This is a genomic window from Flavobacterium hiemivividum, assembly GCF_004349145.1.
Taxonomy (GTDB): domain Bacteria; phylum Bacteroidota; class Bacteroidia; order Flavobacteriales; family Flavobacteriaceae; genus Flavobacterium; species Flavobacterium hiemivividum.
On the sequence record NZ_SMFO01000003.1, the window covers coordinates 57,672 to 115,342 of the forward strand.

56 protein-coding genes, 1 tRNA gene and 1 pseudogene (2 of these 58 cut by a window edge) are annotated in these 57,671 nt (G+C 35.4%); 31 read left to right on the forward strand and 27 right to left on the reverse strand.

All coding sequences use genetic code 11. The annotated features are described in order from the left end of the window. The 10 genes from hemE to E0F98_RS06215 form a co-directional block, all read left to right on the forward strand. Nucleotides 1–118, forward strand: partial view of a uroporphyrinogen decarboxylase gene (gene hemE, locus E0F98_RS06170; protein WP_132109748.1) — the final stretch only. It extends 908 nt beyond the left edge of the window; 118 of the gene's 1,026 nt are visible here — the last part of the coding sequence; the start codon falls outside the window, past its left edge; its stop codon occupies nucleotides 116–118. A 70-nt stretch (nucleotides 119–188) separates the two neighbouring features. Then, on the forward strand, nucleotides 189–1,109 hold the full coding sequence (gene hemF, locus E0F98_RS06175) for an oxygen-dependent coproporphyrinogen oxidase (RefSeq protein WP_132109749.1): 921 nt from the start codon (nucleotides 189–191) through the stop codon (nucleotides 1,107–1,109). Between the two features lie 130 nt (nucleotides 1,110–1,239). Further along, the gene (tnpA, locus tag E0F98_RS06180; protein WP_132109750.1) at nucleotides 1,240–1,698 is read left to right on the forward strand and encodes an IS200/IS605 family transposase; all 459 of its coding nucleotides are present in this window, start codon (nucleotides 1,240–1,242) and stop codon (nucleotides 1,696–1,698) included. A gap of 80 nt (nucleotides 1,699–1,778) precedes the next feature. Then, nucleotides 1,779–2,771 (forward strand): porphobilinogen synthase, encoded by a 993-nt coding sequence (gene hemB, locus E0F98_RS06185; protein WP_132109751.1) that lies wholly within the window; start codon nucleotides 1,779–1,781, stop codon nucleotides 2,769–2,771. Nucleotides 2,772–2,837: 66 nt separating this feature from the next. Then, on the forward strand, nucleotides 2,838–3,254 hold the full coding sequence (locus E0F98_RS06190; RefSeq protein ID WP_132109752.1) for a c-type cytochrome: 417 nt from the start codon (nucleotides 2,838–2,840) through the stop codon (nucleotides 3,252–3,254). A gap of 104 nt (nucleotides 3,255–3,358) precedes the next feature. Beyond that, nucleotides 3,359–3,829, forward strand: coding sequence for a methylated-DNA--[protein]-cysteine S-methyltransferase (locus tag E0F98_RS06195; protein WP_132109753.1), 471 nt, complete (start codon nucleotides 3,359–3,361; stop codon nucleotides 3,827–3,829). 121 nt (nucleotides 3,830–3,950) lie between these two features. Further along, a complete protein-coding gene (locus E0F98_RS06200) occupies nucleotides 3,951–4,664 on the forward strand; it encodes a 3'-5' exonuclease (RefSeq protein ID WP_132109754.1) in 714 nt (237 codons plus the stop codon). 132 nt (nucleotides 4,665–4,796) lie between these two features. Then, nucleotides 4,797–6,485 carry an ABC transporter ATP-binding protein gene (locus E0F98_RS06205; RefSeq protein ID WP_132109755.1) on the forward strand — a complete coding sequence of 563 codons (1,689 nt, stop codon included), beginning with the start codon at nucleotides 4,797–4,799 and terminating at the stop codon, nucleotides 6,483–6,485. 201 nt (nucleotides 6,486–6,686) lie between these two features. Then, entirely contained in the window at nucleotides 6,687–7,706 is a 1,020-nt protein-coding gene (locus E0F98_RS06210) for a PAS domain S-box protein (RefSeq protein WP_132109756.1), read from the forward strand. After that, nucleotides 7,703–8,083, forward strand: coding sequence for a response regulator (locus E0F98_RS06215; protein ID WP_132109757.1), 381 nt, complete (start codon nucleotides 7,703–7,705; stop codon nucleotides 8,081–8,083). The genes E0F98_RS06210 and E0F98_RS06215 overlap by 4 nt, the downstream gene beginning before the upstream one ends. Nucleotides 8,084–8,171: 88 nt before the next feature. On the opposite strand, the gene E0F98_RS06220 is transcribed toward E0F98_RS06215, so the two are convergent. The 9 genes from E0F98_RS06220 to E0F98_RS06260 all read right to left on the reverse strand — a co-directional run bounded on the left by E0F98_RS06220 (nucleotide 8,172) and on the right by E0F98_RS06260 (nucleotide 18,007). Next, entirely contained in the window at nucleotides 8,172–8,831 is a 660-nt protein-coding gene (locus E0F98_RS06220) for a CoA transferase subunit B (RefSeq protein WP_132109758.1), read from the reverse strand. Between the two features lie 50 nt (nucleotides 8,832–8,881). Next, nucleotides 8,882–9,580 carry a CoA transferase subunit A gene (locus E0F98_RS06225; RefSeq protein ID WP_132109759.1) on the reverse strand — a complete coding sequence of 233 codons (699 nt, stop codon included), beginning with the start codon at nucleotides 9,578–9,580 and terminating at the stop codon, nucleotides 8,882–8,884. Between the two features lie 45 nt (nucleotides 9,581–9,625). Then, nucleotides 9,626–11,932, reverse strand: coding sequence for a penicillin-binding protein 1A (locus E0F98_RS06230; RefSeq protein WP_132109760.1), 2,307 nt, complete (start codon nucleotides 11,930–11,932; stop codon nucleotides 9,626–9,628). Nucleotides 11,933–11,940: 8 nt separating this feature from the next. Further along, nucleotides 11,941–12,420: a gliding motility lipoprotein GldH gene (locus E0F98_RS06235; protein WP_132109761.1), complete on the reverse strand. Its 480-nt coding sequence runs from the start codon at nucleotides 12,418–12,420 to the stop codon at nucleotides 11,941–11,943. Beyond that, nucleotides 12,404–13,678 (reverse strand): PSP1 domain-containing protein, encoded by a 1,275-nt coding sequence (locus tag E0F98_RS06240; protein ID WP_132109762.1) that lies wholly within the window; start codon nucleotides 13,676–13,678, stop codon nucleotides 12,404–12,406. The genes E0F98_RS06235 and E0F98_RS06240 overlap by 17 nt, the downstream gene beginning before the upstream one ends. A 190-nt stretch (nucleotides 13,679–13,868) precedes the next feature. After that, nucleotides 13,869–15,239: an oxygen-dependent tRNA uridine(34) hydroxylase TrhO gene (trhO, locus tag E0F98_RS06245; RefSeq protein ID WP_132109763.1), complete on the reverse strand. Its 1,371-nt coding sequence runs from the start codon at nucleotides 15,237–15,239 to the stop codon at nucleotides 13,869–13,871. 275 nt (nucleotides 15,240–15,514) lie between these two features. After that, complete coding sequence (locus E0F98_RS06250) at nucleotides 15,515–16,300, reverse strand: DUF6503 family protein (RefSeq protein WP_132109764.1); 786 nt, start codon at nucleotides 16,298–16,300, stop codon at nucleotides 15,515–15,517. Between the two features lie 36 nt (nucleotides 16,301–16,336). Further along, nucleotides 16,337–16,849 (reverse strand): hypothetical protein, encoded by a 513-nt coding sequence (locus E0F98_RS06255; RefSeq protein WP_132109765.1) that lies wholly within the window; start codon nucleotides 16,847–16,849, stop codon nucleotides 16,337–16,339. 177 nt (nucleotides 16,850–17,026) lie between these two features. Beyond that, complete coding sequence (locus tag E0F98_RS06260) at nucleotides 17,027–18,007, reverse strand: phosphatidylserine decarboxylase (protein ID WP_132109766.1); 981 nt, start codon at nucleotides 18,005–18,007, stop codon at nucleotides 17,027–17,029. A gap of 412 nt (nucleotides 18,008–18,419) precedes the next feature. Here E0F98_RS06260 and E0F98_RS06265 point away from each other — a divergent pair, with 412 nt between their 5' ends. The 4 genes from E0F98_RS06265 (at nucleotide 18,420) to E0F98_RS06285 (ending at nucleotide 23,253) form a co-directional block, all read left to right on the forward strand. Next, on the forward strand, nucleotides 18,420–18,749 hold the full coding sequence (locus E0F98_RS06265) for a type II toxin-antitoxin system HigB family toxin (protein ID WP_132109767.1): 330 nt from the start codon (nucleotides 18,420–18,422) through the stop codon (nucleotides 18,747–18,749). Between the two features lie 2 nt (nucleotides 18,750–18,751). Beyond that, on the forward strand, nucleotides 18,752–19,108 hold the full coding sequence (locus E0F98_RS06270) for a helix-turn-helix domain-containing protein (protein WP_132109768.1): 357 nt from the start codon (nucleotides 18,752–18,754) through the stop codon (nucleotides 19,106–19,108). An 876-nt stretch (nucleotides 19,109–19,984) separates the two neighbouring features. Then, a complete protein-coding gene (locus E0F98_RS06280) occupies nucleotides 19,985–20,539 on the forward strand; it encodes an REP-associated tyrosine transposase (protein WP_132109769.1) in 555 nt (184 codons plus the stop codon). Between the two features lie 824 nt (nucleotides 20,540–21,363). Next, on the forward strand, nucleotides 21,364–23,253 hold the full coding sequence (locus E0F98_RS06285; RefSeq protein WP_132109770.1) for a peptidase U32 family protein: 1,890 nt from the start codon (nucleotides 21,364–21,366) through the stop codon (nucleotides 23,251–23,253). Between the two features lie 216 nt (nucleotides 23,254–23,469). Here the strand turns inward: E0F98_RS06285 and E0F98_RS06290 are convergent, their stop codons facing one another. From E0F98_RS06290 to E0F98_RS06310, 5 genes are all read right to left on the reverse strand, one after another. Then, nucleotides 23,470–23,802, reverse strand: a complete 333-nt coding sequence (locus E0F98_RS06290) for a 2Fe-2S iron-sulfur cluster-binding family protein (protein WP_132109771.1) — start codon at nucleotides 23,800–23,802, stop codon at nucleotides 23,470–23,472. Between the two features lie 64 nt (nucleotides 23,803–23,866). Next, entirely contained in the window at nucleotides 23,867–24,277 is a 411-nt protein-coding gene (locus tag E0F98_RS06295) for a BrxA/BrxB family bacilliredoxin (protein WP_074720125.1), read from the reverse strand. A gap of 123 nt (nucleotides 24,278–24,400) precedes the next feature. Then, complete coding sequence (locus tag E0F98_RS06300; protein ID WP_132109772.1) at nucleotides 24,401–25,567, reverse strand: lycopene cyclase family protein; 1,167 nt, start codon at nucleotides 25,565–25,567, stop codon at nucleotides 24,401–24,403. A 1-nt stretch (nucleotide 25,568) separates the two neighbouring features. Beyond that, complete coding sequence (locus tag E0F98_RS06305) at nucleotides 25,569–26,066, reverse strand: thioredoxin family protein (RefSeq protein ID WP_132109773.1); 498 nt, start codon at nucleotides 26,064–26,066, stop codon at nucleotides 25,569–25,571. Between the two features lie 213 nt (nucleotides 26,067–26,279). Next, entirely contained in the window at nucleotides 26,280–28,532 is a 2,253-nt protein-coding gene (locus tag E0F98_RS06310; protein WP_132109774.1) for a TonB-dependent receptor, read from the reverse strand. Nucleotides 28,533–28,679: 147 nt separating this feature from the next. Between E0F98_RS06310 and E0F98_RS06315 the strand changes: the two genes are divergently transcribed. Both E0F98_RS06315 and E0F98_RS06320 read left to right on the forward strand, forming a co-directional pair. Continuing rightward, nucleotides 28,680–29,327, forward strand: a complete 648-nt coding sequence (locus E0F98_RS06315; RefSeq protein WP_132109775.1) for a metal-dependent transcriptional regulator — start codon at nucleotides 28,680–28,682, stop codon at nucleotides 29,325–29,327. A 2-nt stretch (nucleotides 29,328–29,329) separates the two neighbouring features. After that, complete coding sequence (locus E0F98_RS06320) at nucleotides 29,330–30,148, forward strand: ZIP family metal transporter (protein WP_132109776.1); 819 nt, start codon at nucleotides 29,330–29,332, stop codon at nucleotides 30,146–30,148. Nucleotides 30,149–30,190: 42 nt separating this feature from the next. Here E0F98_RS06320 and E0F98_RS06325 read toward each other — a convergent pair whose 3' ends face one another. From E0F98_RS06325 to E0F98_RS06340, 4 genes are all read right to left on the reverse strand, one after another. After that, complete coding sequence (locus tag E0F98_RS06325) at nucleotides 30,191–30,316, reverse strand: FeoB-associated Cys-rich membrane protein (RefSeq protein ID WP_132109777.1); 126 nt, start codon at nucleotides 30,314–30,316, stop codon at nucleotides 30,191–30,193. Nucleotides 30,317–30,322: 6 nt separating this feature from the next. Then, the gene (gene feoB / locus E0F98_RS06330) at nucleotides 30,323–32,422 is read right to left on the reverse strand and encodes a ferrous iron transport protein B (RefSeq protein ID WP_132109778.1); all 2,100 of its coding nucleotides are present in this window, start codon (nucleotides 32,420–32,422) and stop codon (nucleotides 30,323–30,325) included. Continuing rightward, nucleotides 32,423–32,662, reverse strand: a complete 240-nt coding sequence (locus tag E0F98_RS06335) for a FeoA family protein (protein WP_132109779.1) — start codon at nucleotides 32,660–32,662, stop codon at nucleotides 32,423–32,425. It abuts the gene before it with no gap. 152 nt (nucleotides 32,663–32,814) lie between these two features. Then, a complete protein-coding gene (locus E0F98_RS06340; protein ID WP_132109780.1) occupies nucleotides 32,815–33,480 on the reverse strand; it encodes an SCO family protein in 666 nt (221 codons plus the stop codon). A gap of 414 nt (nucleotides 33,481–33,894) precedes the next feature. On the opposite strand from E0F98_RS06340, the gene E0F98_RS06345 reads away from it, so the two are divergent. Next, nucleotides 33,895–35,958 carry a M13 family metallopeptidase gene (locus E0F98_RS06345; protein WP_132109781.1) on the forward strand — a complete coding sequence of 688 codons (2,064 nt, stop codon included), beginning with the start codon at nucleotides 33,895–33,897 and terminating at the stop codon, nucleotides 35,956–35,958. A 241-nt stretch (nucleotides 35,959–36,199) separates the two neighbouring features. On the opposite strand, the pseudogene E0F98_RS06350 reads toward E0F98_RS06345, so the two are convergent. The 4 genes and pseudogenes from E0F98_RS06350 to E0F98_RS06365 form a co-directional block, all read right to left on the reverse strand. After that, nucleotides 36,200–36,713: pseudogene (locus E0F98_RS06350) on the reverse strand (hypothetical protein). Between the two features lie 151 nt (nucleotides 36,714–36,864). Continuing rightward, on the reverse strand, nucleotides 36,865–37,302 hold the full coding sequence (locus E0F98_RS06355) for a hypothetical protein (protein WP_132109782.1): 438 nt from the start codon (nucleotides 37,300–37,302) through the stop codon (nucleotides 36,865–36,867). A 98-nt stretch (nucleotides 37,303–37,400) separates the two neighbouring features. After that, nucleotides 37,401–37,838, reverse strand: coding sequence for a hypothetical protein (locus E0F98_RS06360; protein WP_132109783.1), 438 nt, complete (start codon nucleotides 37,836–37,838; stop codon nucleotides 37,401–37,403). Between the two features lie 113 nt (nucleotides 37,839–37,951). Further along, nucleotides 37,952–38,884, reverse strand: coding sequence for a bifunctional riboflavin kinase/FAD synthetase (locus E0F98_RS06365; protein WP_132109784.1), 933 nt, complete (start codon nucleotides 38,882–38,884; stop codon nucleotides 37,952–37,954). A 151-nt stretch (nucleotides 38,885–39,035) separates the two neighbouring features. Here E0F98_RS06365 and E0F98_RS06370 point away from each other — a divergent pair, with 151 nt between their 5' ends. After that, on the forward strand, nucleotides 39,036–41,693 hold the full coding sequence (locus E0F98_RS06370; RefSeq protein ID WP_132109785.1) for a zinc-dependent metalloprotease: 2,658 nt from the start codon (nucleotides 39,036–39,038) through the stop codon (nucleotides 41,691–41,693). Between the two features lie 54 nt (nucleotides 41,694–41,747). Here E0F98_RS06370 and pth read toward each other — a convergent pair whose 3' ends face one another. The 3 genes from pth to E0F98_RS06385 form a co-directional block, all read right to left on the reverse strand. After that, nucleotides 41,748–42,422 (reverse strand): aminoacyl-tRNA hydrolase, encoded by a 675-nt coding sequence (pth, locus tag E0F98_RS06375; protein WP_132109786.1) that lies wholly within the window; start codon nucleotides 42,420–42,422, stop codon nucleotides 41,748–41,750. 399 nt (nucleotides 42,423–42,821) lie between these two features. Beyond that, nucleotides 42,822–43,436, reverse strand: a complete 615-nt coding sequence (locus tag E0F98_RS06380) for a 50S ribosomal protein L25/general stress protein Ctc (protein WP_132109787.1) — start codon at nucleotides 43,434–43,436, stop codon at nucleotides 42,822–42,824. 167 nt (nucleotides 43,437–43,603) lie between these two features. Further along, the gene (locus E0F98_RS06385; protein WP_132109788.1) at nucleotides 43,604–44,545 is read right to left on the reverse strand and encodes a ribose-phosphate pyrophosphokinase; all 942 of its coding nucleotides are present in this window, start codon (nucleotides 44,543–44,545) and stop codon (nucleotides 43,604–43,606) included. A 290-nt stretch (nucleotides 44,546–44,835) separates the two neighbouring features. On the opposite strand from E0F98_RS06385, the gene E0F98_RS06390 reads away from it, so the two are divergent. Next, a tRNA-Leu gene (locus E0F98_RS06390) sits at nucleotides 44,836–44,915 on the forward strand. Between the two features lie 420 nt (nucleotides 44,916–45,335). On the opposite strand, the gene E0F98_RS06395 is transcribed toward E0F98_RS06390, so the two are convergent. Next, a complete protein-coding gene (locus E0F98_RS06395) occupies nucleotides 45,336–46,277 on the reverse strand; it encodes a hypothetical protein (protein WP_132109789.1) in 942 nt (313 codons plus the stop codon). Nucleotides 46,278–46,753: 476 nt separating this feature from the next. Here E0F98_RS06395 and E0F98_RS06400 point away from each other — a divergent pair, with 476 nt between their 5' ends. From E0F98_RS06400 to E0F98_RS06460, 12 genes are all read left to right on the forward strand, one after another. Beyond that, complete coding sequence (locus E0F98_RS06400) at nucleotides 46,754–48,019, forward strand: site-specific integrase (RefSeq protein ID WP_132109790.1); 1,266 nt, start codon at nucleotides 46,754–46,756, stop codon at nucleotides 48,017–48,019. 674 nt (nucleotides 48,020–48,693) lie between these two features. Then, the gene (locus tag E0F98_RS06410) at nucleotides 48,694–49,071 is read left to right on the forward strand and encodes a single-stranded DNA-binding protein (protein WP_132109791.1); all 378 of its coding nucleotides are present in this window, start codon (nucleotides 48,694–48,696) and stop codon (nucleotides 49,069–49,071) included. A gap of 35 nt (nucleotides 49,072–49,106) precedes the next feature. Further along, nucleotides 49,107–50,180 carry a DUF932 domain-containing protein gene (locus E0F98_RS06415; protein ID WP_132109792.1) on the forward strand — a complete coding sequence of 358 codons (1,074 nt, stop codon included), beginning with the start codon at nucleotides 49,107–49,109 and terminating at the stop codon, nucleotides 50,178–50,180. Nucleotides 50,181–50,232: 52 nt separating this feature from the next. Next, a complete protein-coding gene (locus tag E0F98_RS06420; RefSeq protein WP_132109793.1) occupies nucleotides 50,233–50,709 on the forward strand; it encodes a DUF1281 family ferredoxin-like fold protein in 477 nt (158 codons plus the stop codon). Between the two features lie 17 nt (nucleotides 50,710–50,726). Next, entirely contained in the window at nucleotides 50,727–51,062 is a 336-nt protein-coding gene (locus E0F98_RS06425) for a molybdenum ABC transporter ATP-binding protein (protein WP_132109794.1), read from the forward strand. A gap of 10 nt (nucleotides 51,063–51,072) precedes the next feature. After that, nucleotides 51,073–51,267 carry a hypothetical protein gene (locus E0F98_RS06430; RefSeq protein WP_074590745.1) on the forward strand — a complete coding sequence of 65 codons (195 nt, stop codon included), beginning with the start codon at nucleotides 51,073–51,075 and terminating at the stop codon, nucleotides 51,265–51,267. A gap of 11 nt (nucleotides 51,268–51,278) precedes the next feature. Next, complete coding sequence (locus E0F98_RS06435) at nucleotides 51,279–51,890, forward strand: PRTRC system protein E (RefSeq protein WP_132109795.1); 612 nt, start codon at nucleotides 51,279–51,281, stop codon at nucleotides 51,888–51,890. Nucleotides 51,891–51,908: 18 nt separating this feature from the next. Continuing rightward, on the forward strand, nucleotides 51,909–52,127 hold the full coding sequence (locus tag E0F98_RS06440) for a PRTRC system protein C (RefSeq protein WP_132109796.1): 219 nt from the start codon (nucleotides 51,909–51,911) through the stop codon (nucleotides 52,125–52,127). A gap of 16 nt (nucleotides 52,128–52,143) precedes the next feature. Continuing rightward, nucleotides 52,144–53,319, forward strand: a complete 1,176-nt coding sequence (locus tag E0F98_RS06445) for a hypothetical protein (protein ID WP_132109797.1) — start codon at nucleotides 52,144–52,146, stop codon at nucleotides 53,317–53,319. Further along, nucleotides 53,316–54,038, forward strand: a complete 723-nt coding sequence (locus E0F98_RS06450) for a PRTRC system protein B (protein WP_132109798.1) — start codon at nucleotides 53,316–53,318, stop codon at nucleotides 54,036–54,038. The genes E0F98_RS06445 and E0F98_RS06450 overlap by 4 nt, the downstream gene beginning before the upstream one ends. Continuing rightward, complete coding sequence (locus tag E0F98_RS06455) at nucleotides 54,038–54,844, forward strand: PRTRC system ThiF family protein (RefSeq protein ID WP_132109799.1); 807 nt, start codon at nucleotides 54,038–54,040, stop codon at nucleotides 54,842–54,844. Before E0F98_RS06450 ends, E0F98_RS06455 begins: the two co-directional genes overlap by 1 nt. Nucleotides 54,845–55,316: 472 nt before the next feature. After that, entirely contained in the window at nucleotides 55,317–56,852 is a 1,536-nt protein-coding gene (locus tag E0F98_RS06460) for a SulP family inorganic anion transporter (RefSeq protein ID WP_073075561.1), read from the forward strand. A 199-nt stretch (nucleotides 56,853–57,051) separates the two neighbouring features. Here E0F98_RS06460 and E0F98_RS06465 read toward each other — a convergent pair whose 3' ends face one another. After that, nucleotides 57,052–57,671: the 3' portion of an IS110 family RNA-guided transposase gene (locus E0F98_RS06465; RefSeq protein WP_132109800.1), read on the reverse strand. It continues 421 nt past the right edge of the window; only the last 620 of its 1,041 coding nucleotides appear in the window; the start codon falls outside the window, past its right edge; it ends in the stop codon at nucleotides 57,052–57,054.

Consider the following 57,671-nt stretch of genomic DNA (forward strand, 5'->3'; position numbering starts at 1 on the left):
GATTGACGAATTCGGAAAAGACAAATACATCGTGAACTTAGGTCATGGTATTTTACCACATATTCCAGTAGATCACGCCAAAGCATTTATAGACGCGGTGAAGGAATACAATCAGTAGTACAAAGAATTAAGTATTAAGTATCGAGGTTTTTCTTGCTACTTAATACTCGATACTCAATTCATTTATAATGAAAAATAAATTTTACGCATACATACAAAACTTACAAGACCAAATCGTCGCAGGACTTGAATCAGTGGATGGTCATTCTAAATTTAAAGAAGATATTTGGGTACGTCCGGAAGGTGGAGGCGGAAGAACACGTGTACTTGAAAGCGGTCTTGAAGGTACAGGAGTTTTTGAAAAAGGCGGAGTGAATATTTCAGCAGTTCATGGAAAGCTACCGGAAAGCATGCAAAAACTCTTCAACGTAGGTGAAGCTGATTTCTTTGCTTGCGGATTGAGTTTAGTGATTCATCCTAAAAGCCCGATGGTACCAACGGTTCATGCTAATTGGCGCTATTTCGAAATGTATGATGACAATGGCAATGTTATCAATTCCTGGTTTGGTGGCGGACAAGATTTAACGCCTTATTATTTATTTGAGGAAGATGCAACTCATTTTCATCAAACCTGTAAAACAGCTTGCGATAAACATAATGTAGATTTTTATCCAAAATATAAAAAACAGTGTGATGCATATTTCTGGAATGCACATCGCAATGAAGCCAGAGGAATAGGTGGACTTTTCTTCGATTATTGCAAAGCGACTGAGCAAATGGAAATGGAAGATTGGTTCAATTTTGTTTCAGAAGTAGGTAATAGTTTCTTAGAAGCTTATATTCCAATAGTAGAAAAAAGAAAAAACTTACCATATACAGAAGCTCAAAAAACATGGCAAGAAATCCGTCGTGGTCGTTATGTCGAATTTAATTTAGTGCATGATAAAGGCACTTTATTCGGACTAAAAACCAATGGAAGAATTGAAAGTATCCTAATGAGTTTACCGCCGCGGGTGCAATGGGTTTACGACCATAATCCAGAAGCGGGAAATGAAGAAGAAAAATTAGTTAATATATTAGAAAATCCAAAAGAATGGATAGCGCTCTAGGGCTACAATTTTTATAGAAAAGTTTGGATTAAGTCATAGTGCCAATAAGTTGGTTAGCTCCATAGGAGCGCTATATTTATAGCAAATAATAATGTTTTTCAAAGAGCACCAGCGGTGCGACATATTAATAATGGCGAATACCTATTCTCAATTATATATTCAAATTGTTTTCGCTGTCAAGGGAAGACAAAATCTGATTTCCAATAAATGGAAAGACGAATTGTTTAATTATATAACGGGAATTGTTACAAATGATGAACAGAAATTAATTGCTATAAATGGAATGCCAGATCATATTCATATTTTAATTGGTTTAAAACCGAATAAAGCATTATCTGATTTAGTAAGAGACATTAAAGCAAATTCTTCTAGGTTCATCAATGAAAAAGGGTGGGTAAATGGTAAATTTGAATGGCAAACCGGATTCGGAGCCTTTACTTATAGTCATTCGCAACTGACCAATGTGATTAATTATATTCAAAATCAGGAAGAACATCACAAAACAAAAACATTTAAAGAAGAATATGTGGAGTTTTTAAAACGCTTTAATGTTGATTTTAAGGATGATTATCTATTCGAAGAGGTGTAAGATGCCGCTCCTCTGGAGCTAAAGAAAATGATCAATAATCTATAAATATTATGCTCCTCTGGAGCTAAAAAGTAAATCATATGTTTCCATTACAAAGAGGTAGAAGATTACGCGTCAACGAATCTATTCGTTCATTAGTTCGAGAAACGACTTTAAGTCCGTCAGATTTTATGTTTCCTATGTTTATTGCAGAGGGAGAAAATGTAAAAATTGAAATCCCTTCCATGCCGGGAATCTTTCGTCGTTCGATTGATTTAACCTTGGAAGAAATTAAAGAAATATATGCTTTAGGCATTCGTGCCGTAAATATTTACGTAAAAGTAAGTGAGAATTTAAAAGACAATACGGGAAAAGAAGCTTGGAATGAAAACGGATTAATGCAAGAAGCTATTCGAGCGATCAAAGCTGTTTGTCCTGAAATGATTGTGATGCCAGATGTAGCTTTAGATCCTTATTCTATGTATGGTCACGATGGAATTATAGAAAACGGAGATGTTGTAAATGACCCTACAAATGATGCTTTGGTAAAAATGGCTGTTTCACATGCCCAAGCTGGAGCCGATTTTGTTGCACCAAGTGATATGATGGACGGACGTGTTTTACGCTTGCGCCAAGGACTTGATGCAGCAGGGTTTCACAACGTGGGAATCATGAGCTATTCCGCTAAATATGCTTCGGCATTTTACGGGCCATTTCGTGATGCTTTAGACAGCGCACCAGTGGACAATAACGAAATCCCAAAAGATAAAAAGACCTACCAAATGGATTATGCTAATCGTATTGAGGCCATCAAAGAAGCGCTTTGGGACGTCGAGGAAGGTGCTGATATGGTGATGGTAAAACCAGGAATTGCATATTTAGATATCGTTCGTGAAGTAAAAAACGCGGTGAATGTTCCCGTAACGGTATTTCATGTTTCGGGCGAATATGCAATGATTAAGGCCGCTGCCGAAAGAGGTTGGCTTGACCATGACAAAATCATGATGGAACAATTAATGTGTATCAAACGTGCAGGAGCGAGTTTAATCTCGACTTATTTTGCCAAAGAAGCGGCTGTAATTTTAAATAAATAATTAAGTATAATCCTGATAATAAGTAGTATATTAGTAGTTGATTATATGAAACTAAACAAAATTAAAATGAAAAAATTATTAATTATTGTAATCGCATTTTTAGCGTTCTCTTGTAAAGGAAAGGAAGAAGACTCTTTTGGAAAGGAGGATGAGACTAAGAAATCAGAAACTGTCGCTTCAGAGGGAATGCAAGCAGAGACTAAAACACCTGTAGAACTGGGCGAATCTATTTATTTAGGAAAAGGAACTTGTGTTGCTTGTCATAAAGTTGATGAAAAATTAATTGGCCCAAGTTTACAGGAAATTGCCAAAATATACAAGGAAAAAAATGGTAGTATCGTTGCCTTTTTAAAAGGGAAAAGTGCCGCAATTGTAGATCCCGCTCAGTTTGCAGCTATGGAACCAAACCTAGCGCTTACTAAAACATTTTCAGATGAGGAATTACAAGGTTTAGAAGCTTATCTGTATTCGACTCTAAAATAAAGTTACAAGACATAGCTTATATGAAGTTCACAAGGAATTAATTTTCTTGTGGACTTTTTGCTTTGATAGGGTTTGCTGAGTTTAAATTTATTTACTTTTATGCTATGGAGACAGTATTTTTAAAAACGCCTTTAGGAATTGCCAAAATAACGGGCGATGAAAATGGTATTTCAACTATTTCGGTTCAGGATGAAGGCGAAGCTTCTGTGGTAATTCCCGAAGTTTTACAGGAATGTGTGAATCAATTAGATTCGTATTTTGCAGGGAAAAGAAGTGATTTTAGTATAGTACTCAATCCAAAAGGAACGGAGTTTCAACAAAAAGTGTGGAAAGGATTGTTACAAATACCTTTTGGCAAAACCAGATCCTATTTAGAGCAATCGAAAATTTTAGGAGATGTCAAAGCCATTCGGGCTGTGGCTTCCGCCAATGGGAAAAACCCACTTTGGATTGTTGTGCCTTGTCACCGCGTCATTGGGGCCGATGGTTCACTTACTGGATATGCTGGAGGTCTATGGCGCAAAAAATGGTTATTGGAACACGAAAACCCAACAAATCAACAAAGCTTATTTTAGATTCGATACTCAATTCGAAGAGTCTCACAAATTGTCATTTTTTACTTATATTTGAAATACTCAATTTCTTACAGTTTATTTTGTTTTAAAAAATTGGTGATAATGTATAAAATAGAAAGTTATGATCGAAAAAATAAACCTCAATAACATATTGTTTTTAGACATAGAAACTGTTCCAGAAGCTGAAGATTTCAATGCTTTGGATTTAGAGATGAAAGAGCTTTGGGAACAGAAAACTCAATACCAAAGGAAAGATGAATTTAGTCCAGAAGATTTTTACGAACGTGCAGGAATCTGGGCTGAGTTTGGAAAAATCGTTTGCATCTCTGTTGGTTATTTTACTATAAAAGGAGATATTCGAAATTTTAGAGTGACTTCCTTTTTTGGTGAAGAAGCTAAGCTTTTGAAAGATTTTAATAATTTATTGAACAATCATTTCAATGGACCGCAACATGTTTTGTGTGGTCATAATGCAAAAGAATTTGATTTTCCGTTCTTAGCGCGCCGAATGATTATAAACGGGATTGCTATTCCAGACAAGCTGAATTTATTTGGAAAAAAACCTTGGGAAATTCCGCATTTAGATACGCTGGAGCTATGGAAATTCGGGGATTATAAGCATTATACGTCTTTGAAATTAATGTGTAAAGTGCTTGGTGTTCCATCTCCCAAAGGCGATATTGACGGCAGTCAAGTGGGACATGTTTTTTATGTAGACAAAGATATTGACCGAATCGTGAGCTATTGCGAAAAGGATACTATAGCAGTTGCTCAGATTTTTCTTAGACTTAGAAGGGAAGATTTATTGATTGAGGACGAGATAATTCATGTTTAAAAACCGCTTTGTGATACTTAAATAATAGGAGCATAGGTAGTTAATTCGAATGTTGCTTTTTTTTTATTGGCGTGGTGGTTAGTCTTTAAAAAAAACCGTGTTTTGAATGGTTAAATTTTTATTTTTACATTTATGAATAAGCCCCTACTGTCCGTTCAAAATCTCGAAATCTCCTTTAAAAAAGAAGGGATTTACAGCGCTGTTATAAAAAATATCAGTTATGATTTACAACAGAATGAAATCCTCGGAATTGTAGGGGAGTCTGGTTCTGGAAAATCTGTTTCTACCTTAGCGATTATGGGTTTGTTGCCTGTAAATATTTCGAAAATATCAGAAGGTGAGATTCTTTTTGACAGCAAAGACGTTGGTGATTTAAGTGAGAAAGATTTACAGCAATTGCGAGGAAACGAAATCGCAATGATTTTCCAAGAACCCATGAGTTCGTTAAATCCTTCGTTGAAATGTGGTTTTCAGGTGCAGGAAATATTGTTGCAGCACACAAAGTTATCCACAGCAGAAACTAAAAGTGAAACACTTTTATTATTCGAAAAAGTAAAATTGCCTAATCCTGAAATTTTATTCGAAAAATATCCCCACGAAATTTCAGGCGGACAAAAACAACGGGTCATGATCGCTATGGCGATTGCTTGCAAACCAAAATTATTGATTGCAGATGAGCCCACCACAGCTTTAGACGTTACTGTTCAAAAAGAAATTATTCAGTTGTTGAAGGACATTCAGCAAGAAACGGGAATGAGCATTATTTTCATTTCCCACGATTTGTCTTTGGTTTCTGAGATTGCACATCGGGTTTTAGTTATGTATCGAGGAGAAATTGTCGAACAGGGAGAAGTAAATATGATATTTAAAAATCCGCAGCATAATTATACGAAAGCCTTGATTGCTTCGCGACCATCATTGGATTTCCGTTTGAAAAGATTGCCTACTATCCAGGATTTTTTAGAGGATACTATAAATGCTGAGGTTGTAACCCAGGAAGATAGAAAACATTTCCACGAGAAACTGTACGGTCAAGTACCTATTTTAGAAGTTGTTAATGTAGAAAAAGAGTATTTTTCTACCGCAGGTTTCTTTGGAAAAAAATCAGGATTTAAGGCGGTGAATGATGTGAGTTTTAAATTATATGAAGGCGAAACATTAGGATTAGTAGGAGAGAGCGGTTGCGGGAAATCGACTCTTGGGAATGCCATATTGCAATTGGATAAAGCGACCGCAGGACAAATTTTATACAGAGGTCAGGATATCACCAAACTTGGAAAATCGGAAATTAAAAAACTGAGAAAAGAGATTCAAATTATTTTTCAAGATCCGTACTCGTCTTTAAATCCAAGGATTCCTATTGGTCAAGCTATCATGGAACCCATGAAAGTACACGGACTGCATAAAACCGACAAAGAAAGAAAAGCAAAAACCATTGAAATTCTCGAAAGAGTAGGTTTAGGCGCAGACTATTTTAATCGATATCCACATGAATTTTCTGGTGGACAAAGACAACGTATAGGAATAGCCAGAACTATCGCGTTACAGCCTAAATTAATCGTTTGTGACGAATCAGTTTCTGCTTTGGACATATCTGTTCAGGCGCAGGTGCTAAACCTTCTAAATGAGCTAAAAGAAAATTTTGGGTTTACTTATATATTTATTTCACATGATTTAGCCGTGGTGAAGTACATGAGTGATCAAGTTTTGGTCATGAACAAAGGAAGAATAGAAGAAATTGCCGATGCTGATGAGTTGTATGCCAATCCACAAAAAGAATATACCAAGATGCTAATTGACGCTATTCCCAAAGGGAGTTGAAGTCTACCCGAATATTCCTATATTCTGTAAAGGTAAGACAGTGCGAAAACAAATGTTATCTTTGCAATTTCATAGAGGTTTTAAAAAAGGTAGATAATACTTATATTTTTAAAGCGTTTGGTAAGTTGAAACTTTCTTACTAAAATAAATATCGCTTAGCTTAAAGTTTTTGTAAATCCCCACTACAATTTTGCAGATAAAATGATTAAAGACGACAAAACATATTCAATTTTAATTGTTGAAGATAATTTAACCGACTCAACGAGGATTGAAGAGTTATTAGAGGAACTGAATTTGGATGCAGATGTTAAATTGGCTAAAAACTTCTTAGAAGCCTCTGCTTTTCTATCTTCTGATGATAAATTTTTTGATGTTGTTTTATTAGATCATACGTTGCCAGATATTTGTGCTGAAGTATTGATAAGTGAAATGGTGGATAAAGTATTATTTTGCCCCATAATAGTACTTACTTCAGTTGAAGGTGTAGATTTCAGTATCAACTCAATCTCGAAGGGTATTTCAGACTATTTATTAAAAGATGGCTTAACAGCTGTAGTATTGTATAAAAGTATTATTTGTAGTATCGAAAGAAAAAAAATATTTTTTTCATACGATGATGCAAAAACTCGATACAGCGATCTTTTTCACCTGAGTCCTTTGGCTATGTGGGTATATGACTTAGGGAGTTTCTATTTTTTAGATGTAAACGAGGCTGCTATCAAGAAATTTGGCTACACCAAAGAAGAATTTTTAAAAATGACCGTAAAGGACATATGGCCCGTTGAGGATTATCCTATTTTTGACGCCGGAGTTAATTCTTTCATTCAGTATAGAGATAGCTTTAAAAAAAGATACCTAAGACATCAGAAGAAAAATGGAAAGATAATTGACGTCGAAGTGCAAAGTAATATTATTTTCTTCAATAACCAGAAAGCAAAACTGGTTATGACAAACGATATCACAAAGCAAATGCAACATATCAAGACTATTGAGAACCAAAACAAAAGTCTCAAGGACATTGCTTGGACACATTCGCATGTTGTGAGAGCACCACTAGCTAAAATGATGTCTATTGTTGATTTTATGAAAGAATCTGATTGCATGCCTGCGGAATATGAAGGCTTGTTAAATCACTTTTTTGCTTCGGGAACGGAACTAGATGCTATAATTAGAGATATCGTTAAGAAGACGGAAACAATCAACAAAATAGAAGATAAATGAGTTATCAAGTAGTTATTGTCGATGATGATGAAATTATTCTGTTTTTACACAGTAAAATAATTCAAGGGATAGGTCTTGATCTTTCACCAAAAACCTTTAACTCGGCGCTTAAAGCTTTGGAGTTTTTCGAAAATTTATCTATTGACGACGAACCTATTTTGTTGTTTTTGGATATCAATATGCCCGTTATGGATGGCTGGGGTTTGTTAGACATTATTCACCAAGAAGATTTTGATAATAAAATCGAGATAGTAATGGTTACTTCGTCAGTAGATCAAGCCGATAAAGATAAGGCAACCTTCTATTCGAAAATTATTCATTTTGTGGAGAAGCCATTTAGTAAAGCAAATTTATTAGCTCTAAAATTAGATTTTTAAAGTCTTGTTTGTAGATCTAGTATTTTTAAATAAACAAAAAGAGCATCCTGAAAAGGGTGCTCTTTGTATAAATACTAGGATTTGATTTTTAATCAATACTCATCTCCGGAATTTCTCCTTCAATAATTAATTCAGCTTCTGTGGAAGCAATAATATGTTCGACTGTTACTCCTGGAGCGCGTTCTAATAATTTAAAACCTTTTGGAGTTACTTCTAAAACTGCCAGTTCAGTTACTACTTTTTTTACACAACCAACACCTGTCAATGGTAATGTACATTTTTTAAGAATCTTAGATTGCCCGGCTTTGTTTACATGCATCATAGCAACGATAATATTTTCGGCAGATGCTACTAAATCCATTGCTCCACCCATACCTTTTACCATTTTTCCTGGGATTTTCCAGTTAGCGATATCACCATTTTCGGCCACTTCCATAGCGCCAAGAATGGTTAAATCAACATGCTGACCACGAATCATTCCGAAACTTAATGACGAATCAAAGAAAGAAGCTCCTGGTAATGTAGTTATTGTTTGTTTTCCGGCATTGATGATATCTGCGTCTTCCTCTCCTTCAAAAGGGAAAGGCCCCATGCCTAAAACTCCGTTTTCACTTTGAAATTCAACGTCAATTCCTTTTGGTATATAATTGGCTACCAATGTTGGAATACCTATTCCTAAATTTACGAAATAACGGTCTTTAAGTTCTTGTGCGATACGTTTTGCAATACCTATTTTGTCTAGTGCCATAATATTAATGTGTAAATTAGCGAATTAAGAAATTAGAAAAATGGTTTACATTATCTATTTCTTACTGTACGTTGCTCAATTCTCTTTTCGTATTTCTCTCCTTGAAAAATGCGTTGAATGAATATCCCCGGAATATGAATTTGATTAGGATCCAATGTTCCGGCTTCAACTAATTCCTCTACTTCAGCTACAGTGATTTTAGCAGCTCCAGACATGGCAGGATTAAAGTTTCTGGCTGTTCCTTTAAAAATTAAATTTCCAGCAGTATCTCCTTTCCATGCTTTTACAATAGCAAAATCAGCATTGAAAGCATGTTCCATCACATGCATTTTACCATTAAATTCACGAACTTCTTTTCCTTCAGCAACTTCAGTTCCATAGCCTGCAGGAGTAAAGAAAGCAGGAATTCCAGCTTGAGCAGCACGACAACGTTCAGCTAATGTTCCTTGTGGAATCAATTCTACATCCAGTTCTCCTGAGAGCATCTGACGTTCAAATTCGGCGTTTTCTCCCACATAAGAAGAAATCATTTTCTTGATTTGTTTTTTGTGTAATAATAAGCCAAGACCAAAATCATCAACGCCTGCGTTATTGGAGATGCAGGTTAGAAGTTTAGTTTCTTTTTGAACTAACTCTGCAATAGAATTTTCAGGAATTCCACACAAACCAAAACCACCTAGCATAATAGTCATTCCGTCTTCAATTCCTTGAAGCGCTTCTTGAACATTAGTTACTTTTTTATTAATCATATTGTGTTTTTTAAGAAGCTCAATATTATTTGATATTGAAATTATTTAAAATTCAAATTCATCAGTATTTTGTACTTCGGTGCTATCTTTTACGGGACGAGCTTGGTAGCAATCTACTTTTATAGAAAGATTCGCTGGTCTTTCAAATTGCCCTTTAGACACTTTTAGTTCAGAATCAGCATAACAAAGCTTCATAAAGTAAGCCCAAACCGGTAATGCGGCTGTAGCTCCTTGTCCGTAGGTAATACTTTTAAATCGGGCTGAACGATCTTCACAACCTACCCAAACACCTGTTACTAGATTTGGAACCATTCCCATAAACCAACCGTCAGATTGGTTTTGTGTTGTTCCGGTTTTACCAGCAATTGGATTTGTAAATTTATAAGGATAACCTGTAATTCGGTTATAACCATAACCTCCGCCTTCAGTTCTTAATCTGTTTCCTGAACCTCCCTCAGTTACACCTTCTAATAATTTAATAATGGCAAAAGCAATATCCTTGTTCAATACATCGTGTGATTCAGGTATTGGCTCATAGATGATTACTCCGCTTTTATCTTCGATTCTCGATAAGAATTGAGGCTTTGTATAAACACCTTGATTTGCAAATGTACCGTAAGCCGCGACCATATCTTCCACGGTAATATCTACTGCACCTAATGCAATGGATGGTTGAAGTGGGATGTCAGATTTAATTCCTAATTTGTTTGTTAACTTAACTACTGCCTCAGGTCCTACTTTATCCATTAGCTTTGCCGATACAGTATTAATCGAACTCGCTAATGCTTTTTTCAAGGTAACCATACCTCTGTATTTATTATCCGAGTTTCTAGGTGTCCATGCTGCTGTAACGTGATGACGTCCCACAGGCATTGTAAACGGAGCATCAATTATAGAGTCACAAGGAGACATGTTTAATTGTTCGATAGCCGTGGCATATACAAAAGGTTTAAATGTAGATCCCACTTGTCTAGCACCTTGACCCACGTGGTCATACTGGAAATATTTATAATTAATTCCACCTACCCAGGCTTTTATGTTACCTGTTTGTGGTTCCATCGCCATAAGTCCAGATTGTAGAAAATGCTTGTAATAGCGTATGGAGTCCATAGGAGTCATGATAGTATCTTTTTCTCCTTTCCATGTAAAGACGGTCATTTTTGCCTTTACACTAAATGATTTTATAATGTCCTCATCACTCATGTCAGCTGATTTTAAAACAGCCCAACGGTTAGATGATTTCATTGCTTGAGTTAAAATACGCTGTGTTTCCTTATCGGATATGCCTACAAAAGGAGCGTTTTTATTGTTTTTTGCTTGAATAAAAAACTCTTCCTGAAGATTAGCCATGTGCGCCTTAACTGCTTCTTCGGCATGTAGCTGCATTCTAGAATCAATAGTAGTATAGATTTTCAATCCATCTTTGTAGATGTCATAATCAGATCCATCTGGTTTCTTGTTTTCATCAACCCATTTTTTCATGTAATCACGAAGATACTCTCTGAAATAAGTGGCTGTTCCTTCTCTATGACTTTCTAATTTAAATTTTAAAGTAATAGGTAAGCTTTGCAGTCTTTCTTTCTCTTTTTCAGTGATCATTTCACTTTTTTCCATCTGTGCAAGCACGACATTTCTACGATTTTTTACACCAACAGGATTTCGTATCGGATTGTATAAACCGGAGTTCTTGAACATCCCAACTAATATTGCCGACTCTTCGATTGATAAATTTTTTGGTTCTTTCGAAAAATAGGTTTGTGCCGCTGAACTTACTCCCACTGAATAGTTTCCAAAATCATAGATGTTACAATACATGGCCAAAATTTCATTTTTGGTATATTGTCTTTCTAATCGAATGGCAATAATCCATTCTTTTGCTTTTTGTACAATTCGAAAAGGCAAAAATTTCGAACCTTCACCGTGGAATAATTGCTTCGCTAGCTGTTGTGTTAAAGTACTTGCTCCTCCGCTTGTTCCAAGACTTAAAATAGCTCTTAAAGTTCCTCTTCCATCAATACCTGAATGTTCAAAAAAACGCTCGTCTTCAGTTGCTACCAACGCTTGAACTAAATTTTGAGGTAAGTCAGAGTATTTTAATTGCGATCTATTTTTCTGAAAATACTTTCCTAAAACCACTCCATCAGACGAAATGATCTCAGTAGCTAAATTTGAGTCTGGATTTTCCAAGTCTTCAAAAGAAGGCATAGAACCAAAAAGCCCCCAAGAAGCAAATAAGAAAAACAGAACGATACCGCCCATTCCGTATAGAAAAAACTTCCAAAATGCTTTAGTGTAATACTTATAATCTTTATCAGCAGCGTTGCTCTGATTATTGTTTTTTTTAGCAGCCATAAATTATCCTAGTCTTTTTTTTCTATTCGTAATCCCACTTCTGTAATTCCTTCTAAAAGAGTCACACCAGGTACTTTACCTGTCTCTCTGACAGCCTGTTTGATGTGGACTTTGTATTTCCCTTTGAATTTTACATTCTCTTTAAAGAACAATTTACTTTCTTTTATGTCGGTAAATCCGTTGCCTAGAAGCGTTCCATCAGGATTTGCCATTTGGTACTCTAAGGTGTCCACTTTTGTATATCCGCTCGGTTTTTCGACAGACACAATCAAGAAGAGATTGTTGTATTGATAATTGTTATTGTCTCTTAAATTGATGAATAAATCATATCGTTTTGTGGAATCCAATTCCGGCAAATCGAATGTTATGATACTGTCTTTATGCCAAGCACTTCCCACAGATTTATATTCGTCAAAGGCTCTTTTTTTATCACATGAAAAAAAGAGTATCGCAATCAAAACGAAAAAAACGCTATTTCTTAGCCTCATTCTTTGTTATAATTATTGGTTTTCTTGCTATTACAGGTTTCTTATCGCTTGAAGGGGCAGCACCATTGTTTGCAGGCTTTTTATTGTTTGCTACAATCTTATTGTCCGTTGCTGGTTTGTTTTCGCTTGTTGCTTTTCCCTTTTTGTTTGGTTTTTTCCTCTTTTTAGGCTGGTCAAATCGCGTTAAGCTTTCTTGACCCATCGCATTATTGAAATCTTTCTCCGTTTCCTGGATGATTTCTATTGCATAATCCTCAAGTGCAGATACTTTGTTTTTTAGCTTATTTTCTGCGATGATTTCCTGTACTTTTTCGATTTTAAGTACATGCCAATTGGCAAAATTATTAGTATAAGCAAACCACATTAATCCCTTAAAAATATCTTGCTTTTGACAAATAGCATCTCCTTTTTCGGTAACTAATTTTGTTTCGAAATCAGGAAAACCTTTCAAGGCATCCATATAAGTGTCTAATTCATAGTTTAGACAACATTTTAATTTACCGCATTGTCCCGCTAATTTTTGTGGGTTCAATGATAACTGTTGGTAACGAGCCGCTGAAGTATTCACGCTTCTAAAGTCGGTTAACCAAGTCGAACAACATAATTCTCTTCCACAAGAACCAATTCCTCCTAAACGAGCCGCTTCCTGACGGAAACCAACTTGTTTCATCTCGACTCTGGTGCTGAATTCTTTGGCAAAATCCTTAATTAAAAGTCTAAAATCGACTCTGTCGTTTGCTGTGTAGTAGAACGTAGCTTTCGATCCGTCTCCTTGAAATTCAATATCGGAGATTTTCATTTCTAATTTTTGAGAAATGGCCAGTTCACGAGCGCGAACTTTCATTGGTTCTTCTCTTTCACGCGCTGCAGACCAGATATCAATGTCTTTCTGCGATGCTTTTCTATAGATTTTCGGTACTTCTTTGCTATCAGGATTAACTCCTTTTTTCTTCATTTGGATTTTTACCAATTCACCAGTCAAAGTAACAATTCCGATATCATGTCCAGGAGAAGCGACAGTGGCTACAATATCTCCCATACTTAAAGTCAATTTTTCAGTATTGCGATAAAATTCTTTTCTACCATTTTTAAAACGAACTTCAACACAGTCAAAAGGTGCTTGTCCTGTAGGTAAAGACATATTAGAAAGCCAATCGAAAACAGTTAATTTGTTGCAGCTATCGGTGCCGCAAGTCCCATTATTTTTACAACCCTTTGGTGCGCCACCATCAGAAGTTGAACAACTTGTACATGCCATAATTTTATATATAGTGTTGTGACTGGCACAACTTAAGTTCTTAAAAAAGATTAATGGGTAAAGATAGCATTTTTTAAGTGAATGATACAAAAGATGGAAACGTATGAATGTGATAAAATTTTTATAAAAAAAAGCCCATTTCAAAATGATGAAATAGGCTTTTTAGGAATTTTATATTAAAAACAACGTTTTAAATCTTATATATCTTATCAGATAAACGAATTCTAAAAGGTAATTTAAATGTACAAGTATCTCCTGCAACAGCTTTTTCAGCCGCGATGTCGTTCACTAACATTTCTTCGATAGCTAACTTTTGCTCTCCAGTAGTTGTGCCAATAATCAAAATCGTATCGCCTGTATTGATTTCGTTTTCTTCGATTAAAAACTGACCAATACTTGGTTTCGGGTAAAAATGTGTTCCTTTCCCTATGTATTGTTTTTTGATTTTTGGTGACTTTTTAGCCAGCGCTTTCGATTTTGATAAATCAGTAAGATTGGGAATCGCAGCCAAAGGATCAAGATTTGCATCTCTATTTTTAAAAGTCAGCACATCCGACTTTCCTTTTTTGAAAATCTTATTACCATTTTTAATTCCTCTGCGAATGGCTTTTTGCTCTTCTTCAGGAAGATGAGTAATATCCGAACATTCTGATGAGCAGCAGCCTTCCATAGCCTGAGCACATTCCTCACATTGGATAAAAAGTAAATGGCAACCTTCATTTAGACAATTTGTATGCACATCACATGGTTTCCCACATTGGTGACATTGCGAAACGATATCGTCTGTAATTCTTTCGCCTAAGCGGTGATCAAAAACAAAGTTTTTACCAATGAATTTACTTTCTAAGTTTTCTTCTTTTATTTGCTTGGCATAATTGATAATTCCTCCTTCTAGCTGGTACACATTTTTAAAACCTTGGTGCTTAAAATAAGCAGATGCCTTCTCACAACGAATTCCTCCGGTGCAATACATCACCAAGTTTTTATCTTCTTTAAAATCTTGTAATTGCTCGTTGATTATAGGCAAAGATTCTCTAAAAGTATCTACATCTGGCGTAATCGCCCCTTTAAAATAGCCGATTTCACTTTCGTAATGATTTCTAAAATCAACTACAATCGTATTAGGATTATCTAAAATTTCATTAAATTCCTTCGCTTTTAAGTGAACTCCAATATTGGTAACATCAAAAGTTTCATCGTTTAAACCATCAGCAACAATCTTGTCACGCACTTTAACTGTCAATTTCAAGAAAGAGTGATCGTCATGTTCCACTGCAATATTCAATCGCATGCCTTGCATGAAATCATAGACTTCTAAAGTGTCTTTAAAAGCATAAAAATTATCCGCAGGAAGTGATAATTGAGCGTTAATCCCTTCTTTGGCCACATAAATCCGACCAAGAACTACTAATGGGTCCCAAGCGCGGAATAAATCGTTACGAAATTGTGTTGGATCTTGAATTTGCGCATAAGCATAGAAAGACAAAGTAAGTCTTTGTTTTCCGGCATCATCAATCATGATGGCTCTTTCTTCTGCGCTTAAAGTGTTATACAGTTGCATGCTATAAACGGTTTAAGTGTGAAAAATTATTTTTGCAAAAGTACGGAAAATGTTTAGAGTTGCAAAGTTTCTAAGATTCTGAGTTTTTTGGAGCTATTTCCAGCTATTCGTTTCAATCTTTTATTTTTTAAAGAAAAAAATAAAAGGATTTCCACTTCTATCTGGGCTAGGCGATTTGTGTCAGTTAATATTTTGTTTACATAATAAGATCTATCTAAAACGCAAAAAGCCCAGAAAAAACTTCTGAGCTATTTTTTGTTTTCTAATCAAGATACTTATTTTCGGTTATTCACCACATTTTCAGTAAGTATTTGGGAAACTTCTTTTAGTTTTCCTTGTTCGAATAATTGAGGTAAATCTTTTAAAGCGGTTTTAACAGGCGCTTCATAATTGATATAATCCTGAAAAGTAACACCGTCAATTACTCTTGTATTAAAAGCCGATCTAAATCGAATGCCACCATCATTTACTAAATAACTGTAGGCCAAATAATCAATTTTATGCGTGTCTTTATTTATCCAATAATGGTATTCATCATCAAAATCTTTTCCGCCACCTTCTTGACCAAAAGTTACTTTTATTACATCATAATTCTTTCCTTTGATTGTCGTTTCTTCAACAAATTCTCTATTTACCGATGCATCTTTCAATTTGTGTGGCAGCGTAGCAAAATAAATAACTGAATTTATAGCCTCAGAATATTTGTCAACATCTTTTTTACTCAAAGATTGCAAGCTGTTGTTAATGCTTCTTTCAAATTTATCAGCAGTCATGACATCTTTAATCAGTGAATCTCCTTTTTGAATTTCAGTGGAGTAGGTGTAAGCACCTCCGTCATTCTTAAAACTGTATTTTTTGCCTCTAAATTCAAAAGAATAATCTGCATTATCATACAATTTCCCACCGTGTGCTTCGATGGCGCGATTAACTATTGAATCTGCTTTTGAGAGCGGTTTTTCGGTTGTGATAGTGTCGTTTGTTACATCTTTGCTTTCTTTTTTATTGTTGCAAGACAGCGAAAGTGCTGCAGTAAAACAAAGTAGGATTAGATTTTTTTTCATTTTTTAAAAGTATTACGTTTTATAAAGCTGAGGTCTTTACTTTTTCTTTTCTTCGTCAACAATTAATTTCAAAGAGTTGATATAATCAGTGTCAAATTCGATTACTCTTATTTTGTTTGGCTTAAAACTCATTTCGCCTTCAAACTCGCCTTCAGAGCCCAAAAAGTCAATAACAACTTCTTCCTCGTCCATTTCTATGAGTTTACCCAGATAAACGGCCTTATCCGACTTTGTTGCAATTTGGAAAATCTCATATTTACTGGCTAAAAAATAGATAATGGAGGATATATCTGTAAGCGGAATTATTTCGGCAGCACTTGTTTTTAATCCTTTGAGCTTAATTACTCTTTCGGTAAATTCATGATCCTTATCTTGGATAATTGCCTTCACATTTTTGTTTCTCAATATCGTATAACCATCAATTATAAAATCGACAGGATTATTTTTAAGTAAGATCCAATCTTCAGTCCAATCGATAAGAAAACCACTAAAAATCTCTTTTTTGTCGTCAAATTCAATTGTAATTAATTGTCGTAAGTATTTGTCCATGCTGTTTTTTTTAATTTTCGAAAGCAGCGTTGCTACTACCAAACCTTTTTCTGAATCGTCACGATAAAATTTCTCGCTATTTTACAACTACAAAGATAGCGCAGATTTTTAATCTGTGCCCGCACCGATTGCTAAGTATTTGATTGATATATAAATTTAAAACCTCCAGCTTGAAAATTATGGTCTAATCGTCGAAACGCCAATTCTCTCTCCTTGTATAGCGGAAGTTTCAAAACCTTTTAGGGTGTTACTTAATAAATCGGCATCGATGCTAATTTTATTTTTTTCGAACAGCAGCACTACCGTGGATCCTCCAAATTTGAAATATCCTTTCTCGTCGCCTTTTTTAATAACATCTCCAGAATAGGTTTGTACCATACTTCCCACCATGGTTGCGCCTACTTCGGCCATGACAACATCTCCAAACACAGGGTTTGAAACGATGGTGTATTCCCTTTTGTTGAGGCAGAATATTTCAGTCATTTTGCGCAAAGCAAGTGGATTAACTGAATAGTAATCACCATCAATCTTGGTATTAGCTGACACATTTCCGCTTACTGGAAAATGGTAACGATGGTAATCAGCAGGGGCAAGGCGGATGATAACCAAGCTGCCGTCAATGTATTTTTTAGCAAGTTCGGCGTTATTTAAAAATGATGCTATGTCAAAGCGATAGCCTTTTACAATAAAATCGCTGTTGCTGATATCGGCATAGGCCAATATTTTTCCATCAGCAGGCGACACTGTAATAGTTGCGGTAGTATCGATCGGTCTGGCATTATCGTTTATTTTTCGGGTAAAGAACTCGTTGAATGAGTTGTATTCCTGTTTTTGGAAGACGTTCATGTCAATACCAAATTCTTTTATAAAGGGTTGTATTTTATCAGTCGATGAAGGACGATCCATCATATCGCCATAAATAGTCGAAACGAATTTTCTTTTCACCAACGTCCACAATGTTACTTCGCCAACGGGATTATTATACAGCCAAACCAACCACTTTTCGGCTGCCACTTTTTCTGTTTTTAACACGCCAGTTTCACGATCGTAATATTGTATTGGAGCTTGTTCCGGCAACGGATAAAAAGCCAGTATGGCAACAATGGCAAGCAATAACAAAGTAATTCCCCAGTTTTTTTTAGTTTTTGTAATTTTCATTTTTGTCTTTCCTTCTTATTTTCTGTCTTAATTCAGCAAAAGATTTACTGTCATTTTTTCGTTCTCGTTATTCCACTCGCGTAATGAATTGCAAGTTCTTTAATAAGGCCTAAATATAGATATATACTTTTTAAAAGTGTTATTTTGTTGCTAAGTGTTGAGGAAAAAGCGAAATCGATTAAATAATAACCATAAACAAACTCCACCACGTTTGTCATTCCGTAGGAATCTCCACTACGATTAGTCGTTTGCCTTAGTGGAATTTGGACCGGTAATTTAGGAGGTTATTAATTGGAGTGGATGCTTTAAAAGCTTGATAAAACCTTAATATTTAAGTAAGTAGCTCTTTTTTTTAGCTTCAAATGAAAAATAAATGGTTTGCAAAATGAAAACTTTGTAGTATCTTTGTCAAATGAAAATTCTTGTAAAGAAAACAATTTTGTACTACATCGAAAGATATCCAATGGCTAAAATGCAATTGCTGATTTGGTATAATGAATTTACAAAATTAGATTTTAAGAATTTCAATGAACTCAAAAGAGTGTACGGAAATGCGAGTACTATAAGTAATGATAGAGTTGTTTTTAATATAAAGGGAAATGATTTTCGGTTAGAGGTTTCAATAAATTTTCCGCAAGCAGCTTGTTATGTGATTTGGTTTGGAGCCCATAAAGAGTATGATAAAATTAATGTGGAAACTGTTGTTTTTGACACAGCAATTTTAAACTTCAAAAAAAAATAGCTATGAATTGGAAAGTATTAAAAACTGAAGAAGATTACAATAAAGCTTCAATGCGATTGATGGAGCTATTTCACGCAAAAGAAAATACCCCCGAAGGTGATGAACTTGATTTGCTTTTAGTTTTAGTTAAAGATTATGATGATAAACATTATGACTTACCAGAACTTGATGCCTTAGAAGTGATCAAATATAAGATGGAGGAAATGGGAATTAAGGCCAAAGATCTTGAAGGAATAATTGGTAGCAAAGGACATGTATCAGCAATTCTGTCTGGAAAGCGTGAAATCACTTTAAAAATGGCTCAGAAGCTAAAAAACTATTTCAGTATTCCTGCAGAGGTATTTTTGCGCTCGGCTTAAAATATTTTTCCTTTGGATATTGATTAGAGTTAGTTTAAAATTACTCTTGAAAACTCGCACACAAACTCCACCATGTTTGTCATTCCGCAGGAATTTCAACTGTGATTAGTCGTTTATCTTAGTGGAATGTGGACCGGTATTTTAAGAGTTGCTAATTGGAATGGGCACAGAATAAAATTCTGCGCTAACGGTTGAGTTATATCTGCGCGATCGGGTTTAAAATGATTTACCTTTAAATATTGCTTACAATTACTTTCGAATTGCTCTTGAAAATTGCAAACAAACTCCACCATGTTTGTCATTCCGTAGGAATCTCAACTACGATTAATCTTTTACCTTAGTGAAATTTGGTAAGGTAATTTAAGGTTTGCCAATTGGACTGGGCACAGAATACAATTCTGCGCTAACTGTTGAGGTATATCTGCGCGATCGGGAAAGATAAAACAGTTGCTTTACCCGAAGATTATTATTTTAGTTCAGCAAGAAATTATGCTGATTTAGAAAATGATATGGACGTCGTTATTTTGGATCTGTTTTAATTCGTAAAATAAATGATAAAAACCTTTTTATATGAACCGCTTAGATAAGTTATAATGAATTATAGTTAGCGCAGAATTGCATTCTGTGCTCGCAAAGTATGTGAATCAATTAGTATACTTAAGCTAACTATAAAAAAAATGCTCCTTTGTTATATAACAGTTAGCGCAGAATTATATTCTGTGCCCACAAACTGGATCGAGATAGCTATTCACATAATCTGTTATAGTGTTTTATTGGTAAAATAGATTTAAGCAATCACGTTTTTTAATTACTAATTGGAACGGGCACAGAATGCAATTCTGCGCTAACTGTTGAGGTATATTTGCGCGATCGGGAATGTCAACAAAATACAAAGCAACTACAACCGAAGAATGTTACTTTATTACGATAACTACTGTGGGATGGATAGATGTTTTTACAAGATTGAATCAAAAACAAAACATCATTAATTCTTTAAAATATTGTCAAGAAAATAAGGGTTTAGAGATCTATGCTTATTGTATTATGTCAAGTCATATTCATTTGCTTTGCAAAGCAACAAATGGTTTTATACTGAGTGATGTTATGCGTGATTTTAAAAGATTTACTTCAAAAAAAATCCTTCAACTTATTACTGAAGAGCCCGAAAGTCGAAGAGAATGGATGCTAACCTATTTCAAAAACGCTTGTGAACATTTGAAAAGTGAGCAAGATTTTAAGGTTTGGCAAAATGGCTATCATGCCGAGCATATCTTTAGCAATAAATTTATCCGACAAAAAATCGATTACATCCATTTCAATCCAGTGAAAGATAAAACAGTTGCTTTACCCGAAGATTATTATTTTAGTTCAGCAAGAAATTATGCTGATTTAGAAAATGATATGGACGTCGTTATTTTGGATCTGTTTTAATTCGTAAAATAAATGATAAAACCCTTCTTATATGAACCGCTTAGATAAGTTATAATGAATTATAGTTAGCGCAGAATTGCATTCTGTGCTCGCAAAGTATGTGAATCAATTAGTATACTTAAGCTAACTATAAAAAAAATGCTCCTTCGTTATATAACAGTTAGCGCAGAATTATATTCTGTGCCCACAAACTGGATCGAGATAGCTATTCACATAATCTGTTATAGTGTTTTATTGGTAAAATAGATTTAAGCAATCACGTTTTTTAATTACTAATTTGAACGGGCACAGAATGCAATTCTGCGCTAACTGTTGAGGTATATTTGCGCGATCGGGTCAACGTAAGAAATCAAATTATTCGCAAACAAACTCCACCATTTTTGTCATTCCGTAGGAATCTCAACTTCTGTAAATCGGTCATCATAGGAAAATGTGGGACGGTAATTTAAGGTGTGCCAATTGGAATGGGCACAGAATACAATTCTGCGCTAACTGTTATAAAACTTTAATTATGACCGAGGACGTTTTTAGCCCAGATAGCAGTGGAAATCCTTTTTTATCCGCTTCTTAGCGGGAAAAAAGATTGTAACGAATAGCTGGAAATAGCTCCAAATAAAAACCTAATCCGCGGCCTAGTTTTAAATTTCAGTCAGAACGCCATTCTTTAATAAGTATTTTATAATTTTGCAGCCTGATTTCGGGAGCGGAACGTCGTTATCTCTTTTACTTCGTGCGCAATAAGTAAATTGGAATTTTTGGTTTTACCAAAAGATAAAATGCTCATTACAAATGATGCCTAACAACAATGATTAAGAAGGAATAATATGAAAAAGAAAGTTGAAATTCTTGCGCCTGCAAAAAATTTGGTTCAAGGAATTGCTGCTATAAATGCTGGTGCAGATGCTGTGTATATTGGCGCGCCATTGTTTGGAGCACGAACGAATGCAACGAATTCTGTGGAAGATATTGCCGAATTGGTGAAATATGCCCATTTGTTTAAGGCTCAGGTTTTTGTCGTTATCAATACTATTTTGTACGATAAAGAACTGGAAGCATGTAGAAAATTGATTCACGAATTATATGATATAAAACTGGATGCGCTTATCGTGCAAGACATGGCAATTATGGAAATGGATTTGCCGCCGATAGTGATTCATGCCAGTACGCAAGCGAATAATCGCGATCCTAAGCATGTGAAATTCTTGAAAGATGCCGGAATGCAACGTGTGGTTTTGGCGAGAGAATTGAATTTAGACCAAATTAGAGATATTGCCGCAGAGACAGATGTTGAACTGGAATTTTTCGTTTCGGGAGCATTGTGCGTTTCTTTTAGCGGGAATTGCTATATGAGTATTGCTGGTGGTGAGCGAAGTGCTAACCGCGGTTCTTGTGCACAAAACTGCCGTCTTCCGTACAATTTGACCGATGGAAACGGAACTACCTTGCTTACGGAGAGTCATTTGCTTTCGATAAAAGATTTAGACCTGAGCGACCAACTGCCTAATTTGATTGAAGCTGGAATTTGTTCGTTTAAAATCGAAGGCCGATTGAAAGATATCGTTTATGTAAAAAATAACACCTCGTTTTTAAGAAAGAAATTAGATTCTTTTCTTGAAAATAATGATTCGTTCCAAAAAGCGTCTTCGGGAAGAACGTTCTATAATTTTGTGCCAGAAATGGACAGAAGTTTTAATAGAGGGTACACTGATTATTTCGTGAACAAGCGTACAGAGAAAATAGGAAATTGGGACAGTCCGAAATCACAAGGGCAGTTGATAGGTGCAATTACCGAAATAAAAGCCAATGGTTATGTGATTGAGAATCACGAGCTATTGAACAATGGTGATGGCCTGTATTTTATTAATGAAGATGGTGTGGCTGATGGAGTACAAATCAATATTATTGTGAATGATATTGTGGTGCCTAATACCTTTAAAAACATTGCAGTAGGAACGGTTATTTATCGAAATTCAGATGCTGAGTTCAACCGTATTGTAGAAAAAGAAAATAGTGCTGTTAGAAAAATAGGGGTAACGCTACATTTTACTGAAACTTCAACTGGTTTTCAATTGCGTGCGATTGATGAAGACGGACATGAGAGTGTTGCTACTTTGGAAACCGAAAAAGAAGCTGCCAAAAGCGAAGAATCTGTGATTCCGAATATTAAAAGAAACCTTTCTAAAACAGGAAATACCCCGTTTATAGTGGATGACATTGAAGTGGAATTTGCTAGTAATTGGTTTTTACCTATTTCTAAAGTTAATGAGGTAAGAAGAACTGTATTAGAGCAGTTAATCGACATTAGAATCAATGAATACCATAGAGAAGAGTTTCAGATTACAAAAACCGATCATCCTTATCCAACGGAGAAATTAGATTTTACTTTTAATGTCTCGAATAAGTTGGCTAGAGCGTTTTATGAACGACACGGTGTAACTGAGATTGAAAAAGCATTTGAATTGCAGTGGGATCCCGGAAAAGCACGTGTAATGACCACTAAATATTGTGTGAAATACGAACTAGGGAAATGCGCCCGTTTTCAAAGAGCCACAATGGGTGAAAAAGTAGTAGAGCCGTTGACTTTAAAACATGGAGAAAACGAATACAAATTGAAATTCAACTGTAAACCGTGTGAAATGGAAATTTGGGAAAAAGATGCCGAGTTAGAGTTTATAGACGAAGACGAGCAACTGGATTATGTAAAGAAAAGATAAGTTCAAAAGCATTAAATATAAAGAAAGCTGCAGCAGAGATGTTGTAGCTTTTTTGGTTTTTGGTAGCCGCTAATTTGCTGATTAGTTATTCTTTTACCCCACAAAACATACAAATTACAATGTTTTTTTTAATCTGTGCTAATCTGTGAAATTTGTGTTTGATTTTTTTACAGCAAGACAAGTAAAAAAAAAATTGCGGCTATTCCTTTCTCTTACTTAGATTTCTAGAATGGTAATCTCCGCATTGTTCAAATCTTTTGTGATGTACAATTGACAGGAAAGACGTGTAGATTCTTCTGTGTAGCCTAATTTTGATAAGGTGACAGGTTCGTTTCGCTCCTTTATCAATGAAGCGCCAGAGATTCCTTTTGTGGCAACAAGGCAGGTGGCGCATCGGCCCACGCCGCCACATTCGCCAAAAGAATCCAATTGAAGTTCATCCTTTAACAAAAACATCAAATTAGCATAGTCGCCTTGATGTGTACTAATGTGATGTTCGCAGCCGTTTTCTATGACAGTGAATCTAATGGGAGTTTGCTTCTCATTCAAAATAAAAGGACTTTAAATAAAAAACGTTCCGAGTGATCGGAACGTTTTCGTGTTGTTTATTGTATTAACAATACTCGTTGTATGCGTCTTGTAAGTTCTCAGCGATCAATTCAGCTGGGCGACCTTCAATGTGATGACGCTCTAACATATGAACTAATTCTCCGTTTTTGAACAAAGCCATAGCTGGCGATGATGGAGGAAAAGGGAACATGTGTTGTCTTGCAGCATCAACCGCATCTTTATCAACTCCTGCAAAAACAGTAATTAAATGATCTGGTTTTTTTGCTCCTTCTAAACTCATTTTAGCTCCTGGACGCGCATTTCTAGCAGCACAACCACAAACAGAGTTTACTACAACTAGCGTAGTTCCTTCTAATTTCATTGCGTTTTCAACTGCTTCTGCACTATGTAAATCTTGAAAACCTGCCGCTGTTAATTCAGCTTGCATTGGGTTTACCATTTCTTGTGGATACATATCGTTATATTTTAAATATTAATTTTGATTGTGCAAAGTTACGAAGTTTATAATGAACTCCCTTGTTTGCATAATAAAGTTTTGTTATACTTTAATTGTCGTTTTCGAAGCCGTTTTTTTATTTTAAATATAACGGTAACTTCTCGCTAAAGCCTTAATAAAAAGTAGCTTGGGACATTTTAATATTACTTGGAGGTCTTCAAAATAAGTAGTTTCTTCATCTAAAAACTTAAAAATTACCGATGGATTTCCTTTTTTGAACATAGCCGAAAAGATGCTTGCGCCCAGTTCGTTATTTCGATCTAAAATATCCAATAAAAGCAAATCATAAAACCAAAACTTACTCTTTTTGTGAAATTGTCGCAAATCTTTTTCTTCTTGTAGGAAGGCAACTAATTGTGTTGAGCGCTTGTCTGCCTTTTTGAAGGTGTAGCCAGTGCTTGCTTTTGTCCATCCGCCTGCTGTTCCTATATTGAGAACGCGTTTAGTCGTTTTTTTCCAAAAAGGATAACAGGTCATGGGAATACTGCCTTGTTCTTTTTCGATTATTTCGAAATCTGTGATTCCGAGTTTTCGAATGTAATTCTCAATCTCCTGCTCGTATTCTGCTTTTGGCAAAAGAAGGTGCGAAAATAAAGTATATTCTAATAATGCTTCATTAGTTGAGGTAGGCAGTACATACATAAATCGTGTATTACCTTTTTGCTCCACCGAGAAATCCATAAAAGTAGCCTGTTCAGAATTGAAAACGGGTTCTTTACTTTGTATAAACCAACCGATAAAATGCTGTTGCAATACGGGATATTTACTTTGATTTTCAACTTCGGCTTTATTGTAAATACTATTAAAAACGGTGTCACAGGTATAGCTGTCTGTTTCTGTGGCTACAAAAACATGTTCTTTTAATTCATTGATATCAGTCACTTTTTGATTTACATAACTGATATTTTTTTCGTTCAAAATAAACTCAAAAACTTGATTGTAGAAATCCAAGCCTTGAATCATGTTGTATTGATACGGCTGCAAGTCTAAATCGCGCTTAAAATCAGCATTAGCAAAAAGTGCAGAATCCCATCTTTTTGAAACGGATTGTTCCCAATTTCCTACTTGTTTTTGCCAGAAACACCAGGTGCGATCATTTGTTTTTTTTGGATTTTCTTCGCCTTTTGTATTGGGTTCGTCCAATAACAAAATGGAGCTTTCCTTAAATTTTCCAGACCGTGCCATTTTATACACTGTCATTAAAGCCGCTAAACCGCTGCCTGTAAAAATATAATCGTAGTGTTTCATTTTATTTTGAAGAATTATCCTCAAAAATAGGGAATTCTTTTATTTTCTCAAGGATAGAAATTAGGTCTTTCGTTTTTATGTAGGAATGTTTTTGGAAAAGAATCGAATAGTCAACGTCTAGAACGCTGATGGTAGGATAAGCTATTTGATCGTCTATGGTCGCTAAAGCAGTTGCTAATTCGTGAACTCCGGTTTTTTGTCCCGTTGGTTTAAATTTGAAAGTATACTTGTTGAAAGTAATGTTGCTTTTATTTTCGGCATCTAATTCAACGAAATAAAAATTGTTATTGAGCAGATTAATAATTACCCGGTTTTTAAAAGTAGTGTTCTCCATCATCTTGCAGTATTTACACCAGGAAGTATAAATAAAGACGACAATAGGTTTTGGATTTTCTACTGACAATTTTTCCACTTCTTCGAAGGAATAGGTTTTTAACTGAGCAAAACCTGATTGAATCGCCAGCATAAAAAAGAAGAATATTAGGAATGATTTTTTCATTATTAGTTTTCTGTTTTATTGCATAGGGTAATAGAATTTATATTGTTTTTAAAAAGAGTTAAATAGAAGTTTTACTTTCCACGAAACTAAATACTATGTTATACTTTTGTAAAAATGGAATGCCTTTCTCCACAATAAATTAATCTATTTTTCTATGTGGTTAAAAAATCACAAAAGAATTTCATCCCTTTTTAATACTTATATGTTTCAAGCTTATTTCAACGTATAGCGCAACCCAAAAAAGCTACGAATTCCTTGATTAGGACCATAAACATAACCTGGGTCAAATGTTAAACCATAAGGATTGTCTTGTGTAACCTGTGCATTTCCGTGGTTATCATACTGTACGTTTTTGTCAAAAGGATCGTTAGCTCTTGCTATAATAAATGGATTTCCTTTGTTTGGTGTCCAATTCAGTAAATTTTTCACTCCAGCATACAATTCTAAGTTTTTGAACTTATTGAAAGTAAATTGAATGTTCTGAATACTCCAAGTAGGGGAATACTCGCTTCTAGGATCTAGTTCACCAAGTAAAGGCAAGCGCATTGGTCCATAAATATTTCCGGTATAGTCAATGTCTAAAAACATCGTATTCAAACGGTAAGATATGGCCCAAGTTCCAGTGAATTTTTCGGTAAGCATTTGTCTTGTTTTTATATCGTCTTCTGTTTTGGTGACATCCATAAATGTAACGCCGAAAATCATTTTAAGACCGTTAGTGAAAACCAAATCAAGATTAGTACTAATCCCTTTTGTAACAGCATAACCATCAAGATTTTTGTAAATAATCTGATTTGGATCACTATCGTAATCGGGAATAATAGAATTTGTAAAATGGGTGTACCAAGCTGTAGTTTCCAGTCCTATGAAGGTGCCATTATTAGAATATATCTTCTTTAAATAATTCAAATTAGCGTTGTAAGAGCGCTCCGGCTTTAACTCTTCTAACACGATAACATCGCGAGAACCAGTTAATGCCGCATGTTCTTCAGTAAAGAGATTTACAATTCTAAAACCAGTTCCGGTATTAAATCGAACGACATTGTTTTCGTTAATTTTCCATTTGTAGGCTAGGCGGGGAGTGAAAATAGAGCCATGGTTGTTGTTGTAATCGTAACGCGCTCCCAAAAGAACGGTGTGTTTTTCAGCTAAATTGATTTCGTCTTGAACAAATAAACTCGGAATCCAGTTTACATCTTCTTCGACTGTTGCCGTGGTGTTATCATCATAATATTGGTAACGTAAGGCTGTTCCAAAAAGGAAATCGTGTTTGTTTATCTTTTTGTCCCAGGTCAATTGTCCAAAACCAATGCGTTGCTTGGCGAGATATGGCATGTTACCATAAACGGAGTTTTGGTCGTGATCAGTGTACGAAAATGAAAGTAGCATTTTCTCGGCAATTGGAAGTTCATAAGCGCCTAATAATTCCCAGCGTTTGGTGTAAATACTTTCGCCATATACTTCAGTACCGCCGCGGTATTTTTTCTCCCATTGTAATTCGCCTCCCCATCGGTCTTCATAAAAATAGCGTCCTGCAAGAGAGAGTAATTTATTACTCTTTCTGTTGAAATTCCATTTTTGGAAGACTGAAATTCGGTCTTGCAATGTCAAATCAGTGAAGTTATCGTTGTTGTTGTCAATTGGGTTGCTGTAATTAAAATAATTAATTCCGGTTAAAACAGATGCCGCTTTACTCACATTAGCTTTAAAACCAATATCGACATTCACTTCGCCCCAGTCTGTTGCAAAAGTATCAGCGGAAAATGTGGCCGCGGTTTTAGGATTTTTAGTAATAATATTAATCAATCCACCCACGGCTTCACTTCCGTATAATGAGGAAGCAGGACCTTTAACAATTTCGATGCGTTCTAACAAAGAATTTGGAATTCCTGACAAACCATACACTGTCGAAAGTCCGCTAACAATGGGCATTCCGTCAATTAAAACTAAAGTATAAGGTCCTTCAAGTCCATTGATATGAATGTCGCCTGTGTTGCAGACATTACAATTCAATTGCGGTCTAACACCATTTACATTTTGTAAGGCTTCAAAAATATTTGCGGTTGGATTTTTCTGGAAAAATACTGGTTTATAAACTTCTACAGGAACGGGACTTTCTAAACGACTGACTGGTTTTAAAGTTCCGGTAATAACGACCTCGTCAAGAGTATTATTTTCTCTAAGGTTAAAATTCAAAATTACGTCAGTAGAATCTGTAATTAGAATGAATTGACTTTGTGATTTAAAACCAGTATAGGAAGCGATGGTTTCATATTTTCCAAGTGGGATAGTATTAAATTGGTACGAACCGTCAACTTTACTGCTGGTCGAATATTTAATGTTTTTCAGTACAATATTGGCTAATGGTAAAGGCATTCCATCCGCAGTTACGGTACCTTTTACGGTAGCTTGAGCAAACGAATTACTAGTTATCAGAAAACAGAAAAGCAAAATTAGATTTTTCACAACTATATTTTAGATATGGTTTAATTAAATATTTAGACAAAGCTAAAAATTATATTTGATATAACAAAAAAACATAACTACATTTGCCTTAAATTGTTAGAGCGCTGAATAGTGCTTTTGAATTAGAATAGGCAAAAAAAATATAAAATGACATTTTCAGAAGAAAATTATCTAAAAGCAATTTACCATCTTACAGTGGTTTCAAATTCCGAAGTGAGTACTAATGCTATTGCCGAAATGATGGAGACCAAAGCGTCCTCAGTAACGGACATGCTCAAGAAATTAGCCGAAAAAGATTTAGTGAATTATAAAAAATACCGAGGCGTTTCTCTAACAGAACCAGGCAAGTTAGCCGCCAAAATGATTGTTAGAAAACACCGCCTTTGGGAAGTTTTCTTAGTAGAAAAGTTAGATTTTTCTTGGGATGAGGTGCATGATATTGCAGAGCAATTAGAACACATAAAATCAGAAAAGCTGATTAACAAATTGGATGACTTTTTAGGAAACCCTACAGAAGACCCACATGGCGATCCAATCCCAAATGCGGAAGGACAAATTGTAAAAATTGAAAAGCATCTGCTTTCAGAACTAGAGGTGAATCAAATAGGAATCTGTGTGGGAGTGAAAGATACTTCGTCAGAGTTCTTGAAGTACTTAGATAAGCAAGGAATTGCTTTAGGTTCTAAAATAGAGGTGGTGGGCAAAGAAAGTTTTGATTTGTCCGTAAGAATAAAAGTCGATGACAAGGGATTGTCGATTTCAAATAAAATAGCCAGTAATTTATATATTAAGTAATTATGTTTCAATCTATAATTGATTATTTCACAAGTATTGATCCCATTTTAGCAGCTTTATATGCGAGTTTGTTTACCTGGTTTCTAACGGCTTTAGGAGCGTCTTTCGTTTTTTTGTTTAAAACTATGAACCGAGTAGTTCTTGACGGAATGCTTGGATTTACTGGAGGTGTAATGGTTGCAGCCAGTTTTTGGAGTTTATTGGCTCCAGCCATAGAAATGACAGGCGGTGAAGGTTTTGCCAAAGTAATGCCGGCAGCCTTTGGATTTTTCCTTGGTGCCTTGTTTATCTTTGGGATCGATAAAGTACTACCGCATATTCATATTAATTTTAAAATTAGCGAAGGAATTAAATCACCATGGCAACGAACGACCTTGTTAGTTTCTGCAATTACACTGCATAATATTCCGGAAGGATTGGCAGTGGGAGTTCTTTTTGGTGGTGTGGCTGCTGGAATTCCAGAAGCTTCGATTGCTGGAGCGGTAACATTGGCAATTGGTATCGGAATTCAGAATTTCCCCGAAGGAATTGCCGTAGCAATGCCATTGCGACGTATGGGAATGAGTAGATGGAAAAGTTTTATGTATGGACAATCTTCGGCAGTAGTGGAGCCTATAGCAGCTGTTTTAGGAGCTTTTGCAGTTACATTTTTTACTCCAATTTTACCATATGCGTTGGCTTTTGCAGCCGGTGCAATGATTTTTGTAGTGGTAGAAGAGGTCATTCCAGAAACGCAACAGGATAAAAATACAGATATTGCTACGATGGGATTTGTAGGTGGATTTATTATTATGATGGTGCTAGATGTGGCACTAGGGTAATAATTTCCGTCTTTTACTAAAGTAAATCAATAAATAATAATATTAGTGGCAACCGCAGTCGTCGCCACCGCAACTCTTATCTTTTTTTTTCTTTTTAAAAAAGAATTTTTTAATTAAAAATACAACTGCAACTCCTAGGGCTGCGAAAGCTACTATTTCTTGTAACATATCGCTTTATTTTAAAATTTGGTAAGTAACTAATGCTACGATGTAAGCAAACGTACTCATAAAAATAAGTTGCCCCAAAGGCCATTTCCATGAATTGGTTTCTTTTTTTGTTATCGCGATGGTACTAGCGCACTGCAGAGCAAAAGCATAGAATAACAATAAAGATATTCCCGAAGCAAAATTGAATATTTTCTTGCCCGTTACTGGATTGACTTCAGCGGCCATTTTATTTTTAATAGTATCGTCGTTTCCAGTGCTTCCCACACTGTAAATTGTCGCCAATGTACCTACAAAAACTTCTCTGGCTGCAAAGGAACTAATAATAGCAATTCCAATTTTCCAGTCGTATCCTAAAGGAGAAATCGCGGGTTCAATAGTTTTCCCCATGATTCCGATATAAGAATTTTCCAGTTTGTAGGCTGCCACTTTGTTATCCAGTTCATCTTGTGATATACCTGCGTTTTCTATCTTAGAAAGCTGAATGGCTTCAGCATTTTTGAATTTTTTCCCTGGTCCATAAGAAGCCATAAACCATAGAACGATTGATATTGCAAGAATTATTTTTCCAGCGCCAAAAACGAAAGCCTTTGTCTTCTCAACAACATTAAGTGCTACATTTTTAAATAGCGGAAGTTTGTAGTTTGGCATTTCCACTACAAAGAAAGTTTTGCTTTTAATTTTCAGAATTATATTTAGAATATAAGCCGAAAAAATAGCCATTCCAAACCCAAGAAGGTACAGCAACATTAGTGTTAATCCTTGTAGGTTAAGAATTCCTAGTACGTAGGTGTCTGGAATTACTAAGCTTATTATAATAGCGTAAACAGGCAATCTGGCCGAACAAGTTGTAAATGGGGTTACCAAAATCGTTATTAATCTTTCTTTCCAGTTTTCAATATTTCTAGTTGCCATAATCGCTGGAATGGCGCAGGCTGTACCCGAAATTAAAGGAACTACACTTTTTCCTGATAAACCAAAATTACGCATGATTTTATCCATTAAAAAAACCACTCTACTCATATAACCACTTTCTTCCAAAATGGAAATAAATAGAAATAAGAAGGCTATTTGCGGAATAAAAATCAGAATTCCACCGATGCCGGGAATAATTCCTTGTGATATCAAATTAGTTAAAACTCCCGCTGGCAGTTCACTATTTGTTAATGCGCTTAGGGAAGCAAAAGTACTATCTATAAAATCCATTGGAATTTTCGACCATTCGAAAATAGATTGGAAAATTAAAAATAATATGGCAAAGAAAATTACATATCCCCAAACTTTATGCGTCAAGGCGCGATCAAGTTTAGAGCGGAAATCCTTGGCAATAGATGCGTCTACTTGCAAACCTTCTTTCAATACATCATTGATAAATTGATAGCGTTTAATGGTTTCTTTTTGTTGCAATCTCTTTAAATCCGAATGCGATTTAGTAAAAGTACCTTGAATCTCTTTTCGTTCTAAATTCAAGAAATTGACGTCTTGTGTTATAACTAGCCACAATTTATATAGTAATTGATTCGGAAATGCTTTACGAAGACTATTGAAGTATTCTGGTGCTATACTGGAAGCATTAAGACAAGCTTCGGTAGGAATAGATTTGTAGGAAACAATCAAATTTTTTAACTCCTCGATACCGTATCCTTTTCGAGAACTGATAAGCGCGATTTTTGTTTTTAAATGTTCCTCTAGATAAGGTATGTCTAATGTTATCCCTTTATATTCCATTCTGTCCGCCATGTTAATGACTAAAATAGTTGGAATTTCTAAGTCTTTTATTTGAGTAAAAAGCAGTAAATTACGTTTCAGATTTTCTACTTCGGTCACTACAATCGCTACATCTGGATATAATTTATCGTTCTTGTTGAGTAATAATTCAATAACGACATTTTCATCAATAGAGCTAGCATTAAGACTGTAAGTCCCAGGTAAATCTAAAATATTTCCTTTAACGTTATTGGGTAATTTGCAAAAACCAATTTTCTTCTCAACGGTGATTCCTGGATAATTTCCTACTTGTTGATTAAGTCCTGTTAGCTGATTAAAAACGGAAGTTTTTCCTGTATTTGGATTGCCTATTAAAGCAATATTAATATTTTGATTGATCATTTAGAGCTTGATTTTGATTAGTTCAACTTCAATCTCTTTTGCTGTTTCTACTCGAATAGCCAAATGGGAACCGTTCACGTTTAAATATAAAGGATCGCCAAAAGGTGCAATTTGAAGTAATTCAACCGTATTTCCGGGCAAGCAACCCATTTCCAGTAGCTTTAATGGAATAATGTCAATATCAAAATCCTTGATAATGGCTTTCTCCCCTTTTTTTAGTGAATTTATCGTTGTTCGCAAGTCTTATTTAGATTGAATTAATATTGCAAAAATACATATTATAATACTAAAACAAATGATAATTATCACTTTTGTAACACATTCTGATTAAATTTGGAGTCCTAAAAATGTGTTAAATAGTTTGGAATTGAAGATTTGAAAAATTGGAAGTATTATTCGTTACTCAGAAAATTAATATCGACAATTAACTTTTCAATGTCTTCTTTATTAGTCCCGTCATAAAAACCACGCACTCTTTTTTTAGCATCTACTAATATAAAATTTTCGGTGTGAACCATATCGTAAAGTTCGCTCGGTTTTCCTAATTTAACCGCGAGGTACGATTTTCTTGCCATAGTGTAGATCTCTTTTTTATCTCCGGTGACCAAATTCCATTTTGAATCATCAACTCCATACTTCAATGCATACTCTTTTAAAACGGGCACGCTGTCTGTTTCTGGAAATACGGTATGAGACAGCAACATCACCTTTGGATTATTGATAATGGCTTTTTGTACTTCGAATAAATTTGCGGTCATTTTAGGGCAAATGGAACCACAGGTTGTAAAGAAAAAGTCAGCAACATAAATTTTTCCTTCATAATCATCTTGGGTTATGGTTTTCCCGTTTTGATTGACAAATGAAAAGTCGGCTATGGTGTGGTATTTACTGATGTATTGTACGGTGCTGTCTACCAATTCTGGATTTACATCAGAAGGATTGAAGATCGGCAGTGTTTTACGAGGTGTAAGGGCATTTTGAAACAAGTAAAGCGTGATCACGGAGAAGACTAAGAAAACACCAAAAAAGATTCGGTATTTCATAAAAATAGATTTCATAAAAATAATTTTCGCAAAAATACAAAATCGGTAATTGGTTTTAAATCAAATTAACACAATCTTATCCCATTGTAAGCTCCTTTAATAGGTTTGATCATAGTGAGATCGGTTTTACATTAGTATTAAAGGTAGGCTTAACACTCAGTTTGTCATTCCGGAGGAATCTCTTCAAGTACTGTGAATGTTTATGTGAGATTCCTGCGGAATGACAAGTTTGTGGATAGTCTTAATTATTTGCAAGATTGTATAAAATAATAAAAAATAGAACTCTTACTGTTTTTTATAAAAAGGAAGTTTCAACAAATGTTAAAATTATTTCAAATGAAAAATACTTTTATATATTTATGAACTATTTTTAATATTCCTAAAAATAGCAGGGATATTTATAATGAAACTAACTAATTATTAAAAAAAATGAAAAAAAACAGCAATAGGCAGCTACTTTTTGTGATTCCTGCACTTTTGGGTCTGACGGTTACTCAAGCACAAACAGCACCCACTGTAAAAGAGCCAGGTATAAATGTAAACTACATGGACAAGGCAGTGAAACCTAGTAATAACTTTTTCCGTTATGTAAACGGTACATGGTTAGACAATACAGAGATTCCATCTGATAGAACGCGTTGGGGAAGTTTTGACGAACTTAGACAAAGAACAGATGCTGATGCTTTGGCTATATTAAAAGAAGCTGCAACTAATCCAAAATACAAATCGGATACGGATCAAGGGAAAGCGATCAATTTGTATAAAACGATTCTCGATACTGTAGGTCGTAATAAATTAGGGATTGCGCCATTGAAGCCCTACTTGAAAAAAATTGACGCTGTTAAAAACACAAAGGATTTAGAAGCTTTATTAATCGAAATGGAGCCTTTAGGTGGAATAGGTTTCTTTGGTGCTTATATTGGTCCAGATGCTAAAAATAGTAATCGAAATGTAATCAGTGTTGGGCCTGGAAGTGTAGGTCTGCCAGATCGTGATTACTATGTTTCTGAAGATGCAGATTCAAAAGAAAAAAGAGCAAAATACGTCCTTCATGTTGCTAAAATGCTTGGGTTTCTAGGTGAAAAACCAGCCGCAGCAAAAATGCATGCCGAGCGAATTTTAGCGCTTGAAATCGAAATGTCAAAACCAAGATTTGACCGTGTCGAAAGAAGAGATAGAAGAAAATCATACAATCCTATGACGGTTAGTGATTTACAAAAAATGACTCCTTCATTAAACTGGAATACTTATTTTACAAAAATAGGATTGAAAAACGTGGATTCATTAATCGTTTCCCAGCCGAAATACATGACGGCTTTTGAGTCTATTTTGAAAGAAAATAAAGTAGAAGACTGGAAAGCATATATGCGTTGGTCATTATTAAATAGATCATCAAGTCAATTATCAACTGCAATTGAAGAAGCAAATTTTGAGTTTTACGGAAAAACCTTAACAGGTGCGGTAAAACAAAGACCAAGTGATGAACGCGCTTTGCAAGTAATCAATGGAAGAATAGGTGAGGCTTTAGGAAAATTATATGTGGAGAAAAAGTTTCCGGCTGAGGCCAAAGCCAAAGCAGAGAAAATGATTAAAAACATCTTTATTGCTTTTGAAAACCGAATCAACAATCTAACTTGGATGTCACCAGAGACTAAAGTAAGTGCGGTTCAAAAATTACACAAGTCAAAAATTAAAATTGGATACCCAGACAAATGGAAGGACTATTCGGCTTTAGTTATTAAGAGTCCAGAAGAAGGAGGAACCTACTTTGAGAACACAAGAAACATGGCCAAATGGCGTTTTGAAGAAGACCTAGCCGATTTGAATAAGCCAGTTGACAAAACCAGATGGGGAATGTCTCCGCAAACAGTGAATGCATACTACAATCCTTCGTATAATGAAATTGTATTTCCAGCAGCTATTTTGCAACCGCCATTTTACAATTACCAAGCTGATGAAGCGGTAAACTACGGTGGAATTGGAGGAGTTATCGGACATGAAATTTCTCACGGATTTGACGATTCAGGATCACGTTACAATGCCGAAGGAAATTTAGTAGACTGGTGGACAGTTGAGGATTCAAAACAATTTGCAGCCTTGACTACAGCGCTTGCTAATCAATACAGCGCTCTAGAACCTTTACCTGGAACTTTTGTTGACGGTAAATTTACCTTAGGAGAAAACATAGGTGACTTAGGAGGAGTAAATGCAGCTTATGATGGTTTGCAATTGTACTTAAAAGAAAATGGAAATCCAGGCTTAATTGATGGTTACACTCCAGAGCAACGTTTCTTTATTTCTTGGTCAACGATTTGGCGTACTAAATCTCGAGATGAAGCAATAAAAAATCAGGTAAAAACTGATCCGCACTCTCCAGGAATGTATCGTGCTTATGTGCCTTTGCAAAATATCGATACTTTTTATCAAGCATTCGATATTCAATCAACTGATGGTATGTACATTGCTCCAGAAAAAAGAGTTAGAATCTGGTAGAAATACCTAGTAATTATAGATAAAAAGGCTGTTTCAAATTTTATTTGAAGTAGCCTTTTTGCTATATGTGTTTTTAAAGAAGTGCGGTCCGCTTTTAATAGTTTCGCTATGAGGAGTTTCAATATTATTGCATTCACGATTTATATTACTGAGCAAAAGTCTATTCATTTAATATGGAATATTGCGACAAAAAAATGGGCTATCTCTGATAGATTACCCATTTTTTAAATCTAAGTATATTTTATTTTCCTTTAGCTGATGCTTCTAGGTTTTCCTCTTTTGTATGACTTGCTCTCGAGCATTTTGCTTTTTCATCAAGGGTTTTGAATTGAGAGTTTTCAGTTTCAACTGTTGCTGGTTGAGTAACTTTAGTAAAAGGTTTCTGCGGATTTAAACCCAACCTTTCAAAATTTTTCCTGCCTTCATTTGCATCTGGGTTTGGAGTTGTCAACAATTGATTTCCTGCGAAGATTGACTTTTTATCAGCAAAAAAGTACATTGATTGTCCTTCGTGACTCATATTCATAAGTCCTGCTGATAAACGGACTTGTGTTTCAGGCATGAAAATTCGGGTTGTGGCTCCCATTCTGATCATTTCCTTCAATTGAAGTATGGTATCGTGCTGCTTGCGGGCATAACCACAATCTTCTGGACGACCACCGGTTTTTAATAGACAATAAAGTGGAAACCTGAACTGCATTAGGGTCATGATGTTATCTATGTATTGGGTCTGCTTCAGAAAGCAAATCCATCATAGGTTTATTATAGATTGTAATAATTTCTTCTCTCGTCTATATAATGCTTATAAATGCTATTTTTTATTTGCTAAAAAGTAGTTAAATTGTTCTAATGACACAATGCATTATAGTTTTAAAAAAAGCAGGATAAATAATTTTGAAAAGTGGGCTAGTCAGATGTTAGGCGGTTGTTCCAATAAAGCATGAGTAGCATTGTAACAATGACAGAAGCTGCTACGCCTTCAAAAAGTAGGGACGCAGAATAGGTGAATATCGAAGGGTTGCCACCAAATAAAAATGTTTTAGACAAATTTTCTACATAAGCATCACCTCCTTGTAGATAACTGTAAATAATTAAACCAATAATACTTAGAAAAACACCTATAAGTGCAGTAATCATTGCTGAAACAGCATTTTTAACAAAGCTATTTTCGCCTTCAACGATGTTCATTTGGACAGATCTATTAACGCCATAAAGAACAAAAATCACATTTATTAATCGCAAATAGAATAAATCGCCATAACCCATGGCATCCATTAATAGGAAAAAGGCTCCCGTTGTAGCAGCGATTATAAAACCATTCAAAAATTCTTTTCGTAATTTCATATTGTTTATTTTAAAGAATATAAATCGTCGGTACTAAAAATCTTGTTTATTTTGGCTGATTCGATAGTGAAAAACTAGAAATATTTTCGCTAAGTTCCCTAGTCAGATGGATATTTATTCTTCCAAAATAGCATCAATGAGAAAGTTACAATTAAGGCTGAAACGATGCCTTCAATAAGAAGTGTTATAGTGTAGGTAACTGCAGTAGGTGTTCCTACAAATAGAAAGGTTTGTGATAAATTTTGAATATAAGCGTCACCTCCTTTTGCATAGATATAGGCCAATAGTCCAGCAGTGCTTAGAAAAATACCTGCTAATGAAGTGAGAAATGCAGAAACTGCGTTAGTAGCAAAAAAGACTTCGCCCTCACGGAAATTTGATTGTAAAGTCCTGTTTGCTCCATAATAAACAAAAAGAATATTTATGAGCCTTAGGTAGTATAAATTAGATAAATGTAATAGCTCCATTAGTAAGAAATATAGGCCTATTCCTGTAAAAATAACAATTCCATTAAGTAGTTCTTTTGGTAGTTTCATATCCTTTAATTTAAAAAGTTAAGGTTATTTCTTTGAAAAACAGGGTGATGCCTATCAAATTTACGTAAAATCTTGATATGTTCTATGAAAAGTACTAATAAATTTTAGATTAATTATTGAAGTTCTTTCAGGTAAGTCAGAGCGGTATTTTTATCTTTTTCCAGCTGTTGAGTCAATAAATCTACGGAGTCAAATTTTTGCTCAGAACGAAGGTATTTAAGTATCGAAACAGTTAATTTTTGGTCATATAAATTGGTGTCGAAGTCTAAAAAATGGATTTCAATAGCTAGTTTTTCTCCTGATACTGTTGGATTAAATCCAATATTCATCATTCCAAATACCGTTTTTTTATTGATCATACTTCGTACAATATAAACACCATTATGGGGAATCAGTTTATAGTCTTCTTCTATTTTTATGTTAGCCGTAGGGAACCCAATAGTTCTTCCCAATTGCTTTCCTTTGACAACAGTTCCTGACAAAAAATAGTTGTATCCTAAGTATTTGTTTGCCAATGCCATATCGCCTTCAAGTAGTGATTTTCTAACTTTAGTGGAACTTACAGAAATGTCGTTTATTTCTTGAACTGATATTTGCTCGACCTCAAAGCCATATTTTTCCCCGAAACCGATAAGGTCATCAATGTTTGCTGTACGATTTTTCCCAAATCGATGATCATGACCAATAATAATTTTATGAATGTTAAACTGATCGACTAATACTGTTCGAACAAAATCTTCGGCTGTTAATTGAGAAAAAATTTCATCAAATGGATGAATAACGAGGTTCTCAATCCCAATAGCTTCTAGTAAATAAATTTTTTCCTCTATGGTATTCAGTAATTTTATATCGGAATTGTCCTGTAAAACCATTCGGGGATGTGGAAAAAAAGTCAGTACTAAACTTTCGTATTTTCCATTTTCAGTGCCTTGCGTAATTTTTTTCAGAATTTTTTGATGCCCCTTGTGAACACCATCAAAAGTGCCTAATGTGAGAATTGTTTTTTTATCTGAACTGAAATCTTTTATGGATTTAAAAATCTTCAAGGGAATTGTTTTATGATTTTGCAAATTTATACTATCTATTTCAAATGTGATAGTAAATAGAATCGATTTTGAGTGAAATTCTTAAATTATAGTATTTATTCAAATTTTAGATTTAAATACTTTATTTTTGAGGATGTAATATGCTGTATCCATGAAAAAAAGTGTTTTATTTCTACTAGTTATCATATGGTATTTACCAATTCATGCTCAAAATGACGCGCTGTGGAAAAAGATAGAACAGCCCCAGGCATCAAATAGTGCGAGAAACACTGTTAAATCTACGGTAGGTAAACCTTTAGTATTTCAACTGGATGAAGAAATATTAAAAAAAGCATTGCTTTCGAGTCAGAATACTACTTCAAAAAATAAAGGAGTTGAAATTACAATTCCAAATTTAAATGGAGTGTTTGAAAAGTTCTTTGTTTGGGAATCTTCTAATTTCGAACCCGAGTTGCAAGCAAAGTATCCTGAAATAAGAGGATACGCGGGAGTAGGAATAACAGATCCTAAAGCCACGCTTAGTTTTAGTTTTTCCCCAAAAGGAATACAAACGATGATTTTGCGAGCCGATAGCGGTTCAGAATTTATTGAATCTTATCAAGAAACCCCATCTTTATATGTTCTTTTTTCTTCGAAAGACAGAGAGCGGGGAAGTTTGCCATTTGTCTGTAAGACAGATGATGTGGCGTTAAATAAACAATTATTAAGCAAAACGGCTAAGACGGCGGCTAACAATAAGGTTTTTAAAACCTTACGATTGGCTTTGTCCTGCACAGCTGAATATACGGCTTTTCATGGTGGAACGACGGTCAAAGCCCTTGCGGCGATGAATGCGACCATGACGAGAGTGAACGGTATATTTAATAAAGATTTGGCTTTGAGACTAGTAATTATTGCTAATAACGACCTTGTCATATTTACTAATGCGACTACTGATCCTTATTCAGATGCTGTAACGGGAGTTGATGGGGTATGGAGTGACGAGCTTCAAACTACTTTAACAAATGTGATTGGCGACAATAATTACGATATTGGTCATTTATTTGGTGCAAGTGGCGGTGGTGGAAATGCTGGCTGCATCGGTTGTGTATGCGGGTCTGGAAAAGGAAGAGCCTATACTTCACCTGGAAATGCGATTCCACAAGGAGATGATTTTGATATTGACTTTGTAGCGCATGAAATGGGACATCAGTTGGGTGCCAACCATACATTTTCTCATGAATTGGAAGGTACAGGTGCCAATGTTGAGCCCGGTAGTGGATCGACAATTATGGGGTATGCGGGAATTACAGCTGATTATGATGTTCAAGGAAGTTCTGATGATTACTTCGCGTATGCTAGTATTTTACAAATTCAAAATAATTTGGCCATTAAAAACTGCCCTGTAAGTACTGCTATTACTAACAACCCACCAGTAATAAATGCCGGTCTAGATTATACTATTCCTAAAGGAACGGCTTTTATATTAAAAGGTACCGGTACAGATCCAGAGGGTAATGTCCTTAGTTATACTTGGGAGCAAAATGATGCAGCGACTACCGCTAGTGGAGACAATAGTATAGCTGTTCCTACAAAACTTGATGGGCCTTTGTTTAGGTCTGTATATCCTAGCTCTAATCCTATAAGATATATGCCAACGTACAGTAATGTACTCTCGAATAAATTGACAAGTAAGTGGGAATCTGTATCAGCTGTGGCTCGAACACTCAATTTTGTTCTGACAGCTAGGGATAACGCTGGCCAAGGATTTGCTCAGACAAATTCAGATGCAATGATTGTGAGCGTTAGTGGAACTGTAGGTCCTTTTGCTGTTACTTCGCAAAATACTGACAATATAAGTTGGACACGGGGATCCGCTCAAAGCATTACTTGGTCTGTGAATGGGACTAATGCGCTTGTGGGTTCTGGAAATGTGAATATAAAACTTTCTACTGATGGTGGCTTGACGTTTCCAACTCTGCTAGCGGGAAATACTCCGAATGATGGCGCCCAATTGATTACTGTTCCAAATATTGCTGCAAAAAACTGCAGGATTTTAATAGAGCCCGTGGCTAATATTTATTATGCAGTAAACAGTGCAGCTTTTGCAATAGGATATTCAGTAAACTCGGCATGCAATACCTATACCATTGGGGCTCCATTTGCTATAGCCGAGCAAGCGGCTTATACAACACGAACTATTACTGTGCCTTTTACAACTGGTTCCGTTGCGGATGTAGATTTTAATGTGAGTTTTACTCACACTTATTTATCTGATGTCGAAATGGAAGTTATAAGTCCGCTGGGTACTACGGTGAAATTATTTGATAGAAGCTGTGCCAGTAGAAGTAGTACTTTGCAATTGAAATACGATGATTTGGGAGGCAATCTTGATTGTGCTGCAACTACTGTGCAAACTGTAGCTCCTTTTCAGTCCTTAGCATCTTTTAATGGGGAGGATCCATCTGGGACTTGGATTTTTAGAATTAGGGATGCTTATGTGGGAGATTCTGGAACTTTAAATTCTGCGTCTATTGCTATTTGTACAAAAGAATACACTTTAGGTACAGAAGATTTCAAGAATGTTGACTTTGTACTGTATCCCAATCCAAGCAAAGGGAATTTTAATATTCAATTTACAAGCCAGACCGAAACTATAGTAAAGGTCTTGGTTCATGATTTGTTAGGCAGAAAATTATTTGATAAAGAATATGAGAATAACGGAGATTTTAATAAAAATATTCAATTGCCACAGCTGCAAATAGGTGTTTATTTAGTGACGGTTATTGACGGTGATAGAAAAGAAGTTAAAAAAATTGTGGTTGAATAAGCTATACTGATCGAAAATAAAAAAAGGGAAACGTGATAATACGTTTCCCTTTTTTTATTTTCCATTAAATGTTGTCATGGTATTTTCCAGTCCTGCAGTTCCAAATGACTTTATGATTTCGGATGCTACGTCTAATCGTTCTGGAAGTGCGGTTTTCTCGGCTTCATCCCAGTCTCCAAGAACATAATCCACTTGTTTTCCTTTTTTAAACTCATCACTGATTCCAAAACGGAAACGGGTATATTGATTGTTATTTAGAACTAGATTGATGTTTTTTAAACCGTTATGGCCACCGTCGCTTCCTTTTGGTTTGATTCGAATCGTTCCAAAAGATAGATTTAAATCATCGGTAATCACGAAGAGGTTTTCTAGCGGAATGTTTTCTTTGTCCATCCAGTATTGTACCGCTTTTCCACTTAAGTTCATGTAGGTGTTTGGCTTTAGAAGAAAAAAGGTTCTTCCCTTAAATTTGTACTCTGCTAGAGCGCCTAATTTCACAGTTTGAAAGGATAGTTGTTCTTTTTTGGCAAAATTATCGAGTATTTTAAAGCCTATGTTGTGGCGTGTATTAACATATTCAGCACCTATGTTTCCTAGTCCTACAATTAAAAATTTATTACTCACGCTTTTCATATTGTTTTTTTGGTGTTCGTGAACCTCCGGTTTCATACAATCGGTGTTGTCTTCTTTTTGTTTTGATGAAAATATATCTGATATCCATTTTAGCATGCTGCAAAAGTAAACTTAATTGCATAATTAGTCAATGAGATATTTAGATAATTTAGTGGAGCAGGGTCTGGGGATTTTCTAAGGGTGAAGAAACGCTGTAAAATAGCCCCGATAGTAGTGAAAATCCTTTTATCCTGAACTTGTTTCAAGATCCTGAAATAAGTTCAGGATAAAAGATTGAAACGGATAGCGGGACAGTTCCTGTGAGAAAAGAGGTATTTGTGCTCCTGAAAAATTAAAAATGCGAAAGTGGGGATGAAGTTGAGATAATCTCGAAAGCTTATGAGGGTGATTAATGGAGTGTGAGAATCTGAAACGATCCCGAAAGCTTTCGGGACAGATTAAATAAAAAAAGCACCAGTTTTACAACTGATGCTTTTAAATATGAGTGAAAAAATATTATTTTTTCTTTCCTTTTGCAGGAGCTCCTTTTGCTGCTTTTGCTGCTTCTTGAGCTGCTTTCATAGCTGCACGAGAGATTCTTACTTGAGCAACAACAGTGTTGTCTTGGTGAATCAATTTGTATTTGTCAGAAACAAGTTTCGTAACGTACAATTTGTTCCCCATCATAAGTGGAGTAATGTCAGCTTCAATAAAATCAGGAAGATTTTTTGGTAAAGCTTTTACTTTTAATTTACGAGTGTTCAAACGTAAAACACCACCTGCAAGAACACCTTTAGATGTACCTACAATTTTCACTGGAACTTCCATAGTGATTTCTTTGTCATCATAAAGTTGAAAGAAGTCAATATGTAAAATTCTGTCAGACACCGGGTGAACCTGAATGTCTTGTAGAATTGCATTGAATGATTTTCCACCTTCTAATTCAATCACAACTGTGTGAGCGTTTGGAGTGTAAACCAAGCTTTTGAATGCTTTTTCTTCTGCTGAAAAATGTACTGGTTGATCTCCTCCGTATAACACGCAAGGAACCGCTCCAGCATTACGTAAGGCTTTAGTCGCAACTTTTCCCACGCTTTCTCTTTCTGATCCTTTAATTGTAATCGATTTCATTGTAAAATTATTATAGTTATTAATATTCTTTTTTTTTAGTCCTTAGTCCCTTGAGATAAGTCCTTATTCGCTAGTATTTAGATCATAATTATCAATCCTTCATTTATCAATAGCTACTAGAGACTATTTTTACTAAGGACTATTAACTAAGTACTAAGGACTAGTTGTTACATAATGAACTTTCCACTAATGGAATTATTATGATGTACCATGTGCATAACTTCGGCAAAAAGTGGGGCACAACTCAACACTCTGATTTTTTTTGATTCTTTCTTTAACGGAATAGAATCAGTAACGATCAATTCTAATAATTGAGAATTTTCTATTTTTTCGTAGGCGTCACCTGATAAGATGGCGTGAGTACAAATTGCTCTTACGCTAATTGCTCCTTTTTCCATCATTAAATCAGCGGCTTTCGCCAAAGTTCCTCCGGTATCGATCATGTCATCTACTAAGATCACATTTTTACCTTTCACTTCACCAATCAATTCCATGGTGCCAATAACATTAGCAGCTTTTCTTTGTTTGTAACAAATAACTACATCAGATTCTAAGAATTTAGAATAAGCATACGCTCTTTTTGAACCTCCCATATCTGGAGAAGCGATCGTTAAATTGTCTAATCCTAAGCTTTTTACATAAGGTAAAAAGATAGTTGAGGCAAAAAGGTGATCCACTGGTTTTTCAAAGAACCCTTGAATTTGATCTGCATGTAGATCCATTGTCATTACTCTAGTTGCTCCGGCAGTTTCTAACAACTTTGCTGTTAGTTTTGCTCCTATCGGAACTCTAGGTTTGTCTTTTCTATCCTGTCTTGCCCAACCGAAGTAAGGTATTACAGCTGTAATATGTCTTGCAGAAGCACGTTTTGCAGCATCAATCATAAGCAACAATTCCATCAGATTATCTGAATTTGGAAAAGTAGAACAAACAATAAATACGCGAAGTCCTCTAATAGACTCTTCGTAAGAAGGTTGAAATTCCCCGTCGCTGTATTTCGACATGGTTACTTTACCTAACGGAATTCCGTATTCTGCCGAGATTTTTTCAGCTAGATAGACACTTTGTGAACAAGCAAAAATTTTAGCTTCTGGTTCTAGGTGTGACATTTAATTTGTTGTTTTTGTTCCGCTGCTTTCCATATTGTTGGGCAATGTCGTGTGACAATCGCTTTGTTTATGTATTCGCCTCGGTTGTAGTTAGTTAGTGTGTTCCGTTTTATCGAGGTGCAAATTTATGAAATTTATTCAACTCTGAAAGGAAAATTTTAAGTATTTTTAGTAGAACTTTTAATATTATTTTTTACATTTGCACCGTGTTAAAGGAATCGATGGTTGATTTAATTACAATCACCTCTTTTATTGCGTTGAAATAACTGCTGTTATTTCATGTCTGCTAAGCCCGGATGGCGGAATTGGTAGACGCGCTGGTCTCAAACACCTGTGGGAAACCGTGCCGGTTCGACTCCGGCTCCGGGTACTTAAAAGCCTCTTAATCGTTTGATTAAGAGGCTTTTTGCTTTTTAAGGGTGGCCAAAAGGGTGGTCAAATTTTTTTATCTAATTTCAATTTTTACTTCTTTTAATAGTTTTTAATCCTAATTTGATATTGAAGTTTAAAAAAACTCCCATAAAGCTTTTGCAATGGGAGAGTGTTTGTTGATAAAATTATTTTGATAATTTTATAGAGTTTACTTATGAAGTTATTAAATTCTTTACTGCACAACAATCTTCTACGTTTTTATTCTAAAATACGGTAAAGCATTTATAGTTGTGGCCTGATTTTTCTGCCCATTTTCTTCCTGATTTCTAATAATTTTTTGTTAACTATGATTATTATTATCGAAAAAACTATCGTCAGTTTTATTAATATTATATTGCTTAAAGTAATATTTATCTAATTATTTTTTACCATCACTTTCTGCTTTATTAATATTTAAGCTTTTAAGTTTATCTAACTCATTCTGTAGTTTCGATAATTTATTTTCGTAAATCTTGGATGTGGAATCTATCTCTTTCTTTATTTCTTTTTTGAAAGTATTCTTTTTAACCAAGCTTAAATTTTCCTCATTCCAGTTTTTAAAGTGGAATATGGTAAATATTGAAAGAATTACTGTTATATAAATAAAACCAATATATTTTTTATGGCTTTTTAAGACTTCAATACCTTTAGTTGATATGAAAATTAATAATACAAATGAAAATAAGGAAGTTGAAAAAACTAACAAAAATATAATTGCAGCTGGAAAAGAATCTATGAATTTATACCCCGATATACTTCCAACAATAAAAGAGATGATTGCTGTGAAAATTGTTATTGTTTCAATGGATTTTTTGTCACTGCCTTTTACTTCATCCTTTAGATCTCGTATTATCTTAAATTCTTTGTCTAAAGAAGAAAAAACCTCATAATGATTGAATTCGTTATTGAATTCAATTTTTACTTTTTGAAAATCATAAGTAACTTGTTCAATTGACAAAGGAAGTAAGAATGATGACGCAAAATAAATTTTATTTATATCTTCTGTAGGGGAGTTGTATTCAACCAAACTTTCTTCATAAGGTAGTTGATATAGCAGATTGTAATGATTCTGTGACCATTTAATTTTTCGTTCACATTCTGCAAACAATAATCGAATATCTTTTAGACTCTTTTTTATTGTTGTGTTAATGTCTTCTAGAGGTACACGGCTTTCAAGTAAACTCTTTAGTTTTTCAATACGATATTGCAGATACTTGAATTCAACAAAAAAATTATCGTTAGATGATTCTTTTTGTAGTGATGATATTTTATCTTTTAGACTAATTATTATATTTTCATCTAAATCAATATTTTCAACCAATAAGGAAAACTGATTATTTAAAGCATAGTTTAAATTTTTATAATAGATTTCTTTATCTGATAGCCAATCCCTTTCTCTTCTTTCAATTTCAGTAACAATTTTTGAAAGATTATTAAAATCAGTATTGACATCTTTATGATACTTTATTAAAAAGTGTAGGTCATAAAAATTTAATTTTTTAAGTTCTACCAGTTTTAGTGTCTGATATTTTTTGATAAAAAGAATTAATAAAAAGCAAAAGTAAGCAAAACGGCGAAAACCGTTACTATATAGTGGTTTATAAAGTGGTAGTACAAAGTTGGAAGACTGTGTACTTTAGTTTTTGGGCTTGAAATGACAAGGTTAGGTTACTAAATCGTTACTGGTTAATACCTAAATAAAATACTATAACCGTTTATACTTCAGTTATTTGCATCATTTTTCATATTTACTTGTAACTCAATGAAAGTTAATTTTAAACATTAAATTTTTGAGTTATGGAGAAGACAAAAAAATCCACGTTCAAACTACTTTTCTACCTAAAGAAAAATGAACCGAAGAAGAATGGAACAGTTGCAATTATGGGGCGTATTACCGTTGATGGTAAACCAACATCTTTCAGTACAAAATTAGAAATAGATCCTAAAATATGGGATTTAAAACACGGTAGGGTATTAGGCAAGAGTACCCAAGCATTGGCAATCAACCTTAAATTGGATAAAATAAGATTGCGCATAGACCAGCATTATGATGAAATGTTTAAAGATGAAGGTTTCGTTACAGCACAAAAACTAAAGATTTCCTTTTTAGGTATCGGTGTTATGGCCGATACAATTCTTACTGTTTTTGCAGATCACAATGGCGACTTTAAAAAAATGGTCGATAAAGAACAACGTTCTGCAAGCACTTATGCGAAATATGATATTGTTTATAGACACTTAGCTGAGTTTATCCAATTGCGTTATTACAGACCCGATATGGCTTTCAGAGAACTTACACCAGATTTTATTCGTGAGTTCGACTTCTTTCTGCGTGTAGATAAGGAATGTACGCATAATACCGTATGGGTTTATACGATGCCTGTCATCCGAATGGTAGAGCTTGCTATTAAAAAAGGACTAATCAGAAAAAATCCTTTCGAAGATTACGAGATTACGATGAACGAGAAAGATCGGGGTTATCTGCTGAAAGAAGATGTGGAGAAGATTATGGTTCATAAAGTAGATGCAAGGTTTGACTTAGTCCGGGATTTATTTGTATTCAGTTGCTTTACAGGTTTATCTTATGCCGATATTAAGAAGTTAAAGCGAAGCAATATCCAATCATTCTTTGACGGGCATCAATGGATCATAAGCAGGCGTAAAAAATCAGACATTGCATCAAATGTGCGTTTGCTTGAAATACCTAAAAGAATAATTAATAAATACGTGGGTGTTATGAGGAATGAACTTGTTTTCCCTATACCATCTAATGCTACTTGCAACACCCATATCCGCAAGGTTGCAGGGCAGGCAGAGGTTTTTCCAGAGCATAAAATTGGTTTTCATACAGCCAGGCATACTTTCGGAACAATGTTTCTGACCGAAGGTGTTCCACTTGAAAGCCTTAGCAAAATGATGGGGCATAAAAACATTTCTACCACACAGATTTATGCTAAAATTACCAGCCAAAAAATCAGTAAGGATATGGATTTGGTTTCAGATAAATTCCAATCTATGGAACGTGCATTTTTAGCTACTAAGGAAGAGCTTGTTGTTGGATAGATTTTATAATCCTTTAGGTAAGATTTAGAAGCAGGATTTAACGATCCTGCTTTTTTTGTGCCCATATTTTATCCCCAAAGCACATTTATTTTCTTTCCTCAACCCCATCCCATAAAAGAGCTTTGGTTGGATATACTGAAAAACATATCGAAAAATTCTGGCCAAATTCCAAGCAATATTTTTCAATATCCTTTTGGTGGCTTTCATAGCCACAAACACTTAAAAATGGTTAAAAATTCTGCCAGATAAATGCTGGTTTTGTAATCACATAGACCATTTCTTAATGCCTTTTCCATTGGCTTCCACATAGGCTTTTATCCAAGAGCCAGTATGCTGTTTTGTCCCATTTCAAGAGCAAAGGTATTTCCGTGTTCTTAACGCAGCATCAAGGTCAAGCCCTGCGGGTTTGCCAAAAAATCTCCACCCATTCGGGTCGTATTTTTTGTCAAAACCTTGCTGTTGCTAAACACGAACCTTTTATGCTCGTGAAACGAAACAAAGCATACTCCGGCTCTTTAAACGAATAAAAAAAATGTCAGAAATGAAAAAATACAGCATTAGAAATGGTAAAAGAGAAACGAAACTTCAGCACCTCCTCTCATTACCGAATAAATCAAAAAAAATAAAATCAGAATAAAATCAGAACAAAATCAATAACGCAAAAAATAGAAATTATGAACATCACAGGAAGATTGACGAGAGATGCAGAGGTACGCACAACGTCACAGCAAAAACAAGTAGTAAACTTTTCGGTAGCAATCAACGACAGCTACCGTAACAAACAGGGCGAACGCATAGAACAGACGACCTATTTTGATTGCTCCTATTGGATAACGCCCAATGTTGCCAAAATCCTAACAAAAGGCTCGTTGGTGGAATTATCGGGCAGGGTAACTGCAAGAGCGTGGACAGGCAATGACGGAGAAGCACACGCAGGACTGAATTTTCACACCTCCCAAATCAAACTGCACGGAGGTGGTAAAAAATTAGAAACTGTACAAGCTACCGTAGAAACAGCCACTAAAAAAACAGAGGACGACCTCCCATTTTAACAACGAGTATTCAAACAATTTTAAATCATTTTATCATGGCACATAATATCAATTTCAACGAGAGAACAGGACGTTATTCATTCTTTAGCGTACAACAAAAAGCGTGGCACGGTTTGGGGCAAATCGTAGAGCAATACCCAACAAGCGAGGAAGCTATCAGACACGCAGGATTAGATTATGAAGTCGTAAAATCTCCTCTATTTACCAAAGGTTCGGGTATTGTCGAAACGGCAAACGGCATTGAGATAGGCAGTAGCGAATTGGAAGTACCTAACTATTTCGCCAACATACGCACCGATAACAATGTAGTATTAGGTGTAGTTGGTAAGGATTACCACATCGTACAAAACCGTGAAGCCTTTAATTTCTTTGATGCTATTGTAGGCGGTGGCGAGGGTATTCTGTATGAAACCGCAGGAGCGTTAGGCAACGGAGAGCGCATATTTATCACAGCCAAATTGCCCGACTATATCCGTGTAGGTAATGGTGATGATGTAACAGAAAAATACATTTTCCTAACTACTTCGCACGATGGTAGCGGAAGTATCACAGCCGCATTTACACCTGTCAGAATTGTTTGCCAAAATACGCTAAATGCTTCGCTACGCAGTATGACCAATGTAGTTCGTATCAAACATACTTCGGGAGCAAAACAACGTATCGAAAACGCCCATAAAATTATGGGACTGGCGAACACTTTGAGCAACCAATTAGAGGACATTTTTAATGAATGGGCAAGCGTAAAAGTAACAGACCGAGAAGTAAGAAAGCTAATCCAATTGGCACTTTGCCCGAATAAAGAAACGCTTGACTTAATTAAAAAAGGTGCAGAAGATGAAATTTCAACCTTGTTTAAAAACACCGTTGATGATGCTTTTTCTTACGCGATGATAAGCGACACGCAACAAATGGATACTACTAAAGGCACATTGTTCGGAGCGTACAATGCCGTTACAGGCTATTATCAGAATGTACGCAATTACAAAAATGATGAAGCCAAGTTGCAGAGTATTGTATTGGGTGGTACTGCCCAACTCAAATCACAGAAAGCATTTGACTTGTGTACCTCTTTTGCAACGGATGGTGCGGAAATCTTAAACCTTAACTAAATAACCACAGGCTACCGCCTTAATCGGTGGTAGTCTACTAATAACAAACATTATGGCAAATTGGTGTAGTAATACGGTTGTTTTCGAAGGCAAACCCGAAGTAATCGAACAGATACAGAAGCTATTCAAGTTAATGGCAGAACAGGAACTAAAAGAAAACGGTGGACAGTTACCCGACTTTATTTCGGAAGACAACGGAGGTTATTTTTTTGCTACCTACCAATACGAAGGTGATACAGACGTATTTCAATACGAAACAAAATGGTCGCCTAATATAGAAGTGGTACAAAAAATAGCAGAACACTATAAAGTGGATTTCATACAGGATTATGAGGAATTGGGTTGCTTGATATATGGCAGAGCAACATTTGCTGACAAGCTACTCACAGATATTTATTTGGAAGACGAGGATTTTGAAAAATATCAATTTGACCAAGAAACCGATACCTATCATTTTGAGGGTAAAAAATACGACAGCGAATGGGAAATATTAGAAACCTTGTTAGAGCAGAAAATAGCCAATCATTAACCTTAAAAACAAGAATAATGGAAACTAGAATAATAGCCACCAAGTTTGTCCGCTATGATGTACCCGAATTGGAAACCCTACAATTTGCAAAGGTTTATCTATTGAGGGAAAAACTGAACAAAGGCGAAAAAATGAACCGAGCCGAAAAGAATTGGCTTGCAGAAGCAGTAAACCGAAATGCCTATTTCAAAAAAGCAGTTCCCTTGCACGGTTATCGGTTTGGTTTTGAAGATGTTTTGAAAAACTATGTAGTGAAGCAATACGGCAATTGGGCAGAATACAATGCACCCGACAAGACAAGCCTTAGAAGCATTGTATATGGTAGGATTGAACAAATAGCACAAATTAATTAATCCAACAGCTATGAAAATAACAGACATAAATGGTTGCCAAATCGAAGTAACAGATTTAAAGGAAGCCATAAAAATAGCAAGACGATATAAAGAATATCGCCACGAGGACAGCAATTTTTCGGAGTTTGACAAAAGACAAAAAACCTATTGGTCGGATATGTACGAGAAACTAAGAGCAATCAAAGCACAATTAACAACATCTTAAATTTTACAGCAATGAATACTAATTTTTTCAATCAGATAGCACAGTTGGACTTTACAGGAGTATTACAACTGAACATTTCAAAAGGAGTAGAAAATAACCTAATCGTTTCGGTTATCCTCAACAACGAACAATGCGGAGATAACGCCAAAAACCTAATTCCGCCACTCACATTTAACGCAACACCCCAAGAGTTTGACGATGGATTTTTTGAGCAGATAACCGCACCCATCAAAACCGTTTCGGGTTTAATGGTGGATATGGAAAAATTTCTAAAACAATTAGAAGAAGTCAAAAAACAATCGGCTATGGAGAAAGAAAAAGCCGACAAACAGAAGAAAGAACAGGAAGCCAAAGACAAGAAATTTAAAGACGGAATGGCAAAGGCGGACGAGTTAGAAAAAGAGGGAAAATTCCGTGAAGCGTGGATGAAAGTACCCGAGATAACGGAGTTTCCCGAAAAAGCGGACGAGATACGCAAACGTAAAAACGCATTGTCTGACAAGTTTGCAACACCGAGCCTTTTTGGAGCAATGGAAGAAGCAAAACCCGAACTGCAACAAGAGGAAGAAGTTAGAGTAGATTATCCTACTGATGAAACGGACGAAGAAGAACAAGAGTATTAACCCAAAAAATTAAAAGTCATGTTATTAGCAACGCAATTAGAACGAGTTTTCATACTCAAAGATAAAGGACAGGACATCAAACTGACTGACCCCGAACCACGTTGGAGCGTGGAAGCCGTAATGAATTTTTACGCAAATATATACCCGATTTTGACAACGGCAAAAATATCTGCACCGCAAATAAAAGACGATGCAGTTGAGTACAAATTTGAAAGCATAATGGGTACAAAAGGTTAAACCAAAAATAAAAACGATGAATTATGCAACCACATATCCTATCGGGAATTATCAGCATACCCGAACAGAAACGACAACGGCAATTGCATCGACAGCTAAACGAGTTCGCACAATGGATGCAAAGACCAAAGGACGCAAGCGAAGTGCAGAAAGACAAGCGGAAAGCAGTACCAATAGCGATGTTGCCAATGGTTTTCTAAAGTCGGTATTCCTGCCTAAACTGAAAACGGAACAATCCGTACAGGCTTGTAATGAAACCGCAAAAACAGAGCGGAATTTTTATCAATCCCTTTCCAACCTTGCAGAGCATTACAGTATTGAACCAATGCAAACACAAATTTATGGCTATCCCTACAATATAGCTTTGGCGATGTGGGATATAGAAACCAAGTTAAAACGCACTCATTTAAATTGGAATAGTTTACAATTGGTACAGGATAGTAAGAAAACCTTTTTTGTAAGTGAGGAACGGTATGATACAAGAACGACTTTATATTATATCCCCATTGTTCCGCTCTTTAAAATGCTCAATGACCCGAAGCACAAAAAGACCGCTCAATTATTGGTTTCGGTTTGCAGTTACCTGTATCACATTGCCGACATACCCTATTACAGACAAGAAAATAGCTATCTGTATTGGATGTATGAAATGATGAATGATTGGGTAGAACAGGATGATGAAACGGACGAAACAGAGAGATACAAAAGCGAGTTAAGCCAAGCCGAACAAATTGGCGACAAAATAGAACAGAAACTATTCAACCGTATCAATTTACAACTATTTAAACAGCATTTAAACAACTTTAAAAGCCTTGATGAATTTGACCAAGAATGTTGGCAATTGGCTTGTAAAGTTTTTGAACTTTTTACGGAATATCCAAAAACAAGTATTTTCAAAAACGCACCCATTTCCGAACAAGACCCTTACAATGATGATTATGACAATGAAACCATTGGAATGGAAAAGTACATTTCATTTGTAGCAGATACCAAAGGTTGGCTGTATGAAAATCTTTCGGATAGCATTAACAATGAATTTAATGAGTACGGAGCAATGGCAGAACCCACCATTAGCAAACACTTTGACGGAAGTGAAATAACCGCAACCAACCTTGATTTTGAGAACCGCTTGTTTCCGTTACTGAACCATTTATGCGGTTTATTAGATGAATATAAAATGACGACAAAATGAACAATTTAAACGACATCACCGAGAATTTTGGAACATTATATTTTCCAAAATCTGCTTTGGTTTTTTATGAAACCAAAGGTATAAATATAGATATGTATGTGGAGCATTTTGATATGGATAGAAACGGAAACCCTATCAATGCACATCCTTTGACCGTAAAAGAAGCCAATGTATTGGCAAAATCATTACATACCGATGAAGAAAAGAACAAAGCCTTTTTAAAGCCAAAGAGAATTTTGTCTACCAACATTTTACACATCAATCCGAGTGAAAAAGGTACAGTACTTTGGTACACCAAAGCACAGCAAAGACAACTGTATTTTGTAAATGGTTTGGGCATTCCCAACGGCAAGGCTAAAGTACCGCCAATGCTTTGGTTTGCAAATAAAAATAGCCTTTCAATATTTGCTTTGTCAAGCGATAGAAGACCCATAGAAAAAACGCCTTTGCATTACGCTCCATTTTTCAATGTGTACGAAAATGGCAACGTATGTATGGGAACAGTAAATATTGATATTCAAAATTCGGCTTCGGTGGAAGAATTTATACAAGCGTGGGAAAGCTATTTTTTCAACAGTTATTTCAGCCATTTATTGGGGAATTACAATCCGATAAAAGGAAATTGTGTAACCATTTGGAAAGACCTAATTGGTACAGACACCCCCTTTCCAAAAGAAGTATTGAAACCAAATAACAAAACACTTAAAAACCTATTGTGATGAATACAGCTAAACAAAAAATACATTTTACAGACAGAGATTTAATCAATCCTACCAATCCGATTTTGATAAATGTAATCGGTGCAGGTGGAACAGGTTCAAAGGTTTTGACCGCCTTAATGGAAATGAACCACAGTTTAACTGAGTTGGGACACGCAGGACTACAAATCCGCCTTTGGGATGATGATGTAATTACCCAAGCAAATTTGGGCAGACAGCGTTTTGCAGAATGTGAAATTGGATTGTACAAATCCGTTGCACTAATTAACAGAGCCAACCGATTTTCGGGAACAAATTGGAAAGCCGAAACGGTAAAATTTGAAAAAGACCGTTTGGATAAATTGCCCGAAAATGCAGGAGCAAGTATTTATATTTCTTGCGTGGACAGCGTAAAAGCAAGGTTTGGGATTGCGGATATTTTGAATATTCTGAACAACGGTAAAGCCTATTCCAACCGCCCACGTTATTGGTTAGATTTCGGTAACAGCCAGCACACAGGACAAGTGCTACTATCTACAATAGGAAGAATTAAACAACCCAATTCCGAGAAATACGAAACGGTGGCAAGCCTGCCATTTATTACTGATGAATTTGGCGAACTTTTAAAACAGTCTGAAGAGCAGGACGACACGCCAAGTTGCAGTTTAGCTGAAGCATTAGAAAAGCAGGATTTATTTATTAATTCGTCATTGGTACAAATGGGTTGTTCTTTGCTTTGGGGCTTGTTCCGCAATGGAATGACGGAATACAGAGGATTTTTTCATAATCTGAAAGATTTTAATACCCACCCGATAAAAGTCACCTGACCCGAAAAATCGGGTGGCAAAAATGCAATTCCTCGCTACGGTCGGAAACGCATTTTTGCATTTGATTAGTTGCAACCACTTTGCCAAAAATCTTCCATTTCATTCTTTCATTTCCCTATTTTTCCCAAACAGGTTGCGAGATATTTTAGTGGGATATTCATTATCCCATTTTTGCTTTTAGCAAACTTCTTTTCTTTTCACATCTGCGACCAAAGAAAAGATTCTGTGTTGTAAAACAAATTTTTTTAGTTTTATTTCGTGTTAAATTGTGTACAATAACTATAAATTGTACTTTTGCACCACTCAATGAAAAGAACAGTACAAATATCATCCCAAGTTACTCCGCCTTGATCTTAGGCTAACTGTTATATTTCCCAATTTTAATTTATTGGTTTCTCTGTCGTACCCGAAGGTTTTACTTGCGTGTACCTACTTTTCTATTTACATTTTACAACTTTAAACATAAATCTTTATGCAGAAAATTATCAATTTGTTTGATTTCAAACAGAAAATTAATTACAAAAATGAAATTCTTGCGGGTCTTGCAGTGGCTATGACCATGATACCTGAGTCTTTATCCTTTGCTATTCTGGCAGGGCTTTCGCCTTTGACAGGGCTTTATGCAGCGTTTTTAATGGGCATTGTTACTGCAATCTTGGGAGGCAGACCCGGAATGGTTTCCGGAGGTGCTGGAGCAACGGTAGTCGTACTTATTGCACTGGCTGCATCACATGGTGTGGAATATCTTTTTGCTGCGGTTATATTAGCAGGTCTACTGCAATTTTCAGTAGGAATTTTTAAACTGGGTAAATTTGTCCGCTTGATTCCACAACCGGTAATGTATGGTTTCTTAAACGGTCTTGCAGTAATCATTTTTATGGCACAGGTAGCTCAATTTAAAGTTGTTGAAAACGGGATAGAAGGTTGGATGCAGGGACCGGCGCTTTATCTAATGGCTGGATTGACATTATTAACTATAGCTATCGTATTTATATTGCCAAAATTTACAAAGGCGGTTCCAGCATCTTTAGTAGCAATAATAGTTGTCTTTGGTATTGTATATTTTTTCGGCATTGATACTAAAAAAGTAATTGATATCGCCTCTGTAGGAGGTTCTTTACCTTCATTTCATATCCCTGCTATTCCTTTTAGTCTGGAAACATTGAAAATTATTTTCCCTTATGCCTTGGTAATGGCAGGAGTTGGATTGATTGAAAGTCTGTTAACGCTTAATATGGTTGATGAAATAACCAGCACAAAAGGACAATCTAACCGTGAGGCTGCCGCACAGGGCATAGCCAATATCACCAACGGTTTCTTCGGAGGAATGGGTGGATGTGCAATGGTTGCTCAGACTTTAGTGAATATCGGAGCTGGAGGAAGAGCCAGACTTTCTGCAATAGTTGCCGCTATAGCAATCTTATTGATCATTCTGGTTGCAGGTCCTGTAATCGAGCAAATTCCAATGGCGGCATTAGTCGGGGTAATGATGATGGTAGCTATAGGCACATTTGAGTGGGTCAGCTTTCGAATTATTAATAAAATGCCTCGACACGACATTTTTATTGGTATGCTGGTAGCAGTTATAACTGTACTATTACACAACTTAGCTTTAGCCGTTTTGATAGGTGTAGTTATTTCAGCTCTTGTATTTGCCTGGGAAAGTGCCAAACGAATACGTGCAAGAAAGTATGTAGATGAAGATGGTGTAAAGCATTACGAAATTTTTGGCCCGCTGTTCTTTGGCTCAGCTATGGCATTTACAGAAAAATTTGATGTTGTAAACGATCCCGATGAGGTGATAATAGATTTCAAGGAAAGCAAAGTTGTAGATATGTCCGCAATTGAAGCCTTGAATAAAATTACAGAGAAGTATCACAAGGAAGGTAAAAAATTACATTTACGTCATTTAAGCCAAGATTGCAGACAGTTACTGAAAAATGCTGAAACAGTTATAGATGTGAATATTATAGAAGATCCTACCTACAAAGTAATGACTAATAAGTAACATTGGTATAATTAAGTCTACATCGAAAGCTATCAGATTTTTTTCTATAGTTTTCGATGTTTTTTTATGAATTTAAGCCTTTTACTTTTATACTGAGGTTAAATACTAGATTTGAATAAACGCAAAAATGGTTCGGAGGTTATAAGCTAAAGCTAGCCTCTAAAATAAATTATCGGTAAAGAATTAAGCTTCCCCTTGTTTATTCCGTTACTTCCTGAAACGGAATGATTTGATACTGGTGTTCTGACTTATAATAAGAATTGTTTTTCCATAAGATAAAAGTCAATTCTAGCAGTTTTCTTTGGATGGCAACTATAGCCTTCATTTTGATACCATGTTTTGAAACCAATCTTAAGAAAATATCTCTGAACCTTTCATCAGTCCTAATTGCAGCTAATGCTGGAAAGTGCATTACCTTTCTTAAATTCCTATTACCCCGCTTGGAGATTCGAGGTTTGGATTTCACTGAGGTTCCAGATATCTTTTCTCTTACATCTAAGCCTGCATAACTAACCAACTGTCTTTTATTCTTTATTAACTCGAATCCATTTGTTTCGGCTATAATCGTTACAGCAGTTAGATTTCCAATTCCGGGAATAGAAGATACCATTTTCATCTTTTCCACTAGAGTTTGATCTTCTTTGATAAGTATAGCAATTTCTTCTCTTATCTCTTTTTCCTGCAAATCAATAAGTGCTATTCTTTTTTTAGTTCGTTGCACTGAGTTTTTACTTGATGTTGCGGAAGTACGTTCTGCATGCAGTTGATTTTTTAACATTGTTCGCTCCTGTACTAACTGCTCACGTTCCCGACAAAGCT

Excerpts from the sequence above, each read along its gene's own strand:
- feoB (WP_132109778.1), bottom strand. The coding sequence starts at position 32,422 with ATGATCAATCAAAATATTAATATTGCTTTAATAGGCAATCCAAATACA.
- E0F98_RS06415 (WP_132109792.1), top strand. The coding sequence starts at position 49,107 with ATGGCACATAATATCAATTTCAACGAGAGAACAGGACGTTATTCATTC.
- E0F98_RS06270 (WP_132109768.1), top strand. The coding sequence starts at position 18,752 with ATGAATTGGAAAGTATTAAAAACTGAAGAAGATTACAATAAAGCTTCA.
- hemB (WP_132109751.1), top strand. The coding sequence starts at position 1,779 with ATGTTTCCATTACAAAGAGGTAGAAGATTACGCGTCAACGAATCTATT.
- E0F98_RS06385 (WP_132109788.1), bottom strand. The coding sequence starts at position 44,545 with ATGTCACACCTAGAACCAGAAGCTAAAATTTTTGCTTGTTCACAAAGT.
- E0F98_RS06370 (WP_132109785.1), top strand. The coding sequence starts at position 39,036 with ATGAAAAAAAGTGTTTTATTTCTACTAGTTATCATATGGTATTTACCA.
- E0F98_RS06285 (WP_132109770.1), top strand. The coding sequence starts at position 21,364 with ATGAAAAAGAAAGTTGAAATTCTTGCGCCTGCAAAAAATTTGGTTCAA.
- E0F98_RS06380 (WP_132109787.1), bottom strand. The coding sequence starts at position 43,436 with ATGAAATCGATTACAATTAAAGGATCAGAAAGAGAAAGCGTGGGAAAA.
- E0F98_RS06360 (WP_132109783.1), bottom strand. The coding sequence starts at position 37,838 with ATGAAACTACCAAAAGAACTACTTAATGGAATTGTTATTTTTACAGGA.
- E0F98_RS06345 (WP_132109781.1), top strand. The coding sequence starts at position 33,895 with ATGAAAAAAAACAGCAATAGGCAGCTACTTTTTGTGATTCCTGCACTT.
- trhO (WP_132109763.1), bottom strand. The coding sequence starts at position 15,239 with ATGCAACTGTATAACACTTTAAGCGCAGAAGAAAGAGCCATCATGATT.
- E0F98_RS06425 (WP_132109794.1), top strand. The coding sequence starts at position 50,727 with ATGGAAACTAGAATAATAGCCACCAAGTTTGTCCGCTATGATGTACCC.
- E0F98_RS06250 (WP_132109764.1), bottom strand. The coding sequence starts at position 16,300 with ATGAAAAAAAATCTAATCCTACTTTGTTTTACTGCAGCACTTTCGCTG.
- E0F98_RS06315 (WP_132109775.1), top strand. The coding sequence starts at position 28,680 with ATGACATTTTCAGAAGAAAATTATCTAAAAGCAATTTACCATCTTACA.
- pth (WP_132109786.1), bottom strand. The coding sequence starts at position 42,422 with ATGCTAAAATGGATATCAGATATATTTTCATCAAAACAAAAAGAAGAC.
- E0F98_RS06300 (WP_132109772.1), bottom strand. The coding sequence starts at position 25,567 with ATGAAACACTACGATTATATTTTTACAGGCAGCGGTTTAGCGGCTTTA.
- E0F98_RS06240 (WP_132109762.1), bottom strand. The coding sequence starts at position 13,678 with ATGGCATGTACAAGTTGTTCAACTTCTGATGGTGGCGCACCAAAGGGT.
- E0F98_RS06215 (WP_132109757.1), top strand. The coding sequence starts at position 7,703 with ATGAGTTATCAAGTAGTTATTGTCGATGATGATGAAATTATTCTGTTT.
- E0F98_RS06460 (WP_073075561.1), top strand. The coding sequence starts at position 55,317 with ATGCAGAAAATTATCAATTTGTTTGATTTCAAACAGAAAATTAATTAC.
- E0F98_RS06255 (WP_132109765.1), bottom strand. The coding sequence starts at position 16,849 with ATGGACAAATACTTACGACAATTAATTACAATTGAATTTGACGACAAA.
- E0F98_RS06420 (WP_132109793.1), top strand. The coding sequence starts at position 50,233 with ATGGCAAATTGGTGTAGTAATACGGTTGTTTTCGAAGGCAAACCCGAA.
- E0F98_RS06205 (WP_132109755.1), top strand. The coding sequence starts at position 4,797 with ATGAATAAGCCCCTACTGTCCGTTCAAAATCTCGAAATCTCCTTTAAA.
- E0F98_RS06410 (WP_132109791.1), top strand. The coding sequence starts at position 48,694 with ATGAACATCACAGGAAGATTGACGAGAGATGCAGAGGTACGCACAACG.
- E0F98_RS06435 (WP_132109795.1), top strand. The coding sequence starts at position 51,279 with ATGAATACTAATTTTTTCAATCAGATAGCACAGTTGGACTTTACAGGA.
- E0F98_RS06190 (WP_132109752.1), top strand. The coding sequence starts at position 2,838 with ATGAAAAAATTATTAATTATTGTAATCGCATTTTTAGCGTTCTCTTGT.
- E0F98_RS06260 (WP_132109766.1), bottom strand. The coding sequence starts at position 18,007 with ATGAAAATTACAAAAACTAAAAAAAACTGGGGAATTACTTTGTTATTG.
- E0F98_RS06355 (WP_132109782.1), bottom strand. The coding sequence starts at position 37,302 with ATGAAATTACGAAAAGAATTTTTGAATGGTTTTATAATCGCTGCTACA.
- E0F98_RS06455 (WP_132109799.1), top strand. The coding sequence starts at position 54,038 with ATGAATACAGCTAAACAAAAAATACATTTTACAGACAGAGATTTAATC.
- E0F98_RS06235 (WP_132109761.1), bottom strand. The coding sequence starts at position 12,420 with ATGAGGCTAAGAAATAGCGTTTTTTTCGTTTTGATTGCGATACTCTTT.
- E0F98_RS06325 (WP_132109777.1), bottom strand. The coding sequence starts at position 30,316 with ATGTTACAAGAAATAGTAGCTTTCGCAGCCCTAGGAGTTGCAGTTGTA.
- E0F98_RS06320 (WP_132109776.1), top strand. The coding sequence starts at position 29,330 with ATGTTTCAATCTATAATTGATTATTTCACAAGTATTGATCCCATTTTA.
- E0F98_RS06305 (WP_132109773.1), bottom strand. The coding sequence starts at position 26,066 with ATGAAAAAATCATTCCTAATATTCTTCTTTTTTATGCTGGCGATTCAA.
- E0F98_RS06230 (WP_132109760.1), bottom strand. The coding sequence starts at position 11,932 with ATGGCTGCTAAAAAAAACAATAATCAGAGCAACGCTGCTGATAAAGAT.
- E0F98_RS06280 (WP_132109769.1), top strand. The coding sequence starts at position 19,985 with ATGTCAACAAAATACAAAGCAACTACAACCGAAGAATGTTACTTTATT.
- E0F98_RS06195 (WP_132109753.1), top strand. The coding sequence starts at position 3,359 with ATGGAGACAGTATTTTTAAAAACGCCTTTAGGAATTGCCAAAATAACG.
- E0F98_RS06450 (WP_132109798.1), top strand. The coding sequence starts at position 53,316 with ATGAACAATTTAAACGACATCACCGAGAATTTTGGAACATTATATTTT.
- E0F98_RS06210 (WP_132109756.1), top strand. The coding sequence starts at position 6,687 with ATGATTAAAGACGACAAAACATATTCAATTTTAATTGTTGAAGATAAT.
- E0F98_RS06340 (WP_132109780.1), bottom strand. The coding sequence starts at position 33,480 with ATGAAATCTATTTTTATGAAATACCGAATCTTTTTTGGTGTTTTCTTA.
- tnpA (WP_132109750.1), top strand. The coding sequence starts at position 1,240 with ATGGCGAATACCTATTCTCAATTATATATTCAAATTGTTTTCGCTGTC.
- E0F98_RS06295 (WP_074720125.1), bottom strand. The coding sequence starts at position 24,277 with ATGTATCCACAAGAAATGGTAAACCCAATGCAAGCTGAATTAACAGCG.
- E0F98_RS06440 (WP_132109796.1), top strand. The coding sequence starts at position 51,909 with ATGTTATTAGCAACGCAATTAGAACGAGTTTTCATACTCAAAGATAAA.
- E0F98_RS06265 (WP_132109767.1), top strand. The coding sequence starts at position 18,420 with ATGAAAATTCTTGTAAAGAAAACAATTTTGTACTACATCGAAAGATAT.
- E0F98_RS06200 (WP_132109754.1), top strand. The coding sequence starts at position 3,951 with ATGATCGAAAAAATAAACCTCAATAACATATTGTTTTTAGACATAGAA.
- E0F98_RS06225 (WP_132109759.1), bottom strand. The coding sequence starts at position 9,580 with ATGATTAATAAAAAAGTAACTAATGTTCAAGAAGCGCTTCAAGGAATT.
- hemF (WP_132109749.1), top strand. The coding sequence starts at position 189 with ATGAAAAATAAATTTTACGCATACATACAAAACTTACAAGACCAAATC.
- E0F98_RS06400 (WP_132109790.1), top strand. The coding sequence starts at position 46,754 with ATGGAGAAGACAAAAAAATCCACGTTCAAACTACTTTTCTACCTAAAG.
- E0F98_RS06220 (WP_132109758.1), bottom strand. The coding sequence starts at position 8,831 with ATGGCACTAGACAAAATAGGTATTGCAAAACGTATCGCACAAGAACTT.
- E0F98_RS06430 (WP_074590745.1), top strand. The coding sequence starts at position 51,073 with ATGAAAATAACAGACATAAATGGTTGCCAAATCGAAGTAACAGATTTA.
- E0F98_RS06445 (WP_132109797.1), top strand. The coding sequence starts at position 52,144 with ATGAATTATGCAACCACATATCCTATCGGGAATTATCAGCATACCCGA.